At 39.8% G+C, this 49,806-nt stretch carries 29 protein-coding genes and 1 pseudogene; 13 read left to right on the forward strand and 17 right to left on the reverse strand.

From position 1 onward, the window contains the following. The first annotated feature begins 425 nt into the window (after positions 1-425). The 6 genes from ACEQ81_RS18145 to ACEQ81_RS18170 all read left to right on the forward strand — a co-directional run bounded on the left by ACEQ81_RS18145 (position 426) and on the right by ACEQ81_RS18170 (position 11,325). Positions 426-2,303: a sodium:solute symporter family protein gene (locus ACEQ81_RS18145; protein ID WP_411032344.1), complete on the forward strand. Its 1,878-nt coding sequence runs from the start codon at positions 426-428 to the stop codon at positions 2,301-2,303. Between the two features lie 41 nt (positions 2,304-2,344). After that, positions 2,345-3,316, forward strand: coding sequence for a glycosidase (locus ACEQ81_RS18150; protein WP_411032345.1), 972 nt, complete (start codon positions 2,345-2,347; stop codon positions 3,314-3,316). Positions 3,317-3,320: 4 nt separating this feature from the next. Next, positions 3,321-4,412, forward strand: a complete 1,092-nt coding sequence (locus ACEQ81_RS18155) for a carbohydrate-binding family 9-like protein (protein WP_411032346.1) — start codon at positions 3,321-3,323, stop codon at positions 4,410-4,412. After that, positions 4,399-6,750, forward strand: coding sequence for a GH92 family glycosyl hydrolase (locus ACEQ81_RS18160; protein ID WP_411032347.1), 2,352 nt, complete (start codon positions 4,399-4,401; stop codon positions 6,748-6,750). The genes ACEQ81_RS18155 and ACEQ81_RS18160 overlap by 14 nt, the downstream gene beginning before the upstream one ends. Then, positions 6,747-9,032, forward strand: a complete 2,286-nt coding sequence (locus tag ACEQ81_RS18165) for a GH92 family glycosyl hydrolase (protein WP_411032348.1) — start codon at positions 6,747-6,749, stop codon at positions 9,030-9,032. Before ACEQ81_RS18160 ends, ACEQ81_RS18165 begins: the two co-directional genes overlap by 4 nt. Before the next feature lie 70 nt (positions 9,033-9,102). Continuing rightward, complete coding sequence (locus ACEQ81_RS18170) at positions 9,103-11,325, forward strand: DUF4838 domain-containing protein (protein ID WP_411032349.1); 2,223 nt, start codon at positions 9,103-9,105, stop codon at positions 11,323-11,325. A gap of 20 nt (positions 11,326-11,345) precedes the next feature. On the opposite strand, the gene ACEQ81_RS18175 is transcribed toward ACEQ81_RS18170, so the two are convergent. The 10 genes from ACEQ81_RS18175 to ACEQ81_RS18220 all read right to left on the reverse strand — a co-directional run bounded on the left by ACEQ81_RS18175 (position 11,346) and on the right by ACEQ81_RS18220 (position 23,072). After that, positions 11,346-11,924, reverse strand: coding sequence for a RidA family protein (locus ACEQ81_RS18175; RefSeq protein ID WP_411032350.1), 579 nt, complete (start codon positions 11,922-11,924; stop codon positions 11,346-11,348). Between the two features lie 31 nt (positions 11,925-11,955). Further along, positions 11,956-13,170, reverse strand: coding sequence for an aminotransferase class V-fold PLP-dependent enzyme (locus tag ACEQ81_RS18180; protein ID WP_411032351.1), 1,215 nt, complete (start codon positions 13,168-13,170; stop codon positions 11,956-11,958). Between the two features lie 20 nt (positions 13,171-13,190). Further along, on the reverse strand, positions 13,191-13,664 hold the full coding sequence (locus tag ACEQ81_RS18185) for a RidA family protein (RefSeq protein WP_411032352.1): 474 nt from the start codon (positions 13,662-13,664) through the stop codon (positions 13,191-13,193). A 78-nt stretch (positions 13,665-13,742) separates the two neighbouring features. After that, a complete protein-coding gene (locus tag ACEQ81_RS18190; protein WP_411032353.1) occupies positions 13,743-14,660 on the reverse strand; it encodes an RraA family protein in 918 nt (305 codons plus the stop codon). A 69-nt stretch (positions 14,661-14,729) separates the two neighbouring features. Further along, positions 14,730-15,851 carry a bile acid:sodium symporter family protein gene (locus tag ACEQ81_RS18195; protein WP_411032354.1) on the reverse strand — a complete coding sequence of 374 codons (1,122 nt, stop codon included), beginning with the start codon at positions 15,849-15,851 and terminating at the stop codon, positions 14,730-14,732. Positions 15,852-15,871: 20 nt separating this feature from the next. Then, on the reverse strand, positions 15,872-17,134 hold the full coding sequence (locus ACEQ81_RS18200; protein WP_411032355.1) for an amidohydrolase/deacetylase family metallohydrolase: 1,263 nt from the start codon (positions 17,132-17,134) through the stop codon (positions 15,872-15,874). A 76-nt stretch (positions 17,135-17,210) separates the two neighbouring features. After that, a complete protein-coding gene (locus ACEQ81_RS18205) occupies positions 17,211-18,944 on the reverse strand; it encodes a PQQ-dependent sugar dehydrogenase (RefSeq protein WP_411032356.1) in 1,734 nt (577 codons plus the stop codon). 203 nt (positions 18,945-19,147) lie between these two features. Continuing rightward, on the reverse strand, positions 19,148-19,837 hold the full coding sequence (locus tag ACEQ81_RS18210; protein ID WP_411032357.1) for a carbohydrate-binding family 9-like protein: 690 nt from the start codon (positions 19,835-19,837) through the stop codon (positions 19,148-19,150). Between the two features lie 354 nt (positions 19,838-20,191). Then, the gene (locus tag ACEQ81_RS18215; protein ID WP_411032358.1) at positions 20,192-20,755 is read right to left on the reverse strand and encodes a thioredoxin family protein; all 564 of its coding nucleotides are present in this window, start codon (positions 20,753-20,755) and stop codon (positions 20,192-20,194) included. 28 nt (positions 20,756-20,783) lie between these two features. After that, positions 20,784-23,072: a TonB-dependent receptor gene (locus tag ACEQ81_RS18220; RefSeq protein WP_411032359.1), complete on the reverse strand. Its 2,289-nt coding sequence runs from the start codon at positions 23,070-23,072 to the stop codon at positions 20,784-20,786. Positions 23,073-23,549: 477 nt separating this feature from the next. Here ACEQ81_RS18220 and ACEQ81_RS18225 point away from each other — a divergent pair, with 477 nt between their 5' ends. Then, positions 23,550-25,169 carry a vitamin K epoxide reductase family protein gene (locus ACEQ81_RS18225; RefSeq protein ID WP_411032360.1) on the forward strand — a complete coding sequence of 540 codons (1,620 nt, stop codon included), beginning with the start codon at positions 23,550-23,552 and terminating at the stop codon, positions 25,167-25,169. Between the two features lie 134 nt (positions 25,170-25,303). Continuing rightward, entirely contained in the window at positions 25,304-25,489 is a 186-nt protein-coding gene (locus ACEQ81_RS18230; protein ID WP_411032361.1) for a hypothetical protein, read from the forward strand. A gap of 35 nt (positions 25,490-25,524) precedes the next feature. Here ACEQ81_RS18230 and ACEQ81_RS18235 read toward each other — a convergent pair whose 3' ends face one another. The 7 genes from ACEQ81_RS18235 to ACEQ81_RS18265 all read right to left on the reverse strand — a co-directional run bounded on the left by ACEQ81_RS18235 (position 25,525) and on the right by ACEQ81_RS18265 (position 33,295). Beyond that, entirely contained in the window at positions 25,525-26,040 is a 516-nt protein-coding gene (locus ACEQ81_RS18235) for a hypothetical protein (protein WP_411032362.1), read from the reverse strand. Next, complete coding sequence (locus ACEQ81_RS18240) at positions 26,037-27,248, reverse strand: hypothetical protein (protein ID WP_411032363.1); 1,212 nt, start codon at positions 27,246-27,248, stop codon at positions 26,037-26,039. The genes ACEQ81_RS18235 and ACEQ81_RS18240 overlap by 4 nt, the downstream gene beginning before the upstream one ends. Next, a complete protein-coding gene (locus tag ACEQ81_RS18245; RefSeq protein ID WP_411032364.1) occupies positions 27,248-29,491 on the reverse strand; it encodes a hypothetical protein in 2,244 nt (747 codons plus the stop codon). The genes ACEQ81_RS18240 and ACEQ81_RS18245 overlap by 1 nt, the downstream gene beginning before the upstream one ends. A 4-nt stretch (positions 29,492-29,495) precedes the next feature. Then, positions 29,496-30,905, reverse strand: coding sequence for a GspE/PulE family protein (locus ACEQ81_RS18250; protein ID WP_411032365.1), 1,410 nt, complete (start codon positions 30,903-30,905; stop codon positions 29,496-29,498). A gap of 484 nt (positions 30,906-31,389) precedes the next feature. Then, positions 31,390-31,797, reverse strand: a complete 408-nt coding sequence (locus tag ACEQ81_RS18255; protein WP_411032366.1) for a hypothetical protein — start codon at positions 31,795-31,797, stop codon at positions 31,390-31,392. Between the two features lie 186 nt (positions 31,798-31,983). Continuing rightward, a complete protein-coding gene (locus ACEQ81_RS18260) occupies positions 31,984-32,709 on the reverse strand; it encodes a tetratricopeptide repeat protein (protein WP_411032367.1) in 726 nt (241 codons plus the stop codon). Next, a complete protein-coding gene (locus ACEQ81_RS18265; RefSeq protein WP_411032368.1) occupies positions 32,699-33,295 on the reverse strand; it encodes an RNA polymerase sigma factor in 597 nt (198 codons plus the stop codon). Before ACEQ81_RS18265 ends, ACEQ81_RS18260 begins: the two co-directional genes overlap by 11 nt. Before the next feature lie 498 nt (positions 33,296-33,793). Here ACEQ81_RS18265 and ACEQ81_RS18270 point away from each other — a divergent pair, with 498 nt between their 5' ends. The 5 genes and pseudogenes from ACEQ81_RS18270 to ACEQ81_RS18290 form a co-directional block, all read left to right on the forward strand. Then, positions 33,794-36,631 (forward strand): CHAT domain-containing protein, encoded by a 2,838-nt coding sequence (locus ACEQ81_RS18270; RefSeq protein ID WP_411032369.1) that lies wholly within the window; start codon positions 33,794-33,796, stop codon positions 36,629-36,631. 222 nt (positions 36,632-36,853) lie between these two features. Continuing rightward, entirely contained in the window at positions 36,854-37,951 is a 1,098-nt protein-coding gene (locus ACEQ81_RS18275) for a hypothetical protein (RefSeq protein WP_411032370.1), read from the forward strand. 405 nt (positions 37,952-38,356) lie between these two features. Beyond that, positions 38,357-42,076 carry an RHS repeat domain-containing protein gene (locus ACEQ81_RS18280; RefSeq protein ID WP_411032371.1) on the forward strand — a complete coding sequence of 1,240 codons (3,720 nt, stop codon included), beginning with the start codon at positions 38,357-38,359 and terminating at the stop codon, positions 42,074-42,076. A 14-nt stretch (positions 42,077-42,090) separates the two neighbouring features. After that, a complete protein-coding gene (locus tag ACEQ81_RS18285) occupies positions 42,091-48,549 on the forward strand; it encodes a DUF6443 domain-containing protein (protein WP_411032372.1) in 6,459 nt (2,152 codons plus the stop codon). Between the two features lie 718 nt (positions 48,550-49,267). Continuing rightward, positions 49,268-49,806 (forward strand): annotated as a pseudogene (locus ACEQ81_RS18290) (hypothetical protein); the annotation flags it as partial.

Here is a 49,806-nt window from a genome sequence, read left to right on the forward strand (position 1 = left end):
TTTTTTCGAGATTGGAGGTCTGCCCACAGTAATAGCGACTCAACTTTTCACTAAACAATACGTAAACCACATAATCCATGCTTCACCGCGACCATTCCGCCTTTGGCGGAATACGCTAACCGGACTGCGCCACATCCCGAATTCGGAGAGCAAAAATATAAAAGTTGAACTAAACCAACACCACCTTTTATAAAAAAAACATCAACACCATCCCTTGGATACTTAATTTCTAGAATGACCCCTGCCTTTTTTTTTGACGTTTAGCCCTACTCCATTGTTGTTGGTCTAATTTTATTCTCCTTGATACCAAAAATATTAACATTTAAGGATAACTGTAGTTATTGGTTATTGCTTGTTTAGGTAAATTCAAAGCCGATAATTCCAAGATAATCAGAACCAAACAACCATAACAAGTTGGTTACATTATGAATCTAATAGATCTCTCTATAATCATACTATACATGCTCATAACCTTTGTGGTGGGCATATGGGTTTCCAAAAAAGCCGCTAAAGGCTTAAAATCTTACTTTTTGGGCGGCAATAACATTAAATGGTACTATCTGGGCCTAAGCAACGGATCGGGTATGTTCGATGTTTCAGGAACCGCTTGGATGGTGGGATTACTTTTTCTGTACGGAGCCAAAAGCTTTATGTTCATGTGGTTATGGCCAGTTTGGAATCAGATTTTCATCATGATGTTTTTGGCAGTTTGGATACGTAGATCTAACATAATGACAGGCTCCGAATGGATATTGACCCGTTTCGGAAATGGAAAAGATGGTAGGGCTTCACATATTATTGTGGCCATTTTTGCCGTAGTCTCCTCCGTAGGCTTTATTGCCTACTTTTTTGAAGGTATCGGTAAGTTTATGACGGTAATTCTCCCCTGGAACATTCCTCTAGAGTTTGGAGACCTACTTATACTTACCTCAGAACAGTCCTACGCGCTTATTATCATCTTTTTTACCACAATTTATACCATTAAAGGAGGTATGTTCTCTGTGGTTGCTACCGAGGTATTGCAATATGGTATTATGGTGGTGGCCGGAATCTTAATTGCTGGCTACGCATTTTTCACTATTACCGATGTTGAATTAAGTACGGTAATATCTGCAGAATGGAAGAGCGTCTTCTTCGGAAGTGAGTTAGAATCTCATTGGGGAGAAAAATTTAACGCATTCAATGATCTTATTGACTCCGAAGGCTATAAAATGTTCGGGGCGCTCATAGGGATGACATTGTTCAAAGGCTTTTTTGCCAGTATTGCCGGGCCTGTTCCCAGCTATGATCTACAACGGATTCTATCGACCAAATCGGTAAAGGAAGCGGCTTATATGAGTGGTTTTACCAACTTAGTACTTTTTATTCCCAGATACCTGTTCATCGCTGGTATTGTAGTGCTGGCTTTGGTTTTTCTGGCCCCCGATATAGCAAGCATCCCCGGATTAACTGGGCGCGATTTGGAAGTTATCTTACCAAAGGTCATTAATAACCATATTCCGGTCGGTATTAAGGGATTGATTTTAGCTGGTCTTCTGGCCGCTTTTATGTCTACCTTTTCAGCCTTTGTAAATGCCGGTCCGGCATATATCGTAAATGATATTTATAAAAAATATTTCAAACCCAAAGCAACTAGTAAGCACTATATAAAAGTGAGCCACATAGCTTCCTTTTTGGTAGTTGCCCTCGGAGTATTTATGGGGTTTTTCGCAGATTCCATTAACTCATTGACACTATGGATCACAAGTGCCCTTTTCGGCGGTTATGTAGCGGCCAATTTTCTTAAATGGATATGGTGGCGGTTTAACGGCTGGGGCTATTTTTGGGGCATGGTGGCCGGTTTGGCCGTGGCTACATTACAATTTGTTTTAGACCAAAACAAGGATGGCTTTTTGGAGGATTCACTATTTTACGAATTGTCCCATGTACATGCCATTTATTTATTTCCTCTCATCTTTGGATTTTCCTTGCTAGGCTCTTTTTTAGGCACCTATTTTACAAGACCTACCAACATGGAGGTATTAAAATCTTTCTATTCCGATGTAAAACCCTGGGGTTTTTGGAACCCCGTTTTCAAGCAATTGAAAACAAAAGATCCGACCTTTAGAAAGAATAATGACTTTTGGTTGGATATGATGAACTGTGCCGTGGGCATTGTTTGGCAATCCAGCATGATCTTATTGCCCATCTATCTAATGATCCGGGATTATCCCAAGTTGATGGTTACCTTGGCCGTATTTATCTTTACTTCGGTAATTCTAAAATATACATGGTTGGACAGGGTTCGAAAAATTCCGGATTAAGACTAACAACGCAGTAATCAACAATATAAAATATTAATAAAGTGAGTAAAATTCCTTGGCAAGAAAAACCTGTAGGCACAACGGACGTAGTATGGAGATATTCAGAAAATCCTATTATAGACAGAGATGCAATACCCAATACCAATAGCATTTTTAACAGTGCGGTAGTACCGTTTGAGGGTAGATATGCCGGTGTCTTTAGATGCGATAATAAAGCCGTGCAAATGAACATTTTTGCAGGTTTCAGTAAAGATGGTATTACCTGGGATATAAATCATAACCCAATTACGTTTAAGGAAGGAAATACCTCCATGATCGATTCCGACTACAAATATGATCCTAGGGTAACCTTTATAGAGGACAGATATTGGATTACATGGTGCAATGGTTATCATGGACCAACCATAGGCATTGGGTATACCTTCGATTTTAAGGAATTTTTTCAGTGCGAAAACGCTTTTTTGCCTTTTAACCGAAATGGCGTACTATTTCCGCAAAAAATCAACGGTAAATTTGCTATGTTGAGCAGGCCCAGTGATAATGGCCATACACCGTTTGGAGATATATACATAAGCTATAGCCCGGATATGAAATATTGGGGTGAGCACAGATGTGTAATGAAGACTACGGCATTTGAGGATAGCGCGTGGCAATGTGCCAAAATTGGCGCCGGGCCCATTCCAATATTGGTAGATGAAGGTTGGTTAATGTTCTACCACGGTGTTATAAACACCTGTAACGGGTTTAGATATGCCATGGGTGCGGCCATTTTGGATAAGGACAACCCCCATACATTATTGTACAGAACACAACCGTACTTGCTGGGGCCTCAAACAAACTACGAGTGTGTGGGCGATGTCCCCAATGTTATTTTTCCATGTGCCGCCCTACACTCCATTGAGGAGGATAAAGTAGCCATTTATTACGGGGCTGCAGATACAGTGGTAGGTATGGCATTCGGAAAGCTTTCAGAAATAGTTTCCTACACCAAAGAAAACAGCATTATAAAATGACGCTATGGAAAGTGCTCCTTTAAAAAATAAAAAAATAACGGCCTTTATACTCGTAATTTTATACTTGGGCTGTATTTTTCTGTACGCACAGGACACTCCAAAAACATACATAGCCCAGAAAACGATAGATACCATCATCATTGACGGAAAACCGAACGAAATTTCATGGCAAAAAGCGAAATGGACCGATCTTTTTATAGATATTGAGGGCGAGCTTCAACCTAAATACCATACAAAATTAAAGATGATCTGGGATACCGGTTACCTATACTTTTTTGCCGAACTTAAAGAACCTCATGTATGGGCAACACTAAAACAACGCGACACTGTTATTTTTTACAACAACGATTTTGAAATTTTTATAGACCCCCAAGGAGATACTCATAATTATTACGAATACGAAATGAACGCCCTAAATACAGTTTGGGATCTGTTTCTATCCAAACCCTACCGAAATAATGGCACTATATTGGGCGATTGGGACTTTAAAGGATTGCGGTCTGCCGTAGATATACAAGGAACATTGAACGACCCGTCGGATACAGACGAAGGTTGGTCCTTGGAAGTTGCAATTCCCTGGTCCTTCACTACAGCTCCCGGAGGAAAGACCAAAATTCCAGAAAATAAATTCTGGAGAATGAACTTCTCCAGGGTCAATTGGGATTTCAATCTAACAAATGGTACATATTCTAGAAAAAAGAACGCCAAAACTGGGGAATTCTTACCTGAATACAACTGGGTGTGGTCTCCGCAAGGTGTTATCAATATGCACGAACCAGAACATTGGGGCTACGTATATTTTTCTGGGGACACTGTTGGGGATAAATCAGTATTCGAGATTCCAAAAGACGAACATATCAAATGGTATCTGTATGAGATTTACAGGAACATTAGAGCAAAGGATTCCAAAACTTCCAAATGGCAACCCATTAACACGGAAGTTTATGTAAAACCTAAGGAAATATTGGGTAAAACGGTGGTACCTATTTTGGAGAACTGCACCTTTGGGTATGTGCTTTGGGCAAAAAGTCCATTCTCAAAGAAGACATTAACTATACATAACGACGGTAAATTTGAAAGCCATGAAAATAAATAATAAGATTCTCCTTAGCCTTGTACTACTTTGTTCAGTGCTTAGCTGCACTTCGTCCGAGTCTAAAAAGGAAGAGCAAACGAATGAGCCCAAAACAGCTTTAGTAGATTATGTTAACCCGTTGATGGGCACAGACTCTTCCTTCGACCTGTCCAATGGAAATACCTACCCCGCCATTGCATTACCTTGGGGAATGAATTTTTGGACGCCTATGACCTCCAAAATGGGAGATGGTTGGACCTACAAGTATGATGAGAACAAAATTAGAGGTATAAAACAAACCCATCAGCCTAGCCCATGGATAAACGATTATGCCGCATTTTCTCTAATGGCCGTCACCGGTGATCTAAAATTTCAGGAAGATGAACGGGCCTCTTGGTTTTCACATAAGTCCGAAACGGTAAAACCGCATCACTATAAAACCTATTTGGCCGATTACGATACCTCTGTGGAAGTTACCCCTACAGAACGGGCCGCCTATTTTAAGTTTACCTTCCCCGAAGATCAGTCCTATATTCTTTTGGATGCTTTCTTTAAAGGTTCCATGGTGAAAATTATCCCTGAAGAAAGAAAAATTATTGGATACTGCAGAAATAACAGTGGTGGCGTTCCCGAAAATTTTCACAACTACTTTGTTGCTGAATTCGATAAGGATTTTGAGATAACTCATACCTGGGGAGATAAATGGGCCTTGGCCGAAAACACATTGGATAATAAAGGAGAACATGTAGGTGCCATTGTTGGTTTTAAGACCAAAAAGGGCGAAGAAGTCCACGTAAAAGTAGCATCGTCCTTTATAAGTCCGGAGCAAGCACAACTAAATTTAGACCGGGAGATTGGCAAGGCTTCATTTGAAGAAATATTTGATAAGGCGAAACAAACGTGGGAAACAGAACTAGAAAAAATTCTGGTGGAAGATAATAATATTGACAATATTAGAACTTTCTATTCTTGCTTGTATCGCGTACTCTTGTTTCCAAGAAAAATGTACGAATTTAATAATGCCGACGAAATTGTTCATTATAGTCCTTACAACGGAAAAGTCCTTCCTGGTTATATGTTCACAGATAACGGCTTTTGGGATACATTTAGGGCGGTCTTTCCCTTTTTCAATATGGTATATCCAGAATTGAACGGTACTATAATGGAGGGTCTGGCAAATACATACAAAGAATCTGGTTGGTTACCGGAATGGGCCAGCCCGGGACATAGAGATTGCATGATAGGTTCCAATTCTGCGCCTATAATAGCCGATGCTTTTTTGAAGGGAGTAGATCTTAAAGGAACCGAAATTTTATTGGAAGCGATGGTGAAAAATGCCACCACGGCCGCAAACCGACCCTTGTCTAATGGAAACGTCATAAAATCCGTAGGGAGGGAAGGAATAGATTATTACAATGAATTGGGTTATGTTCCCTACGACGTTGGAATACACGAAAACGCTGCAAGAACATTGGAATACGCCTATGCCGATTTTACCATTGCCAAAATGGCGGAAAAGCTGGGAGATGAGAAATTAGCAAGCCAGTTCTACAAACGTTCATTGAACTACAAAAACCTATTTGATCCTACTACCAAATGGATGCGGGGAAAAAATAAGGATGGTAGCTTTCAATCTCCTTTTAATCCTTTGAAATGGGGAGATGCCTTTACCGAAGGCAACAGCTTACACTATACTTGGTCTGTTTTTCATGATGTAAATGGACTGATAGCTCTAATGGGCGGAAAACAAGAGTTTGAAAATCAACTGGATTCGGTTTTTGATATGCCACCGGATTTTGATAATTCGTACTACGGATTTACAATCCATGAGATTCGAGAAATGCAGATTATGAACATGGGCAATTATGCTCATGGCAACCAACCTATTCAACACATGATCTACCTCTACAACTACGCTAACGCATCATACAAAACACAAGAAAAAATAAGGAAGGTGCTCACAAAACTGTATTCCGCAACCCCCGACGGATACTGCGGTGATGAAGATAATGGGCAAACTTCGGCATGGTATGTTTTTAGTGCTCTTGGTTTTTACCCCGTAACGCCGGGAGTAAACGAATATGTCATAGGGAGCCCCTTATTTAAAAAAGCCACTATTCATTTGGAGAATGGCAACAACTTTGAAATAAACGCCCTGGAAAATTCTAAAAGCAATTTTTACATTAACTCATTGAAACTAAACGGTGAAAGTTATTCCAAATCCTATTTAAAATTTGAAGACGTACAAAAAGGAGGTATCCTTAATTTTGATATGAGCGGCATGCCAAACAAAAGCTGGGCCTTGGGCATAACCGATGTACCTTATTCCTTAAGTTTAAGACAAGAAATAAACCCATGAAAGTAAAGTACACGTATTTTTTCCTCATAATAGCGGCTGTGGTTTCTTTGGCCTCTTGTGGTGAAAAAGAAAAAAAGGAGAAGCAAGAACTACCGGATGTTAGTTTACCTGACTTTACGCAATATGTAAACCCGTTTATCGGCACCTCCAATTTTGGAACCACCAATCCAGGCCCAATAGCGGTTAGGGGTATGGCCAACGTATCTCCATTTAACGTAGCAGGCGAAGAAAACATGCCCTTGGAGAAGGATAGTCGCTGGTTATCTACCCCCTATGTGCACGAGAATACATTTTTAACCGGTTTTAGCCATGTAAATTTAAGTGGCGTTGGTTGCCCAGAATTGGGCGTAATTTTGGCCATGCCAACCACTGGAGCATTGGAAACAGACCATTTAAAGTATGGAACAACCTATTCCGATGAGATTTCCAAGGTGGGTTATTATGCTACCCATCTTGGCAAATACAATGTTAAGGTGGAAGCCACAGCGACTACCCGTGTGGGAATCAGCAAGTACAGTTTCCCTTCTGGCGAATCTAATATATTGATTAATATGGGGCTTGGGCTTACCAATGAACAAGGGGCATCTATAAAGGTGGTATCCCCCACTGAAATTGAGGGTGTCCGTTCCGTGGGTTCTTTCTGTTATTATAAGCCAGAGGAAGCCTATCCCGTATATTTTGTTGCCAAATTTTCCAAGCCTGCAAAGGAATTCGGCATATGGAAAACGCCCAACACCCACAAAGGACCCGAAGCGGTATGGATGGGGTACAATGGTAAGACCCGATTAATGAAAGGGTACACCAAAGAGGTTGTAGGTGATAGTATTGGTGCATATATGCGTTACTCCTTTGAAGCTCCAACAGAGGTAACCTTAAAAATAGGGGTGTCTTATGTTAGTATCGCCAATGCCAGGGAGAATTTGGAAAAAGAAACCGCACAACGGACATTCGAAGAAATTCTAAAAGCCAATATTGAGGACTGGAATCGGTACCTATCCAAAATTGAGGTGGAGGGCGGCAGTGAAGAAGATAAAACGATATTCTACACAGGCTTGTACCATACATTGATACACCCTAACACCTTAAATGATGTAAATGGGGCATATCCTAAAATGAAAACTAGGGAAACACTTAAAACCGAAGGTACCAGATACACCGGTTTTTCGTTGTGGGACACCTATAGAAACCTGCACCAGTTAATGAGCTTGGTATATCCCAAACAGCAGTCCAATATGGTCAATAGTATGCTTCGGATCTATGATGAAAGTGGATGGTTGCCCAAATGGGAGCTAAACGCAACGGAAACTACCACAATGGTAGGCGATCCGGCAGGGATTATACTAGCAGATACCTATCTTAAGGGAATACAAGATTTTGACGTAGAAAAAGCCTATGAAGCGATGACCAAAAGTGCCGAGAAGCAGGTTAACAACCCGTTAAGACCAGGGATAAAAGACTATTTGGAAAAAGGGTACATAACCACTAAAACTACCAAAAGCGGTTCTGTGTCCACTACCCAAGAATATAATATTTCTGATTTTGCCATTGCCCAGTTGGCCAAGGCCCTGGAAAAACAGGAAGACCACAAAATATATACTCAGCGCTCGCTCTCCTATCGAAAGTTATTCGACACGGAATTTAATCTGCTTCGGCCTAAAAATGACGATGGCAGTTGGTTAACTCCCTATAATCCGGAATCTGGTGCCAATTTTGTAAAAAATTTAGGTTTTATTGAAGGCAACGCCTGGCAATATACCTTTATGGTTACCCATGATACCGAGGGTTTAATTGAGCTTATGGGAGGACACGACGCATATGCAGCAAAACTCCAAGACGTTTTTGATAGGAAACAATTTGATATGGCCAATGAGCCCGATATTGCGTACCCTTACCTCTTTAATTATGTAGATGGTGAGGAATACCGTACTCAAGAATTGGTTTCTTACTTGTTGGATACTCATTTCAAAAACGCTCCGGACGGACTCCCGGGTAATGATGATACCGGAACTATGTCTGCTTGGGCGGTCTTTTCCATGATGGGAATTTATCCGGTTAGTCCGGCGAACCCTATCTATGCAATTACATCACCGAGATTTGATAAAATTACATTACATCTAGATAGTGATTATTACAATGGGAACACGCTAGAGATAAGTAGCAATGCGTCCGAAGGACATAAAATTATTGAGGAGATTTTAATAGATGGAAAACAACACCAAGGCTACTTTATTTCGCATAATGATCTAATAAATGCCCGCTCTCTTCAATTTAAACTAAAATAAGGGCCCACTATTTTAACCGTTAACGACAATGAAGATTGATTACCATCCACAATAAACAAAAAGCACACTCATGAAAAAAAGCGTCTTTACCCTGCTTATAAACCTAGTTTTGTTTCTTACCTGGTCGTGTACCAACAACGCTATTGAGCTCGTTAAAAATGGAGCTTCGGATTATGAGATCGTACTTTTGGACAACTTTACCGAAGATACCCGTAAGACCGCGGAAAAACTACAGTATTATATCCATAAAATAAGCGATGTAAGTATAGAAATTGTTGATGGATCATCACAAAATAAGGATAAGTCCAAAATTTTTGTGGGCTTGTTAGATGCACCGAAACAATTGCCGCGTCAAATAAATATTAAAACCGAAGGGAAAGACCTATTTATCACCGGGGGATCCGAAAATGCCGTAAAAAATGCCGTGTACGAATTTTTGGAAAATTTCCTGGGTTGTAAATGGTATACCCCTGAAGTAGCGAAAACTCCCAATACCAAAACCATATCATTAAAACCAATCGATTATACTTACGACCCTGCAATAAATACAAGAACAGTGCATTCTAGACTCTATTATGAAAACAAAGAATTTGCAGATCAGCAAAAAGTCACCTACGAGGCCTTTCCTTATTACGTTCCCATAGCCAGAGTACATACCTTTCATAGGTTTATGCCTGAAGAAAAATTCTACGGCGACCACCCGGAGTATTATGCCTTGCGTGGCGAAAACAGACTACCTACCCAGCTATGCCTTACCAACGAGAAGGTTTTGGAAATTGTAAAAGATTCTGTATCGGCGCTTTTCAGTAGATATCCGGATGCGGATGTTGTTTCGGTAAGTCAGGATGATAACCAACAATACTGTCAGTGCGAGAATTGTAGTAAAATTGATAAGGAAGAAGGAGGGCCATCTGGGACCATGGTTCATTTTGTAAACAAAGTAGCAGCAGATTTTCCGGAAAAAACCATTTCTACTTTAGCTTATCAGCATACAAGAAAACCACCCAAGGTACGCCCTGCCGATAATGTACTTATAACACTTTGTTCCATAGAGTGCGACCGTAGTAGTCCTATAGAGGCTAAGTGTACAGATTTCGCAGATGATCTTAAAGGTTGGGGGAAGTTAACGGACAATATCAGGATTTGGGATTATACCACACAGTTTACAAACTTTCTGGCTCCTTTTCCCAATATCCATACATTACAGCCCAACATTCAATTGTTTAAAGATAACAACGCTAAGTGGGTTTTTGAGCAACACAGTAACAACCCAAGTGAACTTTTTGAATTGCGGTCCTATATAACGGCCAAATTATTATGGAACCCAGATTTAAACCTCGATGCTTTACTCAGCGAGTTTACCGACGGATACTACAAGGAAGCTGGGGTTTATGTAAAAAAATATATAGATAGAATACATGCCGAACTTAAAAAGAACGAGGATTTTTTCCTTTTTCTATATGGAGACCCTTCCGAGGCATTTTCTTCATATTTAAGTCCGGAATCGTTGGCGGAATATACTCAGATTTTTGATGCCGCTGAAAAGGCTGTGGCCTATGACCCGAAGATAGTGAGTCGTGTAAAAATGGCTCGTCTTGGGGTTGATTATGCCGTTTTAGAGGCCAGTAGAAAGAACATTTCCCCCACATACAGCCTTACTGTTCAGGATAACGTTATAAACCCAAAGGTTACCGCTCTGTTAGATAATTTTATGGAGACCACCTCCGATAACAATATAACACTAATGAACGAAATGGGTTTTACCGCTGACGAGTATGCCACCAACTATTTATCTGCCTTAGAAATTGCTCAAAAACCCAATAAAGCGAAAGGGAAAAAAGTAATTTCCGTTACCCAACCCAAAAAGTATGCCGATGAGGATCCCATGGTCTTAACGGACGGGGCCTTGGGCGGAAGCAGTTTCTATGCCAATTGGTTGGGATATGAAGGTAACCGCATGGAGGTGATCATTGATTTGGAGGAGGAACAAACTCTTAGTACTGTTTCCCTCGCGTTTTTGCAGGTTACCAACCATGTAGTGTTCTTTCCATCCTCGGTAACGTACCAAAGCTCTTCCGATGGAAAAAACTACCAGCCTCTGGGGGTTGTTGAAAATCCTTCTCCGTTAACCAAAACAAGTAAGGTTAACGACATACAATATTTTGACATAAACTTTAAGCCAACAAAAGCCAGATACATTAAGGTAATTGCACAAAATACCGAAACACCATATTGGCATCATGCTGCAGGATTACCATCCTGGATTTTTGCCGATGAGATCATCATCGACTAGCATATTATCATTTTTTTGAATTAATCGTAAACTTCTACGATCATCTCTATCTCCACAGCAATATTGCTGGGAAGGGATCCCATACCAACCGCTGCCCGGGCATGTTTCCCGTGATCTCCAAATATGGCCACCATTAGATCGGAATATCCATTGATAACTTTTGGGTGATCGGTAAAATCGGGAGCAGCATTTACCATCCCCTTAACTTTTACAATGCGTTTTACTTTATTAAGATTTCCCAATTCATGCTTCAAGACAGAGAGTTGGTTTATGGCCGTAGTTCTTGCGGCCTCGTACCCTTCTTCAATAGTAAGGTCTGCTCCTAGCTTACCTTTAATATATTCGCCATCTGATTTCAATGGCCCCTTACCGGACAGAAATATGAGATCTCCTGTATGCACAGCATTTACGAAATTAGCCACAGGAGCCGAAGGAGGGTTTAACTGAATTCCCAACTCCTTAATTTTTGCTTCGGGATCGTAATTAGGATCTGCGGTTTCTACCTCAACAGCCTGTTTTTCAACTTCCGCATTATTTTTTACTTCCGTTTTGCAAGAAATAAGCGCTAAAAACAGCGTTGCTATTATTATATTTTTCATTTGAAGAATTCTTTCTATTTAACTTTTATCCTTAAGCATTGGACAGGATTTCCTTAACCCTGTTGGCAACAATACGTTCTTGGCCAGGAGCCATCATCCAGGTGGTGATTCCTACCATTTCCTCGTTCCCAACAGTTTCTATGGACGGATGTCCATCTCGTAGTTGCTTCCGCATTTCGTCCTTTGTTATTTTTACTACATTTTCATCCCACATAATTTTTAAACTAGGCACATGGTTGGCATGGGGAGGTACATGTATTACCGTCTCCACGCCCTTAACGGATGCAGCACTATCACTGATCAGTTTAATTTGGTTCTCCCAAAGTGCCCATTCTTCCTTATGATCCCGGGCCAAATATAATTCTAAGGCCACCAACATACCCAGTACCTCTTCTTTATTTACTTTCATACCCCTGGCAATAGTAGTACCGCGTGGCGGTGTATGTAAGCGTGCTGCCTCAATGTACTTTCTTTTGCCCAATAACAAGCCTGCACTCTGTGGTCCTCTAATGCCTTTACCGCCAGAAAATGCTACAAGATCGAAGCCCATTTTAGTAAATTTAAAGAGATTTTCCACAGGTGGCACATCCGCTGCACAATCAATAAAGGTAGGAATATTATGTTTTTTTCCCAAGGCAACAAATTCTTCGCGCTTTATCTGCCCATCGTCTGTATTGGCATTTAAAAACCAAAGCATTGCCGTATTTTTATTGATAGCTTTTTCGAGATCTTTGGTAGTTTCTACCTGAACTATCTTTGATCCGGTATTGATTAAGGCATGGGTATATCCTATATCATGTGCTTTCTGAACGATAACTTCGTTTTTAAGTCCGGTTGTATCTGGTAACTGTGCTACTTTTTTATTATCCATACCACAAATAACCCCGGCCAAACCAATAGTCATTGCACCGAAGGCTCCGGAGGAAACCGTGGCATACTCACAATCCAACAAAGTGGCTATCCTTTCCCCTACCTTATCATGGAGCTGGTCTAAATTTACATATTCCGTTGCTCCGTATTTAATGGCCTCAACAACTTCTTTTTGCATCAAAGAACCCGTCATAGAGGTGTAAGTGCCTGCGGCGTTTATAAATGTCCGTACACCCAACTCCTTAAAAAAATCGCGGGCCAGAGGTGGTGCAACCGTACGTTCCAAAACGTTTGCAGATACTATTCCCGTGCCCAACATACCGCCCACTAAAGGTAGGGCAGACAATGTTTTTAATACTTTTCTTCTACTACTCATGATTGTTTTTTTTATGTCCTTTAATCAACAGCTGCTATGCAGTCCATTTCTACCAATGATTTCCCCGGTACTCCGCCGTATGTGGCAACGGTAGTTCTTACCGGTGGGTTTTTTCCAAAACGCCCTCTAAAAACTTCGTTCATTCCCTTGTAATCGGCAAGATCTGCCAAGTAGACATTTACTTTGAGTACCTTGTCCATGGAAGAACCGTTCTTTTCCAATTCCTTTTGTAATTCTTGTAATACAATTTCGGTATGGGCCTTTATCTCAAAAGGCTCTACATGCGCGCCCTTTCCTGCAATGTAAAGTGTATTACCATGTTTTACAGCTCCGGAAAAAAGTGGAATATCCTGATCTGTCTCTATTTTCCCCACAACCTCCTTTTTTGCCTTAGAGGTTTTGTCCATTGCCTGTACCGACCCTATTCCGAATAGAGCCGCTAGGCCCATTCCTATCTTTTTAAATGATGCCCTTCTTGTTGTTTTTGCTTCCATTTTACCTATGTTTTGATTTAATATCTATTGTTGTAACCTTTTATGAAAAAATCCTTTGCCCGGATCTGGTAATTTTGATTACCACATTCTGTTTTTCAATAATTCTTGAATCTGTTCTTTGGGAACCGGTAGTTCATCAATATGGTCCTTTAACCATTGTGAAAAGTCCTTTTCTATTTCATCTGTCCATTTATTATCGATTTGTCCAGGTGTATATTTACCTTCTTTCAATCTTCCTATTCCGAATAAATCGCGCAAGCGAACCACTTCTGAGGTAACAACCACTTTCTCTGCCAAATGGGCCGGTATAAACATAACTCCCTCTTTTTTTCCTAAAACGATATCTCCGGGAAGTACCGTGGCCGCTCCCATACGAATAGGCGAATTAATACTTTCTAACATTACTTCTGTTAGGAACGATGGGTGCCATCCACGTACGAAAGCATTAAAACCTTCAATTTCCGAAAGCCCCTCCATATCTCTGCTCGATGCGTTAAAAACTACACCATTCTTGGATTTGACATAAATGGAATTTCCTAGATTATCGCCTATTAATGTACCATCCACAATTTTACCAAAGCCATCGGCAACATATACATCGCCCTCAACAAGCATGTCTATGGGCCAAGAATTGGTATTGCCTATTTGCCCTTCTTCCTTTCCCTTTTTCTTAATCTGATCGGAAACATCGGGTCTATTGGGCATGTACTGTACCGTTAGGGCCCTACCTACAACGGCAACATCATCGTGCAAGGGTTCCCAACCTCCTTCAAATTGGTTGTGATAGCCTTCGTTCCTCAATACTCCCCAAGCCTCTTCTATGGTAACGGTTTTCATACGTTCCAAAACGTCATCGGCCACTTTGGGTCGGCCATCGTCAAAACGTTCGCCCTGCCATTGTGGTGTTAGAAAGATAATATGTTCCTTGGATGTTGTTTGGGCAAAACCAAAGTTGCAGATCATTAGTAGTAATAGTAGTGGTCTTATCAATTTCATTTGTTCGTGTTTATTTGTTCAGTAGTTCGGATATGTCCGTTAACATTTAGGCATTCACATTTCAAAATGCTAATCCTCAGCATCTAACTCTATTTCTTCCAGTGGTTTTTTGTTTTTTTCTGATGGGTCTTTATCACGCCAGTAAGTTGCAAGCGATGAGCCCGAAATGTTCATCCATGGTCCAAATACGGCCGGTGCAAGTCCTACTGTGGCCACTTTCCCCATTTCCAGAGCTATTCCCGATGCCAGCCCTCCATTTTGCATCCCTACTTCCAGTGCAATAGTGCGGCAATCCCGTTCATCCATCTTAAACATTCTGCAGCCCCAATATCCCAAGAAATACCCAGCAGCATTGTGTATGATCGCTGCAAGAATAAGAAATAGGCCTATAGATAACAGGCTATCTCTTCCGGCGGCAGTAATCACCATAATTATTAGGGCTATGCCTACCATGGAAACTACAGGCATGGCCTTGTCTAACCATTTGGCCTTTCCATGAAAAAAATAGTTGAAAGCCAGTCCTAAAATTATAGGTAAGATAACTATTTTAATTATGCTAAGCATCATTCCCCAGAAGTCGATCGGTACAAACTGACCTGCAAAAAGCTCCATGAGCAAAGGGGTCATAAAAGGTGCCAATAAAGTAGAAACGGCTGTGAGTGTAACGGATAATGCCAAGTTGGCCTTTGCCAGGTAAGACATTACATTGGATGCCAACCCGCTTGGGGAAGAACCTATTAAAACCACACCAGCTGCAATTTCGGGAGGAAAAGAGAATAAGGTGGCAATAGCAAAACCCAAAATGGGCATAATGGTAAACTGACAGATTAAACCCACCAAAACGCCTTTCGGCATTTTTACCACCCCTACAAAATCCTTTAGACTCATGGCAGTCCCCATACCAAACATAATAATCTGAAGCAAAGGAACAATGAGCCATTTCATTTGAAAACTACCTATTTGTCGTAGATATGCTGGGTAGAACATAGATACGGTAACGGCAGCAAAAATTAATATGGTAAAGGAAAATCCTTTGAAAGTTTTATGACCACGGGCTGCCAGTGCTAAAAAAAGGAAAAAGAAAACCAGAAATGGTCCGGTTTGTATGCCATTTCCGGTACCTGATAGTATTATTATTATCAGCAAGCAAACTAAGGAGGCAATAAATAAACCCTTGTACATTTTTTTCATTCTCTTATGCGTTTCGTTATTTATTTTTGCCCTTGATCCCAGGCAGGTTTGGAAATACCGTTTAGGTCATAAACCACGTTACCATCTTTTATCGTTATTTCGCACTCTAGTTTTTTGGTACCATTCATTCGTTTGTTCTTGGTGTCTATAAAACCAAAATTTCCCTCCCTAAGGTTCAAGAGGGTAACATCGGCGATGGCACCTACCGATAAATGACCCAAATCTGTACGCTTAATAACTTGGGCCGGGCTCCAAGTTACGGTGGTAACAACTTCATTTAAAGGCATATCTAGGTTTAAAAACTTAGACATTACGTTGACGATATCCTTCATACCTCCGTTCATGCTCCCTGTGTGCAGGTCTGTACTGATTGTATTGGGTTTAAAACCTTGTGCCATGGCCGGAATCGTCTGTTCGAACAAAAAACTTCCTCCACCATGACCAACGTCGAAAATTATTCCACGTTTTTGGGCATTAATGGCAAAATCCTCTACTTTTCCATTTTCGTCCACGACAGGGGTACGTCCTTTTACATGGGCATAGGCGTGGGTAAAAATATCGCCTGGGCGTAATTTTTCCATAAACAAGGTTTCTAGGGAAAGTTCTGGGTCGCTCCCCCCAAAATCTATCATCACGGGAATGTCGCCCAATTTACCTGCCTCCACCGCTCGTTCCGTTGGTGTCCAATCGAAACCGCTGTAATGGGCCAGCTTTATCCCTACTACAACACCAGGATGGCGTTTGGCTACCATGGCGGCGAGCTTGGGGTCCATATCTGCAATATTCTGCTCTATAGGGCCACCCTTCATTCCCGAACCTACGATATTGAGAAAAGCCAATACTCGCGTTTTGGATCGGTCTATGACCTGACTCTTAAATTGTTCAAAATTACGCCAACCGGGACCTCCTGCATCTACCAAAGTGGTTACCCCACTTTCAAAACTAAATCCGTCTGGCGGCACTGCGTAGTAGCCGTTGCTTAAATAAGCGTTATCTTCGGTTCCATAAAAATTATGACTGTGCATATCTATTAGTCCAGGACATACATATAGCCCTTTGGCATCTATAACCGTAGTAGCCGTATTTGCCCGAATGTTGCGTTCTACGCTCATTATTTTGCCATCCTTGATGGCTACATCCATTACATTATCAATACCATTTTTAGCATCGATAACATGTCCGCCCTTAATTAGGATATCATAGTCCTGAGCAACGGTTGTGGACGAAACAAATAGTACCAAGAGCGTTACCAGCAAAGTATATTTTTCATATGGTGTTTTCATAATCATCTATTTTTGATCGATCAATTTTAGTTTTTTGAATTTTAATGGGTAGTTCTGCCAATAGAAGTCCCAACCACTATGGTTTTTCTACTGATAAATTACTCCTTACGGCTTCTACTTCCTCTATTTCTACCGAACTGGCCTCATTGCCAAAATTTGTTCTAATATAGGTTAGAATTTCTGCTATATCCTCATCGCTTAAGAAGCTGTGTTGTGGCATTACCCCGTTATATACCTCGCCACCTACTTCTAGGCTTCCGTCCATTCCTTCCAAAATGACCTTTATCAACCTTTCTTTATCCCCCGTAACCCAATCGGTTCCATAAAGTGGTGGAAACCTGCCCGATGCGCCACCACCATCTTGCTGATGACATGCACTACAATAGGTATAGTATTTTTTAGCACCTTCTTCGAACTCTCCCCGCATAAGATTGTCGTTGGTCTCATGTGGCGTCCTTATATGGGATAATTGTTTTCGTTCTTCCATGGCAAGTAGTTGCTCCTCACCAAAATTGGTTTTATCACCGTTATAGGTAATCTTCCATATTTTGCCTTTTACAGAATCGGATAGGTACATTGAGCCGTCTGGCCCTACAGCAAGCCCCATTGGCCTATAAACCGCATCCTTAACGCTTACAATGGGGTCTATACCGGCGAAACCATCTGCAAAGACCTCTACCTCTCCGCTTGGTTTGCCATCTTTGAAAGGTACAAATCCAACAAAATATCCGGATTGGGGATACGGGGCGCGGTTGGTAGAGCCATGAAAGGTAATAAAAGCACCGTGTTTATAACGTTCTGGAAACTGATCTCCTTCATAAAAAACAAGGTCGTTAGGTGCCCAGTGACCTGGAAAACCAATAACAGGATCATCGAAATCTGCGCATCGCCCTATAATTTCACCATCACCGCCATATTCCGGAGCGAGTACTTTTTTGCCCTTCATCTGATCATAATAGCAATATGGCCAACCAAAGTCCGAACCTTCCGTAACACGCATAAATTCTTCTGAGGGTAAGAGCGCACTGTCCCAAGGAGAATATTTATCGGGCCATAAACGCAATAGATCATCTCTTCCGTGCATCACTATGTAAAGCTCGTCATCCACAGGATTCCAATTCATGGCCACCACACTCCTAATTCCTGTAGCGTACTTATACCCATCTTTTTGGGTCTGTCCTGTTTTGTTGGCATCAAATCTCCATACCCCACCATGGTGTTCCAATTGCGGACAAGGGTCTACTCCCGGAGCTCCAGGTGTTCTTTTGGGATCTTGACAGGCATTGGACGGTGCGCCAAAAGGCACATACATATGTCCTTCATTATCAAAGGCAATGGGTTTTCCAATATGTTCGTGTTTTCCATGTTCATGATCATCGGTCAACACTATCTCTATTTCACCATCAGGAATTAATGTTCCCGGTTTTAATTTGTAACGATAGACGACCAAGTCTGAACTGAAGTAGATATATCCATTGTATACCCGCATTGCGGTAGCGTAACTCCACTTCTCCTTTTTGGCAAGACCTCCAAACTTTTCGATTACATCTGCACTCCCATTGTTATCCGTATCTTGCAATGCAGCCACGGAAGCCTTTTCATGGGCATTTCTAAGTTTGGCATACAAGATATTATCTGAGGTAACCGCCATGTGTCTAACGGTCTCCGCAATACTATCGACAACCACTACGGATGAGAAATCATCTGGAAGGAAAAGTCCTCCATCCTTGGGTTCATTTTTGCATTGTATAAAGAACAAAATAATACCGAATAAGAGAAAGTAATTTCTAGCGTGAAGTGTAAAGGTCATTCGTATACATATAAAGATTTATTTGACATACCCAACCTCTTTCACCTCCTTCAAACATTGCCGATACACCAAATTTTGGTTTTAAATTTGCAGCATTTTCTGCTTGTTTAAGGTAAAATCCTTTGTTCTATAAAGCAACTAATTACGACGAAACGTGTGCCAACACACCCCAACGACATCGCTGTGCCTATGCGCAGCAAAATTTACTCAAACACCAATTTTCCGAAAAAAGAGGGTTGGTGAAAATTTGGTCTTTCTCCACCTACGGGATTCCAGGTTAGATAGTGTTTTTCCGCGGTATCGTCGCCGCATTTATAGAAATTGGCGTTGGTTGTTAAACCTCCTATTTGAAAATTCTTTTCGTGGACAAAAATCTCCGCAGGTATCACAACGGTCATATCCCACGAATGTCCTCCACGTTTTTCTTCAAAAGACGTAGTTCCCAGTGAGGAAACCGTCTTAATTTTCTGTTGAATAAGCTCGGGGTCTATAAATTTTCGTTCCCTACCACTTGGCCCATAGGCTAAATGCGTAACGCCTATGCAGTTAAATTCAAAATTGTAGTAATTGCCATTTTGTTGTGGATCTATAAAGAATTCTACGCAGCTATCCCTATGTGTGGCACTATTGGTTTGGGTACGTTGTGCCAGAATGTTGTCTTCGGTAACATAGAATTTAAGCCAAATTTGATCATTATTATGGGCAATTCTGAACTTGACATCGGGTTTATATGGAAATTCTTTCCAATTTATCAAATCTATGGCATGTATCTCCGTAAGATCTTCGAGCAAATTAGAGACTTTTTCCAGACTTGCCTGTCCGTCGTATTCAATTTCTTTTACTATTAACTTTTTGGTATTCTTATTTGCTGGGGTACATGCAACTAGGGTCATACAAATTATATAGAGGTAGATTTTTTTTTCTTTGATAAGGTTCAAAACTTGTATTTATTTATGGAAAGCCACTTAGTACTTTCCTTAGGTTTATCTAATAAAAAATAAGCAGAATGATTATGTGAAATACAGGTATTGGCACATAATACCCATCCTTCGCAATGTTCAATAAAAGTTGAGGCAAGGTCCTAAGGTACAAAAAATGTGGTAAGTATTTCCCTGGCTGTGAGGGTGAAATCCTAATTTAAACACTCGGTTTTAATACCACGGTGTTAAATATACTTGGCGTACACTAGCTCTTTAGCGAACACTGTTTGTTCTTATTTAATTTACAAAAGGAAGGTAATCCAAATATCACTTCAGTATTTCGAGCATTTTTTTTGGAGGGATATATTCAAAATATCTTTGCGTTACCTGAAAAGATTCGTTAAGTACTACAATAGCAGGGAGTGAGAAAGGTACTCCATCCCTAGAAGCTAACAGCAAGGGGATTTCATGAATTGCATTGCGCTTTTTCCCAAAGTCTTTATTCAGATATTTTTGACCATCAAAAACTATGGTATCCGAAGTTTCTATATCCATTTTAACTGCGTAGTATTCTGAATTGAGCTTAGAAACAATTTCACTTTTTCTGAAGGAGGTCCTATCCATTTTTTTACAATAAGAACACCATTCTGCATAAAAGTCTATAAAAACCTTTTTTGGTTTTGCGGTTAAAGAGTCTTGCAACTGTTCAAAGTTTAACCATGCAACAGTTGCATCTTGGGCCGATAGCTTTGCAGATAGAGTGAACAATACAATAAGCACTACTACGTATTTCGTAACATGCAAGGCATGGGTCGTTGGACCATGAAAATGGTTGCCCCTTGTCATCGTCTTTACACGCTTTGTACTAATATTAGAATGAGTTACTTTCATCTAAGAGCATTAATTGTTTTATACTTTCCTAATGCAGTTTTCCAAATTTGATACCAAAGAAAAAGGTTCTAGGGGCATTGGGGCCATAAATGTAATCCGAGTCTCTAGTAGGACCTATATCAAAGTCATCTTGGTAACTATTAAATATGTTTTTAACACCTGCGGAAAAGGTTATCATAAAATTCTCGTTAAAGTCTATATGGGATTCCAACTTTACATTAACGTCAAAAAACGAATCCACTTCATTCAGTTGTAAAAAACCGGTATCGCTAATAACGCGCGGAACGGTCATCCCACCTGTATAGGTCCCTGTAACATCCAAATTGAACACCTCTCCGGGTATCCAAGCGGCATTCAAATATCCATAAAAATTTGGGTTTCTAACAAATTCATCAACGGCCACATCAGATTCACCCGGTGTACCATCGGTTTCAAACAATAGCTGAGGCTCTTCGTATTCGGCTTTCTGAAGTGTGCCCCCCAATTGAAACTGCCATTTTGGATCAGGAGATAGTCCAAACTCAAAATTGGTTCCATAGACCCGTGCCCCGGAACCGTTGCGAACTTCCTCTAGAATTGAACCATTATCCAACACGGCGCCCGTGCTCACTAGCGTAAAAGGGTTTTCCAATGTGGTGTAAAATCCTTCCAACAGAAAATCCAACTGCAATAGGTTGATATTTCTGGAATAATTTAAAGATCCGGTATATGCATTGGAATATTCCGTGTTTAGGTCATTTGAAAGAATTACAAACTGGGGTTCACCTCCCACACTTGAAATGTGGAGATCTTCATTAAAAGCTTGCGGGGCACGAAAACCTCTGGCATAGCCACCCCTAAATTTTAAATCCTCAGCTAATTGGTAGGCAATCGTCAACCTGGGCGAAAAAGCGGTCTGACTTATATCCACAGCTCTTTCAATACCCCCAATGGAATACTGGCCGTCTACCGAAACATTGTCTAGTCTGGCTCCAATTAGTGCCGTAAATTTCTCGTTTGGTTTCCATTCATATTGCGCGTACCCCCCCAAAGAGTTTACACTTTGGTCTATTAGACGATCGTACCCCGGTATTTGGTCTTCGGTTTCCGTATGAATGAACTCTGTACCAACGGTAAGCACATCACTATTTTTAAAAGCATGGGTATATTGCAGGCCGTTGACCCAGGCCAAATCTTTAGTGGTTCCAAAAGCGTTGTTTGCCAAAATACTATCTTGACGTGTTCTTCCCCCTCCCAATCCGCCATAAAAACTGTCTCTATTGGTATAGGAGGCAGAAGTATATATTTGAAATCTTCCCATATTGTCTTTGCTGGTAAGTTCGTAATCTGCACCGCCCAAAAAAGTGTCATGATCCAATTCCTCGGTAATATCTGTAAATTGCGGGGATAAATCCAGTCTGTCTCCACCACGGCGGTATTCTCTAATTGCATTTAAGTTTACGGACACTTTACTACGATCAGTAGGTCGTAAAAACGCCTTGGCCCCAATGGTGTTGTTTCTTAGCTCTACCAATTCGGTAAAGCCGTCACCATTGGCATCGTAAGACTCCCTATTTCTGTAGGTTCCAAAAAGAGTAATGCCACTTTTTAAATCATCGGCGACCACCGAAGTATTAAAAGTCAATATCCGATCTGCCGCCTCGCCATCTACCAAAGCCAAATTAGTACCTATTTCCCAAGTGTTCAATACAGGGTCTTTGGTTATTACATTAACTGTGCCTGCAATTGCATTTGAACCATAAAGTGCAGAACCTCCACTACGTACTACTTCTACCCGTTCTATGATATTGGTGGGAATTTGCTCTAAGCCATAGACTCCTAACAAGGATGTAAATATAGGCCTGCTATTGAGTAATACTTGGGTGTATCCCCCATCTAGACCATTTAAACGTACTTGGGTAAAACCACAATTTTGGCAGTTGGTCTCCACACGAACTCCGGGAGCATAGTTTAAACCGTCTGCAAGGGATATGGACTGAGTGGCGGTCAATAGCCTGGGCTTTAGTGTAGAAACCACAACAGGAGCGTTTTTCCGCGCTACCCTATTTCTGGTAGCACTTATGACCACTTCCTCCAAGCCCAATGCATCTTCCAAGAGGGAAAAGTTTAATGTAACGCTCTTATCCTCTGGGATTGTTATTGCCTTGGAAGTACTTCTATAGCCTTGAGAGCTAACCTTAACTACCAACGGACCCGAAGGAACATTTAGCTCGTAATAGCCTTCGGTATTTGTGGTAGTTCCCCTGCTCCCATTCTTTAAGTATACAGACGCAAAAGGAACCGCTTTGTTCCCTGTTGTAATCTTTCCCTTAATCATCGGTAACTTACTTTGCCCATAAAGGCCAAAAAAAGGAAAAATTAGCAAATACAAAAAGATTTTTTTTATGGGTGTCATTATGTATTTTCAGTTGTACTAAATAAATTTTTAGACAAATCTAATAAATAATTTTACCATATTAAAATATCCATCCGTTAAAACCCAAAAAAAATAGTTTTGGTAGAAGAAGGTTGAAATATGTTCTTTCATTTTTCGAATTCGCTTTCCCTACTTGGTATTTAAAGCAAAAATGGCCAAACATTGGTGTTTGGCCTTTGAAACTGTGATGCTATGATCAAAAGATAAGGTCTAATATGGTATTCCTAGTTGTTCTTCAATTTCATGGATTGGCTTAGGTATTTGATTTCAAAAAATCAAATCACAAAAAGTAGGTATATTCCTGTTAAATTATTATATTTATAGTACTATACGTGTAAGTTATATCTTTATTTTTGATAACCCCAAGATTTAGATCAAATGAAAGATTCCTTGTCATATCTACTCAGAAAATTTCTTTATTCCGAGGATATAAGAGTTAACTTTGAAGAATTAAATTTTCAACTTTTAAGTCACCCTTCATACCCAAGTTTGCATTCCGTTACCGGGGTCCTCAATCATTTTAATATTGAAAATATTGCCGTTGAGGTTCCTAGAAACATTGATACATTAGACCACCTGCCCAAAAGTTTCTTAACGCTTACTTCAAATGAAAAACAGTATCTCCTAGCAACAAAACAAAAAAACGGTATAAAGTTAAGTTTTGAAAACGGTTCCAAAAAAAAGGTGGGATTTGAAGAATTTTTGAACATCTGGAAGCCCTATGTGGTTGTTATTGAAAAAGACAATGACGCACATAATAATCGATCGAGGAATACATCAATTTTGAAAATCGGAACATTGGTTTTGTTCGGTTTTATTTTGGGTTACTTTTTTTACACCAAACCAACGGTGTTGGAGTCCTTTCATTATATTTTCTCTATAATCGGATTTTTGGTCAGCATGGCCATTGTTAAACACGAATTAGGCTTTAAATCAAACTTTGCCGATAAAATATGTACGGCTACGAAGTCTACAGATTGTGAAAGTGTTCTTACTTCTAAAGGTGCTTCTTTATCAAAACATATAAAACTCAGTGATTTATGCCTAATATTTTTTGCGAGTTTGTTATCGGCCTGGCTAATCCATGCTATCTTTTCGATAACCGGTTGGGGAATCTTCGCTGCATCAATATTTGTAATTCCAATTACTATTTACTCCATTTATTATCAATATAAGATAGTTAACAAATGGTGCCCTCTGTGCTTGTCTATAACCGCCGTCCTATGGTTGCAAGCTATTTTCGCTTTTTCCGATATAAGCGGAATCAAGGAGAATTTGCTAAATACTTATAGCATTCTTGTTGTGATGACAACAATTACGGTCATTACGGTACTTTGGTTATTTATAAAACACTTTCTACATGAATGGATAGCATTGAAAAAAGTAAAAATTGCGTACTATAAGTTTAAGAGAAATTTTAGCCTTTTCAAAAGTGCATTATTAAAAAATAACCCCATTACGTCCCAGATAAATGAAGTTGCCAAAAACGAAATTGTGCTGGGCAACAAAAATGCCTCTTTGGAAATTTTGCTTGTTACCAACCCGGCCTGTCATTATTGCAGCTCTGCGCATTTAGAAATAGAGAATATTTTGCGTCGACATTCAAAGAATTTAAAAGTTATAATCCGTTTTAATATCCCTGATACCCATAGCATACCTGCCGTTGTCGCCAAAAAATTACTGGAAACCTATGATACGGGTTCATCTTCGGAGTCGTTCGCTACATCATTGCATGATGCTTTTGACTCAAACCAAGATTTAAATAAATGGCATCTAAAGTGGGGTAAACCATTATCTAATTATTACGATTTTGTTTTGAAAGAGCAAATAAAATGGTGTCGAGAAGAAGGAATTAATTTTACTCCGGGATTATTTCTCAACGGCCGCCTATATCCAAAAGAATATCCCAAGGAAGATCTAATTTCCTTTATTGACGATTTGATTGATGAATATAGTTTTATCCCGGACCCCGCTGTCAAATTGGAATCCACGGAATAAATACCAATGGAAGGACCTTTCCGCATTAAGCGGAAAGGTCAACCAAAGGGAACAATATCTTTTCATTGAAGATAGACACAAACCTTGAGTGTCTTTAATTGTTCAAGGCCAATATAATCTTAAAATTATTTATTATGAAAAAATTATTGAGTCTTAAAGATGTAAAAGTCTTAGAGAAATTTGAACAGCAAAGTATTTTCGGAGGAAACTCCGAGTTCTGCGACCCATGTGCCGGGAAAAGTTTCGGTGAACGTTGCTTAACCGGATGCATTCCAGGCAATGTTGGTGAATGTACCCAGTGGGGTTGTATGACCCATTAATGTTAATTGGGCCTAGGGAAGACTATTCTCTGGGCCTAATATTTTATTCTTCGCATTAAAATCCTGGAAATCAATAACTCTTTATTTTTCCTATAATCTTTTTGTTTTTTAAAATGTATGTTGGTTATCTCCCCTAAGCCATTTTTTTGCTCAATATCATAAATGGTCTTTAACAATTCGGTGAAATCTCCTTGAAGGGTAAAGTCAAAAGTATTTACTAGACTACCATTGTTATCAAAAATATGCGGATCATTGAAATCCATGATCTTTATATTCCGTTTTTCAGCTTGCAAATTTAATATCCGAAGCAAGTTGTTCTCCATAGAACTGCTGCCAAGATTCATTTTTTGCAACATTGAATCGTTTTCTTTTTGTTGACTTAATAATACTGAAATTTGCTTTGGGCTATTCTTATAAAGCAGATTTTCTTGTATCAAACTATGATACTCCCGCCGAAGTTTCAAAGTAGGGGAAACTGCAAATTCATAGCTCAAAAGTAGACTTAAAATTAGGCCGCTTAAAAGCACAATATTTTTTGTTTCGCTCTTCATTGAATCTGAATTTTTAATGAAAAGTTATATGTGCTGCTATTCTCATAGTCGTAATCCGTTGTCTCTATGCGTTGTACCCAACCTAGCTTTTCCAAACTTTCAACCCAAGCATAATACTCCTTGCTTTCTCTTGTCTGCCCAGACAGAGTAATCTCATTTATTGCGAGCTCAACCTGCTTGGTATCGCGCAAAGGTTTCATCAGGGGCTGATATTCCAATTCTGTCAAAATTATGGAATGGGGCATTTTTTTAATTATTCTATCCAGTAACAAAGAGGATTTAGAGTTGGAGCTTGATAAAATTGCTTGAATGCGCTCTTCTTTTTTCTTAACATCCTCCTTTAATTTTATCAATTTACTTTTATTTACATTCTTTGCGGCCAACGTTTCTTGAAGCGTATTCACCTTATCAAAATAGTGGCTGAAAAACAGAAAGTTAATGAGTAAAGTTCCTAAAATCGTTATTAAAGACGCCCTTAGCAACAAAGTGAAGTGCCTCTTATTTTTGAACTCTCTTTGGAGATTGTTTGTATAGTCTGTAAAATTGGAAGTGCGGTCAACCGTTTGAAGCAGGTGTTTTAAGATTGAAGCAAAGCCTAGCAAAAAGTTGCTCTTTACCTTTATACCGTTGACATTATACTCCAATACGCTCTCATTATCCTCATCTGAAATTGGTATTATTCTTTCTATACTTTCACCACTCAAGTCCAAATTAGAATTTGAAATCCTGGTTGTTCCCTTTTGAAGAAATTCAGTGACGGAAGTTATTGCGGAAACACCCAATGAAAAATCCATCAAATTTATATCCAACTCCAAAAGTTGGCTCAGAATTGTGTTCACTTTTTCCTTAGAACAAATAGAAATCAATAAAGATTTTTTACACCAAGTCAGTTCATAATAAAAAGCATTAAAGTCTAAATTAGGAAATGCATTATGTACCAACGCTTCGTCAGAAACGGACTCCAAGGTCTCAACAATCTTAGTGAGCACCTGACCCGTATTCAAGATTAAAAATACGGGGGCATTTTTTTTTAAGTTGCTAACGGCGTCATTTAAGGTACTGTGTTTTTCTTCCCGCCTAATAAAAAGCTCTTGTTTTTTTCTTTGGATTTCCAGCAAATAAAAATTTAAGTCCCCACGGTTTTCTGAGATTTCGAGGCCGTAATAAAAAGAGCCCTCATTTAAGTATGTAGAAAGATCTTTGAACACTAGTAAATAACTGTTGGTTTAATAAGAATGGTCAATTTTTGTTTAGAGTCTTCACGCTTTTTTTTGCTGAAAAGCCATTTAATTAACGGAACTCTTGCTAATAGCGGAACCCCACTACCTGTATCATTTTTGACTTTTTCCTCCAAACCACCCAAAATGGCCAAGTCTTGGTCTTGCATTCTGATTATGGAACTAAATTCGCGCGAGGTTAAACCTGGAGGTGCTTCCTCTTCGATACGTTCTCCGCTAAAATCTGATTGTATAACATTGATTTCAAGAGTAACCTGTCCGTTTCCAGAGACCAGTGGCTTTATACTTACAGCGAGTTCCGCATCGATAGGTTGATAATTCCTTATCTCCGAGGTTGTCGGAATTTGAGAACCGAAGAAATTTTGATTGGTAACAACGTAATACGTGGTCTCCCCAATCGACATATTGGCTCTATGTCCGTTAAGGGTAGATAATTTGGGTGTGGATCTTATTTTTAGATTACCATTTGCCTCCATGGCTTTAATGGTGGCAAAAAACTCGGGTACCACCTTGCCAATATTAAACGACCCAAAACCATCAAACCCGCCGATTATCTTATTCACTGTTTTTGCACCAAGAGTTAAATCGGCCTCCGGAAATAGTTTTCCAGAGGTATTGACCGGCTCATCCCCAATTCCCCAACTAATTCCAGTTTCGACCGTAGCCGATTTCTTTACTTCAATCAGCATTACTTCGATCAAAATTACAGGTACGGGTTTATCTATATGTGCAATAAACTTTTTAAACCTATTAATATTCGCCGCTGGCCCACTCACCAGAAAGCTGTTTAGTTCAAAATCCATTCGAATATCCAAATCTGCGGTAATATCATCCGGCAAGATGTTTATCAGGGCCTCGGCTTCCGAATTATAGTTTCCGAAATTATTGGAATCTGTATTCAATCGTCTTGAGTTCCCAAATCCCTGTTGGGTATTTCCAAAACCCCGGTTATTACCAAAACCTTGATTATTGCCGAGTCCGTTTTGATAACCTCCACCTAAATAATTGACCCCGCTATTTACCGTTCTACCCGAGACCCTATTTCCAAAAGACGACTGTTGCGGATCGGCCAACAATTGTACTGATCTATGCATAAGCTGTACAACCTCAACTTTACGAACGCTTAATTGATCGGCAGTTCCAAAATAGTATATGTCGTTTTCTTTCTTAAAGGTAAAATGAACAGGAATAGAACTTAAAAGATTTGATTGTTGGCCCCTGTTGTTAGATACATTATTTTGATTGGTGTTGGCTCCATTTCGTAAATTTACAGTACTCAAATTTGTAGCAATTTTAGCCTGTATGCCACTTTCGAATATACGTTCCAACAATTCATCGTAATATATTTGTTTTGCCTTAAAGGTAACATTACCTGCCTCTTCAAGGGGAGCGGCAGTATATACATCTAAATCCAAATCATAACTTATTGAACTTATTACGTCTACAATTGGGGCATTTTCAAAATCTACGGTAACAATTCTCTTAAGTGTATCGATTACTTGATAATAAAAATCACTACCTCCAGAATTTCCTGCAGTTCTACCAGATAAGTTAGCTTCCTCATCAGAAGTTGAAAGTTGGGTAAATAGATAAAAACCATCCCTTGATTTGGACAAGGAAAGATTGTTCATCTCAGCAAGTTTATCCATTGCAATATCAAAGGGAACATTCTTTAAGTATAGGTTTAAAGCAACGTTCTCCATACCATTGTTATATAGCAAATTCTGACCTGAGACATCCATAATGTTCCGGAACACCTTTTCCAATGGAACATTATCCATTTCCAAGGAAATAAGATTGTTCATTGCATCGAAATTTACAAGTGGTTCAGGTTCTACAATTTCAGGCGGTGGTTCATTGTATTTTTTGATGGAAAGAATATTCCCTGTGAAGGTGATATCCAAATCGTATTCCTTTACCAAAAACAGTAGCAAGTCCCCAACGGCCACGTTAGAAAAATTGTTGACCAGGTTAATACCTTGTAGACTTTGGTCTATATTGATATTGATTAGGTGTACTTTGGAAATGGCTAACAAAAAATTTGCTAACGTAACATTGGCAACGTTTATTTCGAGCTTTAGATTCTCCGTTAAACCCGCATTCTCCATTGCCAATGCTTCCAAGTTGTTTTGGATATTTTGAATTCTACCCTGTTCTTGCCCATAAAATAGGGAGGTGCAAAGTAGTAGAGCAATAAGTAGTAGTTTCTTCATTTCTTTAAGGAGTTAACAACGAGTACACTTCTTCAATGGTGGTTTCACCCGCTTCTACCATCTCCAAAGCATTTTGACCTAGTGTGATTATTTCATTCTCTTCCAAGTAGTCATCAATTTCCAAAGCGTTGTTCTTTATTAGCTGAACCAGTTCTTTGGTAATCGGAATAATCTCATAGATAGCTTTACGCCCTTGATAACCTGTATGGTGACACTTTGTACAGCCTATAGCCTTAAAATGTTCCGTCATGGTTATTGGTAAAACAAATCCTTCTGGGAATAGATCCATCGATACCCTTTCCCTTTGCTTACAATGTTCACATAGTTTACGTACCAGGCGTTGGGCTACACTTAAGTTAAGGGTAGTTGCAATTAGGAAAGACGGAATGCCCATATCTATTAACCTTGAAATGGTAGCCCAGGCCGAGTTGGTATGAATCGTTGATAGCACCAACCGACCTATCAAAGCCGTTCTAATAGCCATATTAGCGGTTTGTACATCCCTGATTTCACCAACCATTATTATATTGGGATCTTGCCGAAGAAATGTCCGCAATGCCTTGGTAAAATCAAGCCCAATGTTTTCCCTAAGCTGAACCTGATTAATACCTTCCAGGGTGTATTCAATGGGATCCTCAATAGTAAGTATATTGGTATCGCCAGTGTTCATTAGTTTTAGTGTAGCATAAAGCGTAGTTGTTTTTCCAGATCCCGTAGGACCCGAAATCAGAATAATGCCACTGGGTTTGCGAAGGGCTTCTTTATAAATCCTTAACTCATCATTTGTGAATCCAAGGTCTGTTATATCCAACGCTGCGGTATCCTTACTTAAAATCCTCAATACAATTTTTTCCCCGAAAAGTGTTGGTAAAGAAGATACCCTAATGTCAAATTCATCCAAATCTGATTTCATTGTAATTCTTCCATCCTGTGGTAACCGCTTTTCTGAAATATCCAGATCAGCCCTGATTTTAATCTTGTTTATAATTACTGGGTATTCATGTATTGGAATATTGAATTGCTCAACTAGCTTGCCGTCCAAACGAAAACGAATCCTACATCTGGTCTCATAGGGTTCAAAATGAATATCGCTGCTGCCGACTACTTTGGCTGTTAGTAATATCTTCTCTAGAAAATCAGGGGTATAGCTTAGGTTTCCCTTGTTTACGTTCTCTGCCCGTCTGTAATTTGTGGTTAAATAATCTTGTAATTCTTGCTTTCCACAAGTTTCTAATTTAACCTGTCTATCCAAGACTATTTTTAACTCGGAGAACAAGGAGTCCAAATCGACCTGGTCAGTCTTAAATATAAGTGTCCCGTTATCTTCGTCAATAGGTACAATTCGATAGTGAAAGGCCTGATCCGAGCTTATCAGCTGCTGTAATTTTGTTGGGATACTATAATCGTTCAGCATGCTTATAAAGTATATATTGAAGGGAAATAGTTACACAGGTTTATGCTAAGCACTACTATCAAAAAAAGCGACATCAAGCCGGCCAAAGGAACCGTTTTCACTTTCATTCTTGGTTTAAGCACTAAAAAGGTCAAGAGTGAAAAAAAGATAGCATACGTAAACAAAATAATAAATGTGGTCGTGGGGAACCCTGTACCCATGACAAAGAAAAAAAGTATATCTCCAAGACCCAGACTGTGATTCATAAACTCTTTTTTAGCAATGATTCTCGAATAGAAATATAGTACCAGTAATACAACTGATACCAGTATAAAATTCATGGCCAAGCTTCCATAAAAAAGGGTCATTTCAACTTGGAGATAATGAATTATCCCAAGTATTATAGCCAAGAGCGGAAACAAAAACCAAAAAACAGCCCTATACCTGAAATCTTGATAGCATATTATTAGAAAACCTGCCACGGCTATAACTGTGAGCAGCAAAATCAATCCTTAACGATTTGTTTTGGTGTACCTGTTTCATCCACCTCCCAAACATTTAGTATTCCATCACCATCAAAGTCGGTAATTGCCTCTGCTCTTGCTTTGAAGGTTGCATTATCAGCACTTATGATAACATAGGAATAGTTGGCCGTACCATTTTCTTTTACAGTTTTTGGAGCTTCAAAATCAAGGGCATTAAAATCATGGCTGTATTTGCTATGCATATACCTATGAGTGGTTTGCGCATTGTAGAGCGCCTTTAGCTGCACCTGGGCCTCAACACTTTTGGCCTTTGTAATCAAGGGCATTAAATTTGGAAGGGCCAATAGGAGAAGAATACCTATTATGGCCAGTACAATCAGCATTTCCTGTAAGTTGATTGCGGGAATTTTTGCGTTTAATTTCATCATTTATTCCATAGGGGTTTCTACCTAATAAATGTCTCAAACTACCTTTATGTTACCTGTTTTTGAGAATAAATGTTGTTCAACTACCATCCATGGCGGATGATAGATCCAACAATCGGTTAATTTTAAAGTATTTAACTGGAAAAAATAGTAGTGGTAGCTTCTCGGAAAGACGAAGTAGGAAACAAGTTAGAGATTAAGCTTTTGTAATAACTTTTCAGCCTGCTGTTTATGAATACCATTATAATCTATCAATTGCTGTAATTCCTTTGCCGCCGCTTTAGAATTACCTTTTTTAAGCAATGACAAGGCAAGATACCACCGTGAATTTTCGTAGCCCCCACTTTTTACTGTCACCCCTTTAAAAAGTGCAATAGCGTCATCTTCTTTGTTAAGGTTCATAAGGCAATTGCCATAATAAAGAAGTAGGTCGGCATCTTCTGGGTTTTGTTCATGCAAGAATTTAAGGTCTTCCACGGCGTTTTGAAATTTGCCTACCTTGTACAGCTGCATAACCGAGTCTCGCCTTGTTAAATCAGCTCCACGGAGTCTGTCTTCCACCGGATATGGGGTATAATACTCCTCAAAAAGTTGATTACCCCCAATGTCCTGGTTTTGAAAATAAAAATAAACCGAGGCCCCCACCAACAATGCCAAACTAGCCACAATTCGCCATGGAAAAACTCGCCTTTTAGAGTTAATATTCTGTTCTTGTCCAATACGGTACAATAGGTTTCTAAACTGTAACTCTTTGGCATTGCCAATTTCGTTATGAACAGACATATGAAGGGCCACTTCTTGACTAAGTTCTTCATTTTTGGACATACGTTCTTCAAAAGCTTCCTTGGCTTCCGGTGAAAGCTCTCCCTTAAGGTAACGTTCTATTTCCTCAAACAATTCTTGGCTACGATTCATCAGCTGTGATGTTTTTGTTATCGTAACGTAACTCTTGGTAGATTGGGTCTTTTTCAATCATAGAAAGCAATTTTTCCTTGCATTCAAACTTTTTCTTACGCGTATACCCCTCAGAATAACCCATTAACTTTGATATTTTGGACATGCTGACACCATCAAAAAAATGTATGAGTAAATTTTTACATGATGTACCCAATTTCGCAAAGTGCCTCTGATATAACAATTTTTTCTCAGATTTATCAATTGTTTCTATTATTGAGGCCTCAAGGTCCTTTGAAATATCCAAAATCGTATCATTTAACAACATTTTACGTCTTTTTCTAAGAACGTTCATCCATAAGTTTCTACTAACAGCATAGACATAGGTAGAAAGTGAACATTCTAGTTTCAAGGTATTATTGCCAAGTTTTTGAAAGACCAACATCATGGCATCTTGAAAAACGTCTTGGGCATCTGTCTCATCGCCCGAGTTCTTTAAAATATATCCGGTAACTTTTGGAAGATTATCTTTATAGAATTGGGTTACCACTGTTGCCTTGCCTTCCGAAATTCCTTGTATAATCTCTTCTTCCTTAAAAATACTCATTTATCACTATTGGTCAATGCCAAGGGGTTACAATTAAGCCATGCTAATTAATGAACAAGAGTAACTTTTTGTACATTGGGGTCATTATTATATTGGACAAATTCTTGGGAAAAAGTAACATTTTATACCTTGGAGTTATTAATACATTGGACAGACTAATAAGGGAAAGAATTTCATTTTAAATTGAATTCTATTGTGTTTTATATTTATTTTCTTACAAATTTATTGCAAATTTCTTAAATTATATAATTTAGAACCCGTCCAATTCTTTTTTATATGGCCCCAAAACCAATCAAATTTACCTAGCACGTGTTCATGTTCGCAAAGCAAATAGTTTTTCTAATTTTTTTATTTTTTTTCTATCTAAACAGTTTTTGTGCGTTCGCTCAAAATCCTAGTACCACTAAAGCTGAAATCAAATTTTTAAAAACAGCGGACTCTCTTTATAAAAAGAAGGCCTATGTCCAATCTTTAAATCAGGTAAAAAAGGCCCATAAGTTGTACAAATACGCAGAAGATGGTAATGGACTGGCAATATGCTACAACAAATTTGCGGAGAACAAAATCGCTTTAGGCGAAAATGAAATTGCAAAATCGTATCTAGACAGCACCTTAATATTTATCGATTCCAATAGTTTGGCCGATAAAGAAATTTTTGGCAAATACTATTATTTAAAAGGTTATTTGGAACACCGAGAGCGCAATTTTAAGACCTCTTCACAAAGTTTAAAAAAGGCATTTGAAAACTACGAATCTGCTATAAAAGTTGATGAATTTGATTTGGCATTAGTTAGCGAATGGCAAGGTGCCAATAACTATCACCTCTGGAATCTTGGCAAAGCAGAGAAGCACCTTCAAAAGGCGTTGAAAATTTATCTAAAAAAAGGACAAGGCAATGAAGAAAGAATTTCAACTTGTTACTCTTATTTATCAAGAGTTTATACGCGTAGTGAACAACACAGTAAAGCCTTGCTGTACAATAAAAAAACTTTGACCCTCAATCGGCAGATTTATGGGGAAAATCATCCCCAAGTAGGATTGGCATATGCAATCATGGCCATTACTTATGGGAGAATGGTAGATTTTGAAAAAAGTCTTACCTATTACAAAAAAGCCAATGCCATTTTCATTCCCAATTTAGGAGAGGGACACCGATGGGTCGTTACAACCTATGAAAATATAGGACGAGTGTATAACAGACTTGGTAAAAATCAAAAATCACTCATAAATTATGAAAAAGCAATATCGTTAGGCAAAAAACATCTCGGTGAAGATGATCTTATAGTCGCCCATGTATATTTAAATGCCGCTGACACCTATGCCTCAATCGGTAATAACCCAAAAGCCCTTGAACTTTATCAAAAAGCACTGGAGGTTCAAAAAAAAACATATGGCGAAAAACATAGAGAAGTAGCCCAAAATTATATCGCACAAGGAAATTTTTATAAACATATAAAGGACTACACCTCGGCTTTGGAAAAATTTAATTTAGTTCTCGACACTTATAACGTTGAAATATCAAGAGCAATTGATTCCGATTTAATTTTGGAGGAAATGAACGTGCTCTATAAAATTGTTGAGGCCTTGGAGGGGAAAGCCGTTACCTTAAAATATTTGTACAAGCAAAAGGGTGATATTGCAAATGTTACAGCTTCAAAAGAAACTTTCGAGCAAGCACAAACGATCATCGAAAAAATGCGTTTGGCAACTACGGCCTATGAAGATAAAGTTTATCTAACGTCATCCAACCAAGTATCGCTAAGAGGTATTGTGGAGACGAATTTTCTATTGAATGAAGCTCAAGGCGAATTAACATCTTTGCAAGAAGCCTTTTTCTATTCGGAAAGAAATAGGGCTCGAGTACTTCAGCAGATGTCACAACAAAATGCCACTGCCAGTGACGATCCGCAGTTAAAGGAGCTTTTGGAAAAAGAAATAACAATTAAGGAAAATAAGTCTGCTTACCTCTCAAAAATTGAAAATGAAAAAAACAACAAACCTCGCTTTGATACTTTGAAAATTGCGGAATATGAAAATGAACTGTTTAAAATCAACTTGCAACACGATAGTTTAATTGTTCAGATGCAAAAAAAGTATCCGAACTATACTAATATTGAATTCGGAAAAGGTCCAGATAAGTTAAGTGAAATCCAATCTAGATTAAACTCAAACACCACTCTTTTGGAGTATTTTGTTACCGATAGCAGTACAACTTATGCCTTTCTAATCTCCAAGAAAAAATTTGATGCCAGGAAACTGAAAACCCCTGCGTTGGTTCAAAAAGTAGCAAAGTTAAAGCAGGCTATTCTTGAGAAGAACATACCTATGTTCAAAAAATCGGCCAACATTCTTTATAAAGATCTTATAGGGCCAATAGCCAAAGAGATTGAAGGAAATGAACTGGTTATAATACCCGACGGACCAACATGGCATATCAATTTTGAATTGTTGTTGCCAGATAATGAAGTTTCGAATAATCCAAAGGACTTTGAATATCTATTGAGAAACTATGTTATCAGCTATGCCAATTCAGCTAGTTTACTATTAAATAAAAAAGGAAAAGGAAAGGAGTATGAGGATGGAATGCTGGCTTTTTCTTTTTCGGACACCGTCCGATCTGGTAGTAAGGTCAGCCTCGCAACTTTGAGAAATCAGACCATTGACCTACCTGGTACTCGAAAAGAAATTAGGGAGATTGCCGAGTTAATTGATGGCGATTACTATTACGGAAATCATGCACAAGAGGCTAATTTTAAACGAATTGCTAAAAACTACAAAATAATTCATTTGGCACTTCATGCGGAAGCAGATAACGAAAATCCAAAAAATTCAAGGCTTTATTTTACAAAGGGAAAAGACACCATACAAGATAATATATTGTATGGTCATGAACTTTTAAACCTTGATATTACTTCTGACCTGGTCGTCCTAAGTGCATGCAATACCGGAACAGGCAAAGTAACGGCCGGCGAGGGCATAATGAGTATAGGTAACGCCTTTCAATATGCAGGTACAAAAAGTCTTCTGATAAGCGGGTGGGAAGTATCCGATAAGACAACTCCTGAGCTTATGAAGTTGTTCTATACCAATCTTAGAGCAGGTATGAATAAGCCTAAGGCATTACAGTTGGCAAAACTCACCTATTTGGAAAATGCAGAAGCGGCCCAAGCTAACCCCTTCTATTGGGGAAGCTTTTACCTGGTTGGCGATACTTCATCCATTGATCTGGAATCGTCAAAGAAATGGTCCTATATCTTGGTAGGTCTTATTGCTGTTTTGGTCGGTATCTTCTTCTGGTACCGCAACTCCAAAATTCGATATAATAACGTTGCTTAGTTATTTCAAAAACAGGTCTTTTATATCACAAAATCATTCCTTGGAGAAGCAATTTTGAGAGCCAATATTCAACTTGTCATATTTTCTTACTAAAAATGCAATTTTAAGGGTAACACTTTCTCATTCTCTGACATAAAGGTTTCAAGAACACTGTCTATTCGAAGTAAAAATCCATCTTCGAAGGGGTGTTTTGTTCAGTTCTAATCTAAAACCAATAAGAAAATGAGAACAAAACTTCTACTATTCTTTTCCCTCATTATTTCAGCAGCATCAGCACAAAACAATTTCCTCGATACCTCTACTTGGACGATAAGCAGTGGATCCGCAACCGGCTTTTCTAGAAACGGATCCGAAGCAGAAAACGTTCGGGAGTTGGGAATAAATCCACATGGTGACAATGAAATATTATGGAAGGCCGTTCCGGATGCCTCATCAAATGCCGACGGTGGCTGGAATTCAATGTACCACAATATTGATCCCAACAAAACATACCGATTAAGCGTATGGATAAAAAAGACGGGGAATACCAACGGTAGCACCTATTTTGGGTTGAATGCATTGGACGACACTAGCTCACATGCAACCCTACTTCTCAACGACACCGAAAGATCCAATCCCTACTTCTGGAGTGGAGACCTTCCTGAACTTGATAAATGGTATCTGCTTGTGGGGCATATACACGGAAGTGATTATACAGGTGGCAATGACACCTCTAGCGGAATATATGATGGTGTCACAGGGACAAAAATGCACTCTACAACGGACTATAAGTTTCACGCAGATGCCGAACGTCTACGCCACAGGTCTTATCTATACTACAACACCGACACGGCAAACCGCCAATACTTTTGGGGCCCAACCCTATATGAAGTCAATGGAAGTGAGCCTCCCATTCTAGAACTGTTAAACCCTGTTAGAAGTTCGGGTAGTGTAGAATCGCTATGGAGTGTCTCTGGTAACGACATTAACTACATTGACGGCAAGGTTGGTATCGGCACCTCAACTCCCGATTATGAATTGACAGTAAAAGGCAAAATACATGCCGAAGAGGTGAAAGTGGATCTTTCCGTACCGGCACCAGATTATGTTTTTAAGAACGACTATCAACTGAAGACGTTGGAAGAAGTTCAAAACCATATTGATGCTCACGGACATCTTCCCAATATTCCATCCGCCAAGGAAATGGAAACTCTCGGTATAGAGCTGGGAAATATGGACATGAGGCTACTTGAAAAAATAGAAGAGCTTACGCTTTACATTTTATCCCAAAATAAGAGAATCAATCTGTTGGAAAAACAGATTAAAGCCAATCATCAATAAAATGTTGGAACTATGAAGGAACGTAGGCCTATTTGCAACCCAAAGGTCTGCAAGTTCCTTCATATTACAATTTAAAAGAAGAAGTAAAAGTGCAGCTCCAAAACCATTGGCCCGATTATGTTTTTGCGGAAACATACCGGCTTCCGAGCCTTGACGAGGTTAAAAAAAATATTGCCGAAAAAGATCATCGGATCAATGTTCCTTCTGCTAAGGAAGTTGAAGTCGATGGTATTGAATTGGGTAAAACAAACCGGCTATTCCCAGAAAAAACGAAGAATTGACTCTGTACTTATTAGCGCAGAACGAATCGCTAAAAGATTTTAAACATAAAAACCAGCACCTGTAAAACCAAGTTCAAGAATTGGCCAATAAAGTCGATTAAGCAAACAAAAACACCAACGCCTTATGAAAAAATATAATCTCCCCATCATTTTTCTATTTGTTACCACTTTTTCTTTTGGCCAAATAGATTTTAAACAAGTAGTGCCACCTAATCCGAATGTTGCATCATTATTTAAGTCGGTAATTACCCCCATAAATGAATATAGTGGATTACCTAATGTATCTATTCCATTATACACTATTTCAGAAGGAAATATATCATTACCGATTTCTTTGAGTTATGCCACTGGGGGTATACAGGTATCGGAAGAATCAGGAATAGTTGGTCTCGGTTGGGCATTAAATGCAGGAGGAGCGATTACCAGGTCAGTAAATGGCGTTGACGATTTTAATCCTTCATGGGGGTACTTGTCTAATACACAACCTGTACCGGATTTAGGGTTATTTAACCCTGGAGTACCTCTTTTTACAACGGCGGACAATCTTTGCAGATTCCCTGTAAATGGTACCCCTACTCTATTTTTAACTCCAACTGGCGCAGAACTGGATTGGGACTATCAACCCGATATGTACCACTTCAATTTTAATGGGTACTCCGGATCTTTTGTTATGAGAAAAGACCGCAGTGTTGTTTTATTAAACAAACAAGGTATCGATATACAAATAAAAGGCTCGGGAACAAATAACCTCTTTAATATTGAATTTATAGTAACCGTTGAAGATGGTACCGTTTACCAATTTTCCGAGAGAGCCTCCACACAATTTCCAAATGGAAATCTCCCATCCTATACTTCAACATGGTATCTCACAAAAGTTACAGATACCGCTGGGAACTTTGTTGAATTACAGTACACCGATTATGGTTTTATGGAGCCTCTGCCCTCCTTTACACAATCTTGGCAAATACCTACCGACCTAAGAAATAGTAGCAATCCTAGTAGGGTATATATAAACACCAGGGGCCCTAGAACTGAGGTAGAGGATATCTATTTATCTGAAATACGTTTCGGTCATAGCGCTGATTTATCAAATTATGACAAAGTGGTTCTCAACTATTCAGCCAATGGAATACGTAAGGATGTCAAAACACGATATCTAGAGTCTATAATCGTAACCAATAGAAATGATCAGGTTGTAAAAAATCATAATTTCAATTACAGTTATTTTGGAAGAGATTATGGTGTAACCTTTGATTATAACGACATCTCTATAGGCAATGGAGACTTTGGACAGGAAATAGCCGCATTAAGCCCGCAATATCCACATTTGAACTTCAGGTTACGATTAGATTCTGTGGTGGAAGACAATACCAAAACTCATTCTTTTGACTATTTTGAGCCCGGTAATATAGCAGATACTCCAAATAAAACCACTTTCGGACAAGATTATTGGGGTTTCTTCAACAACGAACCCAACTATGGTTCTTTTATTCCAGAAATTCGAGACGAATATGGCAGCCCTGTCAATTTTGACCAATTCAACAAGGCAAAGAGATTTCCCAATGAAAAATTCGCTAAATATTTTAGTTTAAAAAAAATCACATATCCTACTAAAGGGTCTACCGAATTCGACTTTGAGCTAAATACTTATGATGCCTCCAACTTTCCCAATGTAACCGAACCACCAACGGTACCAATGGATGAAAGAGCATCTGTAAACCCTTCAAAACCGGATGATCAAATAGTAATTAGGCCCAATCGGAATGCCAGTTTATTTTTAGATTATTCTGTTGTAATTATAGGATGGAATAGAGGTAACGACGGCACTTTGCCAAAACCACAATTAACAAATTCAAATTTTGCCAACTCCTTCTACGTAACGTTAGAAGATCTAGATGGAAATATTATTGTCAAAAAACGTATTCCAACCGATGCAGGTGATAATCTTTGGACCGCATTTAATCCAGATACAAGACCTTGTGGTGTTACAGGAAATGGCAACAATGACTGTAGCAGGATTATTGATTGCAACCCTTTTGGAAATACGGATTATTGTACTTCTAACAACTGCACGCCCGGTGGGGGTCAACCGGCTATTATTTTTACATGTTCCGAGGAATGGAAATACAACAATCCCCTACGCCAATTAAACTTAACGGAAGATGAATACGTGCTTAAAGCACACTTCGATGATCTTGGAGGAAAAATCTATGGTCAGGCATTTATTCGTGCGAGATGGGATGATGTTAACGTAAGTGAAGAACAAATGTATTCCATGGGAGGTGGCTTGCGTGTAAAATCTATAATCGATAGAGACAATGACGCCAATGAAACCATAACAACCAAACGTAATTTTAACTATCACTACAATGAAAGTGTAGACGGTCAGGTGGTGGAAAAATCCTATGGAAGAATCAAGACTTTACCCAATTATTTTACTGATCATAAAACTATTTACTCCCTCGAATTAAGACCGGCCGGTAACTTTAGCAACTATTATGCAAATATTGGTTTACCAAAGATTACAGGAAAGGCCACATCACACAATAGTTTCTCGAAAGATGCTGGAAGCTACGTTACGTACGATCAAATAGAAATCACTTACGAGGGATCCGGCGGTGATAACGGTAAAACCATCAAGAAATTTCACAATGTTGAAGATTTATACCTAGCAAATAATCCTATAGAATACATAGACGATTATTATAAATATCCTCCCGTTCGACTGCCTATCAATGGTCTACACTATAAAACTGAGAACTATCGCAGAACGAATAACGATCCCGCAAACCCGATCTATGACCTAGTATCGGAAACGAGTAACAAATACACTGTCAACGGTTTTGATGCAGCTCAGTTTGACTTCTTTGACCTATGGACAAACCCAGATCTGTTAATGAGTGCAGTGAAAGAAATGCCAACATCCACTCCAATTTTTATAGGTGGCAGTATGCTGGATTGTAATACTTTTAAATTCCAGTTTCACCCTTACTTTTCGAATTTAGTTCAGCAAACAGAAACCACAGAAGTTGTTTATGATACCAATAGTGCCAATCCGGTAACGACGGCTCAACAATTTGCCTACGAAAACGATACTCATTTACAACGCACTAAAACAACCATGACGGAAAGTGATGGGTCCGTGGTAGAGACCAAGGTATATTATCCGGATGATATCACATCGGTAAACTCATTGCCAGAAGGAGGCCCTTTAAACAACTACCCTTACATCCAATTGTTGCAAAAAGATATGCAACATCAAATAGCAACACCGGTTCAGACCACTACAAAAAGAGATGGACAGCTGTTATCCATTCAGCGAACAGAATTTGGCGTTTATGGGCAATATACCCATCCGATAACAAATTTAAATGCAGACGTAGTTCTTCCGAATATTACCCAAACTGCAAAGGGTACGACTCCGTTAGAAGATAGGCTTGTTTATGAAGATTATCTAATGGGCAACCCAATACAAATGCGAAAAGAAGATGGGACTCCCATTTCTTATATCTGGGGATATAACAATACCTATCCAATTGCAAAGATTGAAAACGCATCATACGATGATATCGCTGATGCCCTGGGCATTTCTACCTCGGCCCTTAAGAACTACGATCATTCTAATTTACCGGCAATCAATGGTCTCCGAAGTTCACATCCAGAATTTATAATCACCACTTTCACTTTTGACCCTTTAGTGGGAATGACCAGTACCACCGACCCCCGTAACTATACAATGACGTATTCCTATGACGAGCTCAACCGCCTGAAGGAGGTCAAAGATGCCGATGGGCATTTAGTTACTGATTATAAGTATCACTATAAAGGCCAAAACCAACAATAAATACCGACGACACGATGAAAACGAACCATAAGAACATTAATCCAGTCTATTCCATTTTTGTAACCATATTCCTATTTTTTTGCACGGGAATGTCAACGGCCCAACAAATTTCTGGTAGGAGCACTGTTGACGAAGGTAGTACCAATGTTTATCTCCTCAGTGGAGTAACAATTACTTCATGGAATGTTTCCGGGGCGGCAAGTTGGACTACAATAGGTGGTGGGGTAAGAGTTACCGCTGGTAGTAGTAATTTTACGATCTCGGCCAATTTTACGCAAGCACCTGGTTTTACGGCAAAATTTGTAACGGTAAACCCAACAGGACCTACACCTCCTTCCAGACCGCCAACACCAAGCGTGACAAAATTCTGTGACTATACAAGACTTACAAGGGCCAATCCGCCTAGTGGAGTTACCTACTATTGGCAAAGTAGTTCTTCCGGAACAAGTAGATCTAATGCTTCTTCATCTATAAACAGATCAACCGGTACCGTATACTATCTCCGTGCAAGGAACAATAGCTCAGGCTTGTGGAGTCCGATAAGAAGTGTGAGCTATACGATTGACTATGCGCCTAGTGCGCCACTCTCTCCGACTGTTACCAATAATTGCGGGAACACCGTTTTAACGAGGTCCAATCCAAATCCAACAAGTAATGTTACCTGGTACTGGCAAAGTTCAGCAAATGGAACAAGCACTTCCCAATCGCAGCTTACCAAGACCCTTACAAGCGGTACCGTTTACTATCTAAGGGCAAAAACCAATGGGGTCAACTGTTGGGGACCTGCCAGAACCATTAACTATACCGTGGACAACGGGCCGGCAACCCCGGCAGCACCCACTATACAATCTAGCAGCTGTGGTAATGTGGTGCTGGCACGTGCCAACCCACCAAGTGGGGTTACGTATTATTGGCAGACATCAGCTACCGGAACAAGTAGGTCCAACTCCAGCCAGACCATATCCCTTTCATCTGGTTCCGTTCGCTATCTTAGAGGAAGAAACAGCAATGGCTGTTGGAGTAACGCATCTAGCAGAACTTACAATATAAGTAGTCCGCCAGCAACACCGACAGCACCTACGGTATCGGCCAACAACTGCGACAACACCGTTATAACCAGATCAAATCCACCTAGTGGCGTCACCTGGTATTGGCAAACCTCGGCCAACGGCACAAGCACCTCGGATTCCGCTAGTACAATTACTAGAACCAATGGTACTACCCAGTATCTAAGAGCACGAAATAGTGCAGGATGTTGGAGTACCAGTTCTTCTAGTGTTTCTTACGATATTACCTATTCGCCCAGCGCACCTTTAACACCCACAATTGATGCACAAAACTGTGGTAGCACGGTCTTAAGAAGAGACAACCCCAATCCTACCGCCAACGTTACTTGGTATTGGCAAAACTCATCCAACGGCACTAGTACAGGAAATTCGCAACCGACGATCTCTCTAAACAGCGGAACTGTTTATTACCTTAGGGCAAAAACCAATGGAACAAATTGCTGGGGTCCTGCAAGAGCAATAAATTATACTGTAGATAATGGGCCGGCACAACCAGCTGCCCCAACCATACAATCCAATAACTGCGGCAGCGTAGTTTTGGCACGTACCAATCCTCCATCCGGAGTTACCTTTTATTGGCAAACTTCTGCCACTGGTACAAGTACATCAAGTGCCAGCAGTACACTTACTGTTTCTAGCGGGTCTACCTATTACTTAAGGGCTCGCAATAGCAATGGCTGCTGGAGTAGCGCCTCGAGCAGAACGTACAATATAAATAACCCACCAGCAACACCAGCAGCACCAACGGTATCGGCAAACAACTGCGATAATACGGTCATTGCAAGATCAAACCCACCAAGTGGGGTAACTTGGTACTGGCAAAACTCGGCCTCAGGTACGGACACCATAAATTCTGACGCTACCATAACAAAAATAAATGGCACCACTCAATACTTAAGAGCAAGGAACAGTGCAGGATGTTGGAGTGATAATGCGTCTAGCGTTACCTATGATATAATGTATTCACCCAGTGCACCACTAACACCAACTATAGAGAACTTTTGCGGTAGTACTGTATTAACCCGAGATAATCCGAATCCAACCGCTCCGGTAACATGGTACTGGCAAGATACCGCCGATGGCACCAGTACCGCCAACGGGGACCTTACAGTTACGCTTACTAGTGGCACTGTCTATTACCTAAGGGCAAAGACCGACGGAACAGATTGTTGGGGAGAACCAAGAATCATCAATTATACCGTGAATCAAGTACCCGATCTACCAACGGGGTCCGGAGTTTCACAATGTGGGGAAGGAACTTTTGACTTGGTCGCCAGTGTAGGCGCCAATGGCAATACCTTAAGATGGTATGACGTTGCCAATGGCGGAACTTCACTAGGTACTGGCGAAACCTTTACCACTCCAACTATTTCGGAAAATACAACCTACTATGTAGAAAGCTATAACAGTGTCACCGACTGCGTATCGCCTACTAGGCATGCCATAGTGGCAACGGTTACGAGCGGTATTACTTGGTATCTTGATGCCGATGCCGACGGCTACGCGCCTATTAACAATGGAACAGTTAGTAGTTGCGATAGTCCCGGACCAAACTATACCCAAAACGTATTGCCAGAAACAGATTGCAACGATGACAATCAAAATATCAACCCAACGACCATCTGGTATGAAGATGATGACAATGATGGACTGGGCGACCCAAACAATCCAAGTTCGCCAAGTTGCACACCTCCTTCGGGTTATGTAGCCAACGATGACGATCAATGTCCTATGGTTACCTCTAGTTCCAACGACTGCGGAGGTGGACCGAACGATCCTCTAGATCAAAATTATGTGTATACGAGGACTTATCAGGCTGAACGAACCGATGCGACAGCGTTTTTTACCCCTAATGATAGTCTAATTCAGACCATTGGCTATTTTGACGGACTAGGAAGGCCTATTCAACAAATTGGTATTGACCATACCCCAGATAAAGCCGATGTGGTAACATTTATGGATTATGACGATTACGGCAGGGTACTACAAGAGTTTTTGCCCTATCCGGAGACTGATTCCGATTTGGGTACCTACCGCCTTACTGCTGAATCAAAAACGATGCTGTATTATGACGATGTAAAATACCAAACCACCAATCCTTATTCGGAAATAGCCTTTGAAGTTTCTCCTTTAAACCGAGCTTTAAAACAAGCTGCACCCGGGAATGATTGGGCTATGGGGAACGGCCATGAGATCGAATTTGATTATTTGGCGAATACTTCAGCAGATGATATTAAACGGTATCGCGTAACTCTTAGTTTTGCTGATAACACCTATTTCCCTACCCTCATTTTAGATGGTGATTATGCCGCAGGTGAATTGACCAAAACCATTACTTATGACGAAAACCACACTTCAGGAAAAAATCATAGTACAGAAGAATTCGCCGATAAACAGGGTAGGATCATCTTAAAGAGAACTTATGCAAATGCCCAGGCACACGATACGCAATATGTGTATGACGATTTCGGTAATTTGAGTTACGTATTGACCCCTAAAATGGAACCTAGCACGGCAAGCTTATCAGAGATCATATCCAATATGGATGCATTAGGATATCGCTATGTCTATGATCAGCGTAATCGTATAGTAGTAAAACAAATTCCTGGCAAAGAAGAAGAGCACATTGTCTATAACACCCTAGACCAGCCCATTATGACCCAAGATGCCAACCAACGGTTAATCAACGAATGGTTGTTTACAAAATACGATCAATTTGGCAGAGTGGCATACACTGGTAAGGCCATTGATACTAGTACCAGAGAAACCATACAAGGCATAGTTAATGACTTAACAACACCTTTATGGGTAGTTCAAGGCAGTGAGGATAACTACGGAGGTACCGACATTTTCTATAACAATGGTGCCTACCCAATAGATTCATTGACCGAAGTTCTGACCATTAACTACTATGATAATTACAATTCGGCACGTTCTGGCACAGCTACTTCGGTTACCTCCTTCGGCATAACCAGCACTTCAGATGTGCAAGGTTTGGCTACTGAAAACAAAGTCAAAGTTTTGGATGTTTCAACCGCACACTGGATTACTTCTGTAAACTATTATGATGAAAAGGCAAGGCCTATTTATATATACACTGAGAACAGCTATCTAAGTACGGTAGATCTTGTAGAGATGAAATTGGATTTTGCAGGACGTACGCTTAAAAGCCGTATAGCACATACACGCGATGGTAATACCATTGTCACCATCGATAATTTTACCTATGACCACGTGGGTAGGCTTTTGGTGCAGACCCAATGTATCGGAGATGAAACCTTAGGATATTCTTGTGACGGTGCTTCCGGAGGAAGTGCACCCGCAAACCTTATATTGGATGGCAACATCAATGATAATCAAGTAGCCACCACAAGTATTGTGTTACAGCCTAATGCTACGGTTGTACCTAATGCTATTTTAAGCATCGATCCCAATGCAATCGGAAGTGGAAGCACTGAAGAATTAATTGTACTGAATACCTACGATGAACTAGGGCGATTGGATGAGAAAAAAGTAGGTGGCATTGTTGATGCGACCGATGTGCTCAACTCAATTGGTTTGCAGACAGTAAATTTCAATTACAATGTTCGCGACTGGCTTACCGGCATCAACGATCAGGATAAGTACGACAACGACCTCTCAATTGATGCCAACGACCTTTTCGCCTTTAAGATTGATTATAACAACACCGTAGCTGGAGAAACACCATTATATAATGGCAACATCTCAAAAACCCTTTGGCGCACCAATAACGATAGCCCAAGTCTGCGGTCCTATGCCTATAGTTATGACCCCCTAAACCGAATAACAAGCGCAATCGATGATACCGCCGATAGTAGATACAGCCTAACAAATATCGAATACGACAAGAACGGCAACATCGAAAAACTTAGAAGGAACGGGCACACCGATACGGGTGCTACCGCCTTTGGTGTGATGGACGACCTTACCTATGCCTATGCGGGCAACCAGTTGCAATCGGTAAGTGACACTGCCGAAAGCACAGGGTTCTCCGACGTTAATTCTTCGGGATCGGATTATACTTATGATCAGAACGGGAATATGATCTCCGATACCAACAAGGGGATAACTTCCATTAGTTATAATCACCTCAATTTACCGGCGCAGGTGGACTTCGGGAGCGATAACATTCAGTATGTTTATAGTGCGACAGGTTCTAAACTTAGAAAAATCGTGAGTACTGGAACCACCACGGATTACGCGAAAGGATACATGTATGTCAATAACCAACTGGAATTTTTCGGACACCCAGAAGGCTATGTGGCCCCTGACGGTTCGGGAGGATATGACTATGTGTATAATTACACAGATAATGTGGGGAACATCAGATTATCATATACGGATGCCAATGGCGATGGTAATATCGATTCTTCAAACGAGATAATAAAGGAGAACAATTTTTATCCATTTGGGCTCAAGCACAAGGGATATAATGAAGTAGTTTCTTCGCTAGGTAATTCAACTGCAAAGAAATGGCAGTTCAATGGAGTTGAATTAGAAGAGTCGTTCGGGATAAATCTTTATGAAATGGATTTACGCCGATACGATCCTGCTATTGCAAGATGGACGGCGATCGACCCGGTAGTACATTATGATTTTTCTACGTATAATGCCTTTGACAACAATCCTGTTTTTTGGACCGATCCGAGTGGGGCCAACTCATTTGAGGATCGAAAGAGGGCAAAAGATAATGAGAGTGAGAATATTTGGAGAGATAGATTTGGTCCGCAATATATAGCAGGTAATACAGGAGGTTCAAATGACGGCTGTTGTCCCACTTCGTATAGAGGGTCGGGAGTGGCAATAGGGGATAATGTAGTGAATGTACTTGACGAAGTTGTCGTTACTGGAACAAGAAATACCGGTATCGCTGGTGACAATGTTCTCGGAAATGCTATTCTATTCGGATCTACTTTGACCAGGAGTACATCGACAGTTTTGGAAACATTCCCAACTACTTTTCCAGAGCAAAAGTTTGCGGACTTTTCTGAATTAGATGATATTGCAAAAAGAATGAGAGGTTTAGAAAGTTTGAATAAATATAAAGGACTTAGTTCATCCCTAACAAAAGGCCTTGCGGGATTAAGTATTGCTAATGATTTAACTAGATATGGATTGGGTCTGCAATCTGGTGCCAGGACTACATATCACCTTACTGGTACTGGTATTGCCTTGGGCGTTGGGTATTTAGTAAGTGCCCCTGCTTCATTGGCAGCTACCGCAGCGTTCATAGCAGGTGAAAAGTATTATGATTCGGTTCAAGCTAGTAAAGCATTCAATGCAAGCAATCGAGCAAGTATAGAAATAGGTGGGGGTAATCCTGATGCAAATATAATTTCAGTTAGAGCAATGGAAAATTTTATCTCAGGTGGAGAATTTCAATAAATAGGTTTATGAGTTACACTTATTCAATCAATTTTGAAAGGAAGAGGAAGTACTTCTATAACTTTTTGTTAATGGCTTTATTCATAGATTTTTTGATAGTTTGCTTAATTGCATTTACGTATAATCTATCTTTAAATATTTCGATGAAGGTATTTTTTATATTGTTCTTGTTGACACTAATTTTTTACATCATACCTTTAGTTTTTTTGTATATCAATTATATGAGATACAATAAAGACAGTAGATTAATGATAGAAAACTCTCTCATGAAATTTTCTTCTAAGAGAAGAGAAATTGATTTTTCAATTACTGATGTGGCCTATATTTCTATTCATATGTCTGTCACACTCTTTGAAAAAAGGATTAGATGGTTTTTTTGGGATGAATTGTTTTATTATAAGATTCACCTTGAAAATGGGAGTCCAATTTTGATATCCTGTTTTTTATGTGATGATCTATTAAAACATTTTCCGAATGTGGAGATTCAAAGAAAAAAACAATTTTTTCCTAGAGTATTGGTACCCCCGCTACGTTAATCTCACAAATTAGCGCTATTACCTGTATTAGTGTATAACCTGTTTGTTATCAAGGAAACATATTTATAAGAGGCCGTTATTAAACGGCCTCTTGTTATCTGCTAAAGAATGGAATTTCTCGTAAAGCCCAAGTAAAGGCGGTTTGCTTTCTCTTGGTGTTTCAAACTAGCACCTAACTGTATATGAACATCTATCTTGTCACGGATGAATTATTTAACTTTAGCCTAAGTCATAACCAAGGATCCAACCCATTGTACAACGGAAACATAGCACAGGCCCAATGGCGTACTGCAAATACGGACAATGTATTGAAATCCTATCAATATTCCTACGATGCCCTTAACCGGATTACGGACGCCGCGGATAACATGGGCGGCAACTATGGGATTTCAGACCTTACCTATGACAAGAACGGCAACATCATGACACTATCACGTCAGGGACATAACGTTGGCACCCCCATCCTGGGATACGATAACAACAATGACGGTCAGGACGACCATTTCGGCGCTATGGACGTACTGGACTACGCCTATCACAATGGCCAGATGAGCAACAGGCTCTACAAGGTCCGAGACGACGGTGAGGACGCCTATGGCTTCAAGGACAGTAGCGGGGATACCCAGGACTACTGGTACGACGATAACGGGAACATGACGTCCGACCTCAATAAGGGGATAGCCGCAGGTGGGATAGAGTACAACCATCTGAATTTGCCTAC

The sequence above is a fragment of the Spongiimicrobium sp. 3-5 genome, assembly GCF_046557915.1.
Classification (GTDB): Bacteria; Bacteroidota; Bacteroidia; order Flavobacteriales; family Flavobacteriaceae; genus JBHEBG01.

Bases quoted from the DNA above. Each gene is read 5' to 3' on its own strand.
- ACEQ81_RS18145 (WP_411032344.1), top strand. From the start codon at position 426: ATGAATCTAATAGATCTCTCTATAATCATACTATACATGCTCATAACC.
- ACEQ81_RS18155 (WP_411032346.1), top strand. From the start codon at position 3,321: ATGGAAAGTGCTCCTTTAAAAAATAAAAAAATAACGGCCTTTATACTC.
- ACEQ81_RS18160 (WP_411032347.1), top strand. From the start codon at position 4,399: ATGAAAATAAATAATAAGATTCTCCTTAGCCTTGTACTACTTTGTTCA.
- ACEQ81_RS18165 (WP_411032348.1), top strand. From the start codon at position 6,747: ATGAAAGTAAAGTACACGTATTTTTTCCTCATAATAGCGGCTGTGGTT.
- ACEQ81_RS18170 (WP_411032349.1), top strand. From the start codon at position 9,103: ATGAAAAAAAGCGTCTTTACCCTGCTTATAAACCTAGTTTTGTTTCTT.
- ACEQ81_RS18175 (WP_411032350.1), bottom strand. From the start codon at position 11,924: ATGAAAAATATAATAATAGCAACGCTGTTTTTAGCGCTTATTTCTTGC.
- ACEQ81_RS18180 (WP_411032351.1), bottom strand. From the start codon at position 13,170: ATGAGTAGTAGAAGAAAAGTATTAAAAACATTGTCTGCCCTACCTTTA.
- ACEQ81_RS18185 (WP_411032352.1), bottom strand. From the start codon at position 13,664: ATGGAAGCAAAAACAACAAGAAGGGCATCATTTAAAAAGATAGGAATG.
- ACEQ81_RS18190 (WP_411032353.1), bottom strand. From the start codon at position 14,660: ATGAAATTGATAAGACCACTACTATTACTACTAATGATCTGCAACTTT.
- ACEQ81_RS18195 (WP_411032354.1), bottom strand. From the start codon at position 15,851: ATGAAAAAAATGTACAAGGGTTTATTTATTGCCTCCTTAGTTTGCTTG.
- ACEQ81_RS18200 (WP_411032355.1), bottom strand. From the start codon at position 17,134: ATGAAAACACCATATGAAAAATATACTTTGCTGGTAACGCTCTTGGTA.
- ACEQ81_RS18205 (WP_411032356.1), bottom strand. From the start codon at position 18,944: ATGACCTTTACACTTCACGCTAGAAATTACTTTCTCTTATTCGGTATT.
- ACEQ81_RS18210 (WP_411032357.1), bottom strand. From the start codon at position 19,837: ATGACCCTAGTTGCATGTACCCCAGCAAATAAGAATACCAAAAAGTTA.
- ACEQ81_RS18215 (WP_411032358.1), bottom strand. From the start codon at position 20,755: ATGAAAGTAACTCATTCTAATATTAGTACAAAGCGTGTAAAGACGATG.
- ACEQ81_RS18220 (WP_411032359.1), bottom strand. From the start codon at position 23,072: ATGATTAAGGGAAAGATTACAACAGGGAACAAAGCGGTTCCTTTTGCG.
- ACEQ81_RS18225 (WP_411032360.1), top strand. From the start codon at position 23,550: ATGAAAGATTCCTTGTCATATCTACTCAGAAAATTTCTTTATTCCGAG.
- ACEQ81_RS18230 (WP_411032361.1), top strand. From the start codon at position 25,304: ATGAAAAAATTATTGAGTCTTAAAGATGTAAAAGTCTTAGAGAAATTT.
- ACEQ81_RS18235 (WP_411032362.1), bottom strand. From the start codon at position 26,040: ATGAAGAGCGAAACAAAAAATATTGTGCTTTTAAGCGGCCTAATTTTA.
- ACEQ81_RS18245 (WP_411032364.1), bottom strand. From the start codon at position 29,491: ATGAAGAAACTACTACTTATTGCTCTACTACTTTGCACCTCCCTATTT.
- ACEQ81_RS18250 (WP_411032365.1), bottom strand. From the start codon at position 30,905: ATGCTGAACGATTATAGTATCCCAACAAAATTACAGCAGCTGATAAGC.
- ACEQ81_RS18255 (WP_411032366.1), bottom strand. From the start codon at position 31,797: ATGATGAAATTAAACGCAAAAATTCCCGCAATCAACTTACAGGAAATG.
- ACEQ81_RS18260 (WP_411032367.1), bottom strand. From the start codon at position 32,709: ATGAATCGTAGCCAAGAATTGTTTGAGGAAATAGAACGTTACCTTAAG.
- ACEQ81_RS18265 (WP_411032368.1), bottom strand. From the start codon at position 33,295: ATGAGTATTTTTAAGGAAGAAGAGATTATACAAGGAATTTCGGAAGGC.
- ACEQ81_RS18275 (WP_411032370.1), top strand. From the start codon at position 36,854: ATGAGAACAAAACTTCTACTATTCTTTTCCCTCATTATTTCAGCAGCA.
- ACEQ81_RS18280 (WP_411032371.1), top strand. From the start codon at position 38,357: ATGAAAAAATATAATCTCCCCATCATTTTTCTATTTGTTACCACTTTT.
- ACEQ81_RS18285 (WP_411032372.1), top strand. From the start codon at position 42,091: ATGAAAACGAACCATAAGAACATTAATCCAGTCTATTCCATTTTTGTA.